This is a genomic window from Colwellia sp., from assembly GCF_013215345.1.
Classification (GTDB): Bacteria; Pseudomonadota; Gammaproteobacteria; order Enterobacterales; family Alteromonadaceae; genus Colwellia.
The window spans coordinates 1-45645 of sequence record NZ_JABSOV010000027.1 but is presented as its reverse complement, the minus strand read 5'-3'; the positions used below and the strand labels follow the sequence as shown (position 1 = coordinate 45645).

Here is a 45645-nt window from a genome sequence, read left to right as displayed (position 1 = left end):
TTGCGCTATTTCAGAAGAAGTTAGTCCTGAGCGCTTTGCTCTGAGTTGATCAATTTGCACGTCAATTTTAACAATCAGGTTTTCCCAGTCGGTTCTAATATCTAAGGTGTTTGGCGTGTCATGCAGTACATCCATGATCTGCTGTGCCTTCTTATAGATAATATTTTTGTCTGGGCCCTTTACTTGTATTTTAATAGTATTGGAATCTGATGGCCCTAAAAACATCTTACTTACCCGAGCTGATACATTAGGGAAGTCATGTTCTATATCACGGTCTAACATAAGTACCTTAGCGGAAATATCGGTTTCATCCTTTACATTAAGAACAATAAAACCTTTATTCTGCGCAGGATCTTCTGGCGCCAATGACATAACAAAACGTGGGCCACTAAAACCGACATAACCAGAGTAACTGTCGATAAAATCAAAACGTGTTTTGTTATCTAGCCATGAGAATATCTCTTTCATCTGGCGGTTAGTTTCTTTTGATGAGGTGCCATTAGGCAAGTCAATATTGATAATAATTTGTGTGCGATCAGAGTCCGGAAAAAACTGTTTAGCGACCGAACCCATTGCAACTATCGAGGCAACAAATAGCATCAGCATAGCGCCGATAAATAGCGCTTTATGTGTTAATAACCAATGCAAAAACACCTCGTAGTAGGCATAAAATCTACCGACACTAACATCTTCATTATTTGTCACTAAAGCTTTTGAACCTGCTTGCTTTGCGGGAGTAATGAAGAAGTAACACAATAATGGCGTGACACATAAGGCCAATATCCAACTAGTTAATAAGGTAATTAATATCACCAAAGAAATAGAGCGGGTATATTCACCAGCAACATGTTCAGCCAGCATCAGCGGTAAGAAAAATAAAATAGTGGTAATAGATGAGCTAAGTAGGGGAATGGCTAATTCTTGACTGCCTTGTAACATAGCATCATAGCGGGCAATGCCTTTTTCTATACGGCGCTTAAAATCTTCGGCGATAACAATGCCGTTATCTACTAACAAGCCTAATGAAATAATCAAGGTCGCTAAACTCATCCGCTCTAATTTCATATCGGCAAAATGCATTATGGTGAGTGTGGTAAGCATAACAAAAGGCACAATAGCGCCAACAATAAGACCAACTCGCAGACCTAAAAATAAAATCACCACCACCAGTACAATCGCCAGTGTTTGTAATACATTTACCGAGACACCTCTAATGGTTTTCTCTACTTGTGCCGCTTGGTAGGTGGCAACATTTATTGTATAACCAACCGGTAAAGTGCTGGCTACCTCATCTGATTTTTCCATCACCCGTGGGGCAAATTCCAATAAGTTATATTCGGGCAACATAGATATGGCAAAAAATATTGCCGGTTGGCCATTAAAGTAAGCAAGTTTGTCAGGCGGGTCAAGATAGTCTCTACGTAGGGTTACCACATCTTTTAAGGCGATAAAATTTTCGCTATTGGGGATGTTAATATAAGTATTGGCAATATCTAAGGTGCTATTAAAGTTACCTGAAGGCTCAACAATAAAACTGATGGCTCCGGTGTCTATTTGACCACCAGAGCTAATAATGTTTTGATTTTGCAGCTCCGATATTAACGCCTCTGGCGATATGCCCAGTTGTGCTAATTTGGCATTAGATACTTCGAGAAAAATTCGTTCTTCTTGACGGCCGAGTATTTCAATTTTTTTAGTGCCTTCCACACCATATAAACTGTCGCGTATATGTTGGGCAATATCATACATTTCACCCATACCAAAACCGTCGGCGGTTAAGGCTAGGGTGATCACTGAAACATCACCAAATTCGTCATTTACATGAGGAGTACGTGTACCCGATGGCATTTTTTGATGTGCTGCCGTGGTTTTATTACGTACGTTTTGCCATATATCGTCAAGGTTGAAATAACGATCATAAACTTTTACATGGACAATGGATAAACCGATAGTGGAGGTTGATTTAATTTCCTCCACTTCGGGAATTTTTCGTATTTCCTCTTCCAACTTTTTGGTGATAAGTTGCTCAACTCTGTCTGGCGACATACCAGGAAAAGATGTGCTGATAATAGCTTCACGTATGGTGATAGTTGGGTCTTCTTGCGCAGGCAAGGTGAAGTAGGCAAAAACACCATTGATCAACATGACACCCAGTAGTAAAAAAACACTTTTACGATACTTAAAGGCGATTTTAGTTAAATTCATTATTCTTCCTTAGGCTCGGCTTAGTTAAATCGCTTGATTTTAGTATCTAGCAAACTAACTTGTTGGCCATCTCTAAGGAAGGCAACCCCAGCTGTAGCGATTATTTCACCCGGCTGTAATCCAGAAGATATATATACTTGGTTGTTTAAGATGTTTTCTGTTTTTATTTCTCTGCGCTGAACTACTTTTTCATCGCTGTTATAGACAAATACATAAGCTTTCTGTTCTAGTCCTGCGCTAATCGCTGTAAGAGGTACCTTGATAGAAGGGCCTTTATGTCCTGTTCTACCTACGCCCTCAAACATAAATTCTACTTCCGCGGTCATGCCTGCGCGTAATAATGGGTTATCACCTTGCAAAACTACAGTTACCGGAAAGGCATTGGCAGACTCTGCTCTAGTACCTATTTCGGTGATACGACCATTCATTTTTATCTTAGGTAATACTGGGAACATTATCGGTAAAATAGCGTTTTGGGTTAATTCTTGAATTAAGGTTTCAGGCACCATAATCTGAATTTCTAAGCCATGTTTACCTTCGATTTCAAAGACAGACTGTCCGGAAGTAATCTGCTGAGACGGCTCAAATAATCGCCGAGTAATAATGCCATCATAGGGAGCACGTAAAATACTGTCCTGCAGGTTTTTATTGGCAATATCTAATTGCGCCTGTGCAACCGCAACAGCACTACTGTTAGAATCATAACTTGCTTTGGCATTGTCAAAACCTGATTGCGAAACAACACCTTGTTTTAGCAAGGCTTGATAACGAGCATAAGTGTTTTTAGCATCAGCTAAACTCGCCTTAGACTGTTGATACTTTGCCTTAGCGGATTGCAGTTCTAGATTAAAACTACGTTTATACAATAGGGCTAATGGTTGATCTTTGCGGACATGCGCACCCAAGTTAACATTAATCTGTTCAATTTTACCGCTGACTTCAAAGCTGAGTTTTGTCGCTTCAACGGGAGCTACAATACCCGATAATACCCGTATTTGTTCAAGTGATGAAAGACTAACTTGTGTCCACTTTATCGGACGAATTGGTTCGATTATGTCTTTTGCTGGTTTATTACAACCAACGAGTAATAGAGTCATTAGTATAAATGAGAGCGCGCGCATGCTTGTTCCTTTGGTTACTTTTGGCTTGACAAAAGTGCAGGGATGTCCCTATGAGTAAAGTTCATTTTTACTAAGCTGTACAATTGGTACTGCCTAGTACCGGATAGTTTGGTACTATACAGTACCAAAGTCAACAATATATACCCAAGCTACTTCAAGATGCTCGTTTCAGGACGGCTGAGCGATTCATACTCAAGGCGCGTATTTTATTAATGGTCATTCCCTTAATTACTTACGCAACAATGAATATGATTTGCTCATTCGTCCCCGTAGGGCTGGTTTAGAAACGTTTTATTCGTCGTTATTGATATTCGAAAAGGACGCTACATGGATGTTGCTTCTTAGAGAATGCAGGAGCTTATTACTCCTGAGTAACCATTCTCTTCAATCAATGCCTTGCCTAAATACGTTTCTAATTCCAGCTGAATCCCGCATCTTGAGGTTGTTTGGGTATAGTTACAATTACGGCACCCCAAGATGGTTAAAGACAGCACTATAGAAATTACCAAACTCAGCGCAAGAGGTCTGTTGATATTAGATGCAGCACAACATCTTTTTTATCATCAAGGCTTTGATGAAACGTCTTTAGCAATGATCATTAGCGAGGCAGGTGGTTCAAGACGCTCTATCTATAATGAGTTTGGTAATAAGCAGGGCTTGTTGATGGCCGTTATTCAAAGGCAAGTGAAAGAGCAATCGGAAATTCTAACTTCGATTAATCGTGATATTGAAGCCAAAGCAGCGCTTAACCAAGTATGTTTTAAGTTTGTTAAAGGCATGTTATCACCAGAGTTGATGTCACTGTTTCGTTTAGTGGTGCAGCAAGTCGTGAAATTTCCGGAACTGGGCGAAATGATTTATCAAAAAGGACCTATGACTGGCATCCTACCCTTAGCAGATTACTTAGAATGGCTGAAAGAGCAAAAAATCTTAAAAATTGATAATTGTCACTTTAGTGCACAAATGCTAATTGAAATGGCAAAAGGTCCATTACATACCAGAAGCTTATTGTTACCGAATAAAAAAGCCAGTGATGAAGAAATCAGCCATCAGGTGGCCAAGGCTGTTGATATTTTTTTAAATGCCCATCAAGTTTAAAGTGTGAATGTCAGTGATAGTATTTTGTAATTAATAACGCAACTTATAAAAATAAGTATTCTCTTCTTAGGGAAAACAAGGTAGTTATACCAGTTTCATTAAGTTTGTGATCTTGTTGTGGATAGGAAAAATATATCAGGGCAAGGCGCTCGATTGAGCAATAGCTGGCTATTGGGATTGAGAGCAACGCAGACATGGTGTATTTTAACCTGCACAAGTGAGCAATAATTTAATGAAATTGGTATTACATGTTAATGAAAGATGGATTAAATCTCGCCGCGGCAGAGCGAATTTCGACGGCGATTAGTCAGGTTTACCCTAACTTTGCAGTTGAACAATTTTTACAACAAATTGATATTGGTCTAGCATCACTTGAACTTAAGCAGAGAGTTAACCACTTTATTGAGGTCTTAGCTAAGTATTTACCGCAAGAATTTTCCGTTTGTCATGAAATTTTTATCCAGCTAAAACCTCATTGGGATTATGGTAACCCCGAAGATCCATTACGATCATTTGCTGCTTGGCCAGTCACTGATTTTGTTGCTAAATATGGCATAGATAATCCAGATTTAGCTTTTGATTGTCTACGGTATTTAACCAGTTTATTTTCAGCTGAGTTTGCCATTCGACCTTTTATTGAAAAATATCCTGAATTATCGGCTAAATATTTAAGCCAATGGGTAACGGATGAAGACTACCATGTAAGACGGCTAACTTCTGAAGGCACAAGGCCACGTTTGCCTTGGGGAATTAGGTTGCAGGCATTTTGCCAAGACCCAAAACCAAATTTAGCTTTATTAGAGCAACTTAAAGATGATGAAAGTGAATATGTACGCCGCTCAGTGGCAAATCACTTAAATGATATAGCGAAAGACAATCCCGACATTGTTATTGAAATATGTAAGCGCTGGCAAAAAGGCGCTTCAAGTAATACTCAATGGGTTATTAAACACGCTTGTCGTAGTTTAATTAAATCAGGGCATCCTCAGGTATTTCCACTGTTGGGCTTTACCAAAAGCCCAAAACTTTTGGCCGAAGATTTATCCTTAGTAAATAGTCAATTAACACTCGGTGATACGTTAACGTTTACTGTGCAGTTAACATCCACATCAATGAGTAATCAAAAGCTTGCTATCGATTTTGTCATTTATCATATGAAAGCGAATGGACAGTTATCAGCAAAAGTCTTTAAGTTGAAAGAGCTGACCTTAAAAAGCAAAGCAAGTATTGAGCTAACGAAGCAACATAAGATGAAAGCTATTACTACACGTAAGTATTATTCGGGCAAACACCAAGTAGCGATACAGATAAATGGTAAAGAAGTCCTAATAAAAGACTTTAATCTTAGAGTGCCCGATTAATTACTTTCTTAAATAACTATTGGCAGGGACCATAATGAGCTGAGAATGGTGTCTTGCTGCTGGAATAGCATAAATAAACACCAGTTAACATAACCGCGATGAAAAACTTGTTGCTTAGTTAATTTAGTTTCGTATAATGCCACCTCTTTAGCGCATAGCTAAAGTTCGTAAAAGCTTTATAGCCTTTACTGAATAAATTTCCAGGGAGTTGATTTATCAGCTAACTAAAAGTTTATGCCGCAGTGGTGGAATTGGTAGACACGTCGGATTCAAAATCCGATTTCGAAAGAAGTGACGGTTCAAGTCCGTCTTGCGGTACCATACATAGAAAGCCCTGATCAGAAATGGTCGGGGCTTTTTTGTGTTTAAATTACGATAATACATGATGTACACCACCATTGCTCAATTTAGGTGATAATGTATTTATTGAAGCTGTTTGGTAATGGATGCCCTGATTAATCTTATAATTTAGCTTTAGATAGTGTGATTCTAATACCCTTGTTTAACATCGACATAATTGGGGATGACGTTATTTTCACGATACATTAATATATTCTTAGCAATAACCTTTGCTGCCGAGAGCATATTGGTTGGTGCGGATATATGCGGTAACACTGTGATGTTAGGGTTAGTCCAAATGGCATCGGTCGGCGCTAAAGGTTCATGCTCAAAGACATCGAGTACGGCATGAGCTATGTGGCCATTTTCTAATAAGTTCAATAATGCTTTGGTATCGATAACAGCTCCTCGTGAGAAGTTTATTAGCTTGGCACCCTTAGGAAGATTACTTAACAATTCCTTGCCAAGCAGATGATAAGTCTCTGGAGTGAGTGGTAACAGGTTTATTAAAATATCTGTTTTGCTTAGCATTGTATGTAAACCAGCAGAGCCTAGGTAATTTTTAATACCATCAAACTGCTTTGCTGTTCTGCTCCAACAACTCACTTGGTAATCTAGTTTTTTTAGGGTATTTAAAGCCGTGATGCCGAGTGCACCAGCTCCTAATACACTTACCCTAAGTTCTGCGGAGGTTATACACGGCAACTGTCGCCACTGTTTGTTGACTTGCTGTTGCGCATATTCAGGCATGTTTCGTTGCAAATATAAGGTCCAGGCAAGTACAGATTCAGCCATAGTCTTTGCTAGTTGTGGATCGTTTAATTTAACTAGCTTTACCGGCTTATCAATAACGTCACCAACTAAGCGTTCGACACCAGCCCATAAGCTTTGTATCCAGACTAAATTAGGGAATCTGGCCAAGTCGCTTGGATCTGGATTGGCAACAATGGCAATATCTATATGCTTAGCTTGAGAGTCACTAATTTCTTCAGGTAAACGTATTGTTTCATTGATAAGTTGCTTTTGGATCTCTGCTAGCCATTGAGACTTAGTTGCTGATTCAGAGCCACTGATGAAAACTATATTATTCATTAATTAAAAAACCTGTTGGGAAGCTAGAGTGATTAAAATTTTGTATAAGTAAAACTACTGAGAAACATCATGATAAAGCTGCTCAGCAAGTTGCTCTAATACTTTTGCCTCGGGGTGAGTATGGGCAAAAGTTCTTAAGCCATATATACCCATTAAAAAGTACCGTGCTAGATGGTCGCAATCTTTGTCAGCGTTAATACTTTTTTCTGCTTTAGCTTGCTCAAATTTTTCTGCTAGAGCTTGCTGTAAAACAGATAGATTATCGCTAATCACTTGTTGAATTTCACTGTCTTGTTCAGCGATTTCATTCAATGCCTTGGTTAATAAACAAGCCTGAGCACTATCGCAACTAATACATTCAACGACCACATTAGTTAAATATGACTTTAAATTATCAAGGGTTAAATGCGAGTTAGCAAAGAACTGCTCAAATTCGGTAGCTCTGTCTAAACGATATTGCTCAAGGGCAGCAAGTAATAAACCTCGCTTGTTTTCAAAAGCACAGTAAATAGAGCCAGGGTGTAAACCCGTGGCTTTTTTAAGCTCTTGCATACTGGTATTAGCATAACCCTTATGCATAAAAGCTTTCATAGCAGCTCTTAATACTTCTTCTCTATCAAACTCAGCATTACGCATTAATTTATCGTCATCATTTTAGTAGATGCCATGATTATACCTAATTTTGAACAAGCATTCAAAATAGTAGTTGAATGTTCGTTCAAATAACGATATCTTGAATGTACATTCAAGATAGAGACACAATCATGACCGAAAATTTATTCAAACCTTACGTGTTAAATAACAGCATTAGTTTAAACAATAAAATATTAATGGCGCCATTAACACGGTGTATGGCTGATGATAATTTAGTACCCACTCAAGCAATGGCAGAGTATTACGCTCGCAGAGCTGAGTCAGGGTTAATCATTTCAGAAGCGGTAATTATCCGCCCTGACGGTCAAGGTTACCCAAATACACCGGGCTTATTTACCCAAGCTCAAATTGACGGCTGGCAAGCAGTTACTTCGGCAGTGCACAAAAATGGTGGGAAAATATTTGCCCAGCTTTGGCATACCGGTCGAGTTGCACATCCGTATTTTTACGGCAAGGGCAACGATGACGCGGCAGTATTAGCACCATCTGCCATTGGTGTTGAGGGCAGTGTACCTAGAATGCGCGAACTAACCTATAAAACCCCTAAAGCCGTAAGCATTGATGAAATAAACTCACTAGTGAGTGATTATGCTTTAGCTGCCGAAAATGCGATTAAAGCAGGTTTTGATGGTGTTGAGATTCATGGCGCTAATGGTTACCTTATTGACCAATTTTTACATCATGATAGTAATCAACGCAGTGATGAGTACGGCGGTAGCAGTGAAAATATGATCCGCTTTGCTTTAGAGGTGGTTGACGGCATTATCTCAAAAATAGGCAATGATAGAACTGCGTTAAGAGTATCACCAGGAGCCTACTTTAATATGGCTGGTGACAAACGAGATCGCCAAGTATTTGATCTACTATTACCAGAGTTAGAAAAGCGTGATTTAGCCTTTTTACATATTGGTATATTTGACGATAGTATGGAATTTGATTATTTAGGCGGTAAAGCCTCAAGTTATGTTCGAGCGAACTACAGTAAAACTTTAGTGGGTGTGGGTAGTTACACCGCAGAAACGGCAAGTGAGGCAATCGAAGATAATAAGTTTGACCTTATTGCTATTGGTCGACCTTTCATTGCTAACCCTGATTATGTCGCTAAAATCCGCAATAAGCAGCCATTAGTGAGTTATTCTGATGAGATGTTAACCAGCTTAGTTTAATTAAATCGGCCTAAATTGAGCCTATCTAAATTCAACTAAATTTAACTAACTCAATTTAGATAAATTAAAACCCGCCATTAAATCACTAATGGAGGGTTTAATTGTTTAAGCAACTAAAGTTATGTCAGTGCTTAGTCCCTATAAAAAGAAAAGTTACTTTTGGCTCAGTGCTAATGCCTGCTCAACGTCGGCAAGAATATCTTCAATATGTTCAATACCAATAGATAAACGCACCATTTCCTTACTCACGCCAGCCATAGGCAATTCTTCTGCGTTTAATTGCCTATGTGTTGTTGAAGCTGGATGACAAGCGAGTGACTTAGCATCACCAATATTAACAAGACGCACGATAAGCTGTAGTGCATCAATAAATTTAGCGCCTGCTTGTTCGCCACCTTTAATGCCAAAACTTAAAATACCGCTGCTGCCTTCTGGCATATACTTCTGCGCCTAGAACTTATTAGGCCACCCATGATAACTTGAGCAATTTTAATTGCCACTGCAGCCCAGCACATTGAATAGCAACTGAGATAAATATTAATCCACAGGTGTAACAGCGCAGTTATTACTGTAAATTAGTCTCCTGCTTCTTCATTATACCAATTATCATGACAAAAATTCGTTTGACCCAATACTCACACGGCGCAGGCTGTGGCTGTAAAATTTCGCCGTCGGTACTTGATGTGATGCTAAAGTCATCACTGGCTTTACCCGAGAATAACGCACTTTTAGTGGGTAATAGCACCAAAGATGACGCGGCTGTTTTTGATATTGGTAATGATCAAGCCGTGATCTCAACCACTGATTTTTTTATGCCCATTGTCGATGATCCTACTGACTTTGGTAAAATTGCCGCCTGTAATGCCATTAGCGATATTTATGCCATGGGCGGAAAGCCGCTAATGGCGATAGCTATTTTGGGCTGGCCAGTAAAACTTTTAGCGCCAGAAATAGCCCAACAAGTGCTTGATGGAGCAAGAATGATCTGTGCTGAGGCGGGGATCCCGTTAGCGGGCGGCCATTCCATTGATGCGCCTGAGCCAATTTTTGGCTTAGCCGTTACTGGTCTGATCAATAATGCGCAGATTAAGCGCAACAATACCGCAGGGGTTGGCGATCTTTTGTATTTAACTAAGCCGTTAGGTATTGGCATTATGACCACGGCTGAAAAACAAGGGAAACTGTTACCTGAACACACACAACTAGCACCACAAGTGATGAAAACCTTAAATACTATTGGACAGAAGTTTGCAGCACTGGATGTTGTTACGGCTATGACTGATGTGACTGGCTTTGCACTTTTAGGACATCTATTGGAAATGTGTCAAGGCAGTGATGTTGCTGCTGTTATCGATTTTGAGCAAGTACCCTTTATGGACTTCGTCAATGATTATATTGACCAAGGCTGTATACCTGGTGGCTGTGAGCGAAATTTTGACAGTTATGGTGAACACGTTGGGCCGTTAAGCGCTAAGCAAAGAATACTTTTGTGCGATCCTCAAACCAGTGGCGGTTTACTTGTGGCAGTTCAACCACAAGGCAAAGACGAATTTGAAGCGCTATGTCGAGATAATGGCCTTAACCTACAACCTATTGGTGAGCTAGTGGCGGCAACTTCACCAACCGTGAGCTTGTTGTAATGACCATCAATACTTCAACAATAGAGCGAGCCAACAGCGCAGATTTTAGCGCTATTATTCGTAATAAAATCCCTTTAATGGATGTACGGGCGCCAATTGAATTTGAAAAGGGCGCTTTTAATCAGTCGATAAGTTACCCTCTGATGAATAACGATGAACGAGCGGAAGTAGGCCTTTGTTATAAAAAAAATGGCCAAGCGGCTGCCATCACTCTAGGCAATAGCTTAGTTTCAGGGCAGACAAAATCGAGTCGGCTGGCACAATGGCAAGACTTTGCTCGGGAAAATCCACAAGGCTATTTATATTGTTTTCGCGGCGGTTTACGTTCGCAAACGGTACAGCGTTGGTTAAAGGAATCGGGTGTTAACTATCCACTGCTTACCGGTGGTTATAAAGCCCTTCGTCAGTTTTTACTGAACGAACTGGACAAATTAGCATTACAGCCATTGATGATTTTAGCCGGCAATACTGGCTGTGGCAAAACGCCTTTTCTAAGCCATTGTGTTAACAGTTTAGATTTAGAAGGGGCAGCGGGTCATCGAGGTTCGAGTTTTGGCGGCTTCGTTACCAGACAATCAAATCAAATAAATTTTGAAAATAAGCTAGTTGAACAATACATCACGGGTAACTATAACTCAGAGCAAACCTTGCTCTTAGAAGATGAAGGCAGGGCAATTGGCAGCATTCATTTACCGGATAGCTTAAGAAAATCTATGGCATTAGCGCCACTAGTGGTACTTGAAGAAAGCTTAGATTATCGACTTGAGCATATTTATCAAGAATACATCATAAAAATGACAGCCCAATACCAAGCTAAATATGGTGTTGAACAAGGCTTTGTCGCCTTTAGTCAGTATTTAGAGCAAGGCCTGTTCAAAGTACGAAAGCGCCTTGGCACCGAGCGTTACGGCCAATTAAAGGCAATACAGAGTACGGCCTTAATCCAACAGAAAAATGGTCAACTTCACTATCATTTTGATTGGTTAAAACCTTTGCTCAGCGAATACTATGATCCTATGTATCAATACCAATTAGGACTAAAGGCCGAAAGAATAATTTTTCGTGGCAATAATGCCCAATGTTTATCTTTTTTACAAAATGAGCTCGTTTTGGCTCATTAGTGTTATTTAACCTCAGCTCGGGATAAGCAAAGTTACTCAATAAGCTATTTTAGCGCCTACCTGCGTTGGCTCTGTTACCAATAACCAGTTATTGGTACACAAAACCGCCTTGTTAGACACTAAACTATCAAAATTGAGCGATACAAATAGGTAATATCTTCAGTGATTCTTGCAACCTATTGATATAAATGACTACTTGGTGAAATTGAAACATTCATTAACCCGAGTTGAGGTTATTTATTTTACTTCACTTACCTCACTGTAATTAGCGCACTGTAATCACCACGTTAGCTGGCTCGGCTTGATAACGTTCAAACATGCTGGCTAGCGTTTCATGATCAACAGTAATTTTCTTTTCTTTTAGGAATTCGGGATTATAAAGTTTGTCGTAAGAGCGCTCCGCTAAGTCACAGCAAAAGGTGACAATAGTTTTGCCTGGGCCCATTTTTGCTGCTGCATATAGCGCACCGGCAACGTTTAATGCAGAGCTACTGCCGAGTAAGATACCATCTAGTTGGCTGAGCTCTCGGGAAATAGTCACCAAGTCTTGATCCGGTAAGCTAATGGCTTTATTTATCTTGGCCTGACGGAAATTTTCGACACTACGCATAATGCCGATGCCTTCGGTAAACGAACTGCCGTTCGCTTGATACTGGCCGGTTTTTAAATAGTGATAAATACCAGAGCCGTGGGGATCAACCAACCAAGTTTGTAATTGCGGGTTCTGCTCTGATAAATACCTTGAGTTACCCGCTATAGTACCGCCAGTACCAACGACAGAAACCAGTGCGTCAATATGGCCTTGGGTTTGTTGCCAAATTTCGGGTCCGGTATTGAGGTAATGGGCTTTACAATTACTGGTATTTTCAAACTGATCAGCCCACCAATAATCGCCACGCTGTTCACCAAGTTGTTTGGCGGTATGATAAAAATGTTTAGGATCAGCAAAGGGGCAGGCATCAACTAAAAACAATTGCGCATCATACAGCGCTTGTCCTTTAGGCATTACTGCTAACATATTAAAACCTAGGGCTTTGGCAACAAGGGCTAAGCCAATACCGGTATTGCCAGCGGTTCCCTCGACTATGGTCATGCCGGGTTTTAGATAACCACTTTCTATGGCGTCTTTCACTAACTGTAATGCCGCTCGGTCTTTAATTGAGCCTCCCGGGTTTTGCTGCTCACATTTTAACAATATTTCACAGCCAGTTAGGTTGCTCAGGCTATTGATGCGTAATAAATCGGTATTGCCGATTAATTCAGTAATATTATTAGCAACTTTATTGGTAGTGTTAGGGGAAAGTATTGTCATGACGTCTCAAAATTACTAGGTGTATATAAAAGCGTAGACACGACTAAGGTTAAGTCAAGATTCTGTTATTTATCAATTTGTTCTTAACATAATTGCCGGGAATAACTGGGCATACCCAAGTTAACCTTGAGTGAACAGCAAAAATATGGTTGATAGCCGTAATGTTTACGCTTTATCTAGCGGGATGGTTAAACTAAAGTTTGCTCCGCCCATGTCGGACTTTTCAATAGTGCACTGGCCTTTATGCCAGTCCATAATTCTTTTAACTATGGCGAGACCTAGGCCAAAGCCACCTTGTTCTTTGTTCCTACTTTTATCTAAACGGGTAAAAGCTTGGAAGATACTTTCTCGATCCTTTTTATCAATACCTTTGCCATTATCGCTCACTGAAATAATGAGTTGATTATTTTGCATGCTCGCTCTAATTTCAACTAGGCTATCGGCATAACGAATCGCATTAGTAATTAAGTTTTGGCTGGCTCGCTCTATTAGATGTCCGTTACATAAACAATAAAGATCATCTTGCAGTGTAAGTGTTAACGTTTTATCTGTACTGCGTTTTTGCTTCTCTACTTGATTTACTAACAGCTCATTAATGTTAACCATGGTTTTACTATGCGCTTGTTCAAGGGTTTCGATACGAGAATAATTGAGCATTTCATCGACGAGAGTTTCCATTTCTTGTAAGTCGCTGGTAATCCCCGCGACTTGCTCTGGCTTAGCATTATCTAACATGGCCAAAGAAAACCTAAGCCTGGACATAGGTGTTCTTAATTCATGAGACACGGCATTTACCAATTGGGTTTGCTCTAGCAGTAATTTGGTAATACGTTTTGCCATATCTTGAAAAGTTTGCACCACTATTGCGGTTGGAGAACTTTTATTTATCTTACAGCTTATGGCGAGATTACCTGAAGAAATATCACTGGCCATTTGTTTTAACTTGACTAAATCTAGCCAAATAGGACGGATCCATAGTGCGATAAAAGCAGCTAGTAACAGATAGGAAATAGCTAAGATAATATATTTTAATTGAGTATTTTCATGGCTGTTGTCTGCGTGGTGATTGACCTCTAGGGGCCCAATTTGATATAGGCTGCTGTTATTATTTTCTTGCCTCTTATTTGCGTGCAGATAAATGAGCGGACGTTGCTGATGATCATAAATAACCACGGCTTCACCCTCTAGCAGGCGTGATTTTTGCTCACTTAACCAGGCAATGTCATCTAGTGAAATTATTGCCAGCGCAATGCTAGATTGTTGGGTAAAAAGCTGCACTTTTTCAGTATCGTTTCCGATCAGTGCAGGCAGTGCTTTGGCAATATTCACCGCTTGTTGAATTTCAGAAATATTTTCACTTTCGTCAGTTAGTGTTAAATGTTGCCATAACAATTCAGAGCCCCAGTTGATGCTGAGTAACCCTATGACTATTGCCAAATATAAACTGATAAATAACTTTATCATGGTGAGTTTTTATCCAAATATTATCGAGTTAGGCCGTGTGGTATTATTGCCATGCAGAGGAGCAAAATAAATACCCCTTGCCCCAAATGGTCATTATTTTATAAGGCTTTTGGGTATCATCAGCTAATTTTTTACGCAAACGCGAAACTCTTACATCAACACTGCGATCAAAACCATCGTAATCGCGGCCTATCATTTCTTGATGGATAAAATCACGACTTTGCGGCTCGTCGGGGTTATTGGCCAGTAGCCAAAGTAATTCAAACTCATGGCTAGTTAGCTCAATATGTTCTTTATTTAAATGCACTTGACGGGATTTTTTATCAATACTGAGTTGGCCAATTTTAAGGCTGTCTTGCTCTGTCGCCTTGGTGTTTTGTGTGCGCCTTAATACCATATTGATTCTAGCGAGCAGTACATGAGGCACTACAGGTTTGATGATATAGTCATCAGCGCCTATTTCTAAGCCGATGACATGGTCTAAATCACTGTCTTTGGCGGTAAGAAAGAGTATCGGTTTAGTAAATTTTTTCCTTACTCGTCGGCAAATACTAAAACCGTCGAGTTTGGGCAGCATAATATCAAGAATAACTACATCGGGTTGTTTGGCTAGAATAAACGCAGGTGCTTGTTCACCGCTATGTAATACAGTTACTCTAAAGTTGTTTGCTTGTAGAAATTGCTGGATAAGGCTGGCAAGACGCACATCATCCTCAACTAATAAAATATGCAACATTAAAATAGACTCCAGCCCGAGCGCAAACGGCGTCGATATTTTTTAGCAAGGCTGCTATTGATAGTGATCAATTGCTTGGCAATAATATGGTGATTATCATCTTTTAAGGTATATACCATGTTTTCCTCAATGTTGATTTCAATGACAGCTTTAATCGTTTTTTGCTTAAGCCAACAGGCCACTTTGGTTATGCCTTGATAAAGGCAACTGTTGATGGCTTTTGGTGCTTGCCAACTAACCGTTGCTGTCATGCTACAGGCATCTCCTGGTTTTTTAACAATACACACTAACGGTTTTATTGAAAATTCAACACCACCGGTATTTTCAGCATTTTCATCAGCAGCAAGAGCGGGCAATGTAGCAAAGCTCAAAATGAGTAAAATTGCCCAGCTATTACAGCGCATATTCTACCCCCATAAAAAAGGTATCAATAACATCATCATGTACCAGAGGACTATTGGTCAGAGAACTGTCTAACCACTCTCTTTGTAGCGTTAATTTCACCGACCAATTTTCGTTAATGGCATATTGGTTAATAAACTTAAAGTAAGGGCTTAAACTTGCTTTACCCTGATAATATAATTCATCGACAACATTATCTTTTTCATCAATGCCATAGTAATAATCAACTTGTTCTTTGCTTTGCCAATTAGCCCCTATGGTCAGGGTTAGCAGGTTGTTGGGTATCGTACTGAAAGTAAATGGCTGCTCTAATGCTAGCTGAGCATTTAAGCCATTATAAATATTATTGATATTATGCAATAACTTAACTTGAAAATGACTGTGCTGGAAGAAAAACCAATTCACTTGCAAACCTGCATCGAATGCCCACTTTCGTTCTTGTACTTGACCGAGTTCCACTTCAATAATATCAGTCTCAGTCTTACCTGTACCTTCTATGGCATCGATGGCTTCATCGAATTGAGCTTCGCTTACTATGCTGTTAGAGAGGGTATTAACGAAAATATTATTGGGGTGCCAACGCTCAAAAAATGAATTCTCTCGATTAATCTGACTAATCGCGCTAAATGACAAAGCATCGCTTTCGTAAAATGTAAAGCCTAAGGCATTGTTATCTATAAATACTTTCTCTCCATAATAACTAAAGTTGGGTACTATAACTAAGGGGATATTATCGCCATCATTTAGCGGGTTGGTGATAACACCAGCACCCAAAGCAATGGAGAATTGCCACTCACCCACGGGCACACAGTCGCTATCTGCAGGTGAACATTGTGCATATACTGACGGGCTAATGATAAATAGTAGGAAAATTAAATACTTCAATTTCATGACTTCTAGTGAATAGCAATGGTATTGCCTATAAGTTAACACTGAAGCAAGAGTGGGTCACTGCCGATTACACAAGGTTACATTTGGTAGCACCTGACAACGGAATTATTACTGACATTCGGTAAAGTAAATTTAAACATAACAAAGGAGAATGAAATAATGTTTAACAAAAAAATTGCGCTTTTCTCGATGTTTACTCGATCTGAATTAGCGTTGTGTTTACTGCTTAGTCTGGTTACGTTTACCTCAATGTTAACGGGCTGTGTTAGTGACAATGACAATATCAAGGAGGTTCCAGAACTCAATGGTTTACAGATGAGTTTAACGCCTTTGGCAAGAGGGGTAACCAAAACAGCTACTACTTTTGAGCAATATATTAAAAATGGCCTCTACTTACGTAGCGAACAAAATAACTATGCTGTTGATGGCGTATTGGAAAGTTCGGCTTTGGTTGATAAGGCAAGTGCCGGTGATACTGGGTTTTCTCAAACGAATGTTCAGCAACAGGGAGTTGCCGAAGGGGATAGAGTAAAATATGACGGCGAATATATGTATATTGCTAACAATCAATATGATTTTCATATGCTTGAAAGCTCAATACAGGAGCAGACTCAAAGCTCTGTTAGAGTGATGCTCCGAGATAATAATGGTGATGTCAGTGAGGCAGCAAGTATTCCCTTAAATTTACCGTCGTCTAATATTAACAGCTTATATCTAAACAATAATACCTTGGTAGCTGTTTCAGATCTTTATCAAGAGCAAGCCGATTATATGAATGCTACTTCTATTGCCGCGGACTCTATTATGCCAACTAAAGCTCAATTTAATGTTTCATTGATAAATGTTAACGAGCCAAAAAATAGTAGCACTATAGGTTCACTTACCTTTGATGGTTTTGTTGTTGATAGCCGCAGAGTAGGTGATACCTTATATGTGGTTAGTCGCTATTCGCCTGTAGTAGATGGTTTAGTTTATGCTGAAAGCAAAGCAGAAAAGTGGGCAAACTACCGCCGCATTATGGATACTAATATCAGTGACTTATTGCCTAAATATCGTGACCAAGATGGCATTGAGCGAGCGTTAGTAACAGCAGAAGACTGTTACCTTCCTGAGAATGCCACTGATAAAGATGGCTTTGATGACATGGTAACGTTAACGGCAATCAATATTAATAATCCGCAGCAGCTGACCTCTGCCTGTGTGAATAGTCAAGTACAAGGGATTTATGCTACATCTTCCTCTGTTTATTTGTATAGCACTAACTATGTAAACCAATTTTTCTTTGACAGCAAAGCTAGCGAACAAAGCTCTGTGATTCATAAGTTTACACTTGATGGCAGCGCAATTGATTATGTTGCATCAGGCACTATTTCGGGCCGTTTTGACTGGCATATGTCTAACTTAAGGTTTAGTGAGCATAATGGTGATTTACGGGTAATAACCACTGCAGGAGATCGCTTTTCTGGTTATCAACATAAGCTGAATATTCTTAGACAAAATAATAATAATCTTGCTCTTGTTGCTCAGTTACCGAATGCAAGTAACCCTAAACCCATAGGTAAGGTAAACAATGACGGCATAGTCCTAGAAGATATTAAATCGGTCCGGTTTTTTGGTGACCTAGCCTATGTGGTAACATTTTTAACAACGGATCCACTGTATGTAATTGATCTCTCTGACCCTATGAATCCTGTTATTCAGGGCCAACTAGAGGTTCCTGGTTATTCTTCTTATCTACATCCGGTATCACCCACTCTATTATTAGGCATAGGGCAAAACGTTGGTTTAGGCATATTCGAAGTTAATAACGGCCAAGCTCTGCCAGCAGAAGACTTTCCGCTCATTCAAGGCGCAAAAGTCAGTTTATTTGATGTCAGTGATTTATCAGCGCCAAAAGAAATACGCTCTTTAGTGTTTGAAGGTGCTTATACGCCAGTTGAATATAATTATCATGCTTTTACTTCTTTAGCGACTGAAGATGACTCATATCGTATCGCGCTTCCTTTTGAGCGTTGGTTAACGACCAGTTATGTGCAGGAAGGGGGGGGGATAGTGTACGAATGGAGTCAGGAAAATTTCCTTGGCCTATTTGATATCAGCAATATAACTCAAGGTAATAGTAGTGCTGAATTAAATTATATTGGCAATGTTAATGCCATTGATACCGAGGGGCCTTTTAATCATGCCTCTGCTTGGGATGACCGAGCGATATTACATTATGACGATGTTTATTATATTCATGGCATGCAAGTTTGGAAATCATTATGGCACAGCCCAGAACAAGTGATGGGGCCATTTTAGCTTAACATCCCAGGTTACTTACCAAGCTCTCATCATGAGAGCTTTTTTATGACTAAAATCACTATAGGAATTTATTGAGTTAAATAAAGTCCAGGTTTGTTGATTTGAATCATTGATTGCGGATTGTCGACAGCAGTAAAAGTAAACTTTTTATAAAGTTCGTGGGCATCAAGGGTACACAACATAAACCGTCTTAAGCCTTGCAAGTCACTATGCTGCATAATAAAGTCTATCAAGGCGGTGCCTAGGCCACGATTACCATATTCAGGCAATACAAAAACATCGGCTAAATATGCAAAAGCGGCTTTGTCAGTAATTACCCGTGCAAAACCTATTTGTCGATCATTAAGGTACAAGCCAAAACACATGGAGTTGCTAATCGCTGTTGCAACCAACTCCCTTGATATGCCTTTCGACCAATAACAACATGTTAAGTAGCCATGAATAACGTTAAGTTGCAGGCTGCCCTTATCATCACTCACTAAAAAGGTTTGCTCTTGGCTGGTTATTTTTTTTTGAGTATTTTTTTGCACCTTATCTTGAACTTCATCATGAAGCTGTATTTTCATATTATCTGACATATTAATTCCCAATTATCATCGCTATGCTGGCTAAGGTTGCTAATGCCAAGGTGATATTAAATACTTGCCAATGACGAGGTGTTTTTAACAGTCGCTGCATTGCTACCCCGCAACAAATCCAAAATAAACTACCGATAAAGCCGGTTATGCTCCAAGCAAAAATCACCATAAATACCGAATAGAAATATGCTTCGCCTACTAGAGTAAAAGCAGAAAGACAAGTGAGGCTTGTCATCCAGGCTTTAGGGTTAATAAATTGAAATACTACGCCATGCCAGAAACTCAAGGGTTGTGCGCCTTTATCTTGTTTAGTAACGGGCGAGGCAAAAGCTATTTTCATTGCCAAGTACAGCATATAAGCAATACAAATTACCTTAAGTACTTGTTGTGCTGCCGGGTAGTTAACAAATATGGCACCCAGACCAAGGCTTAACAGCAGCACCAGCAATACAATACCTAAGCGAATGCCAAAGACAAAGGGCATACTGGCGCGAAAACCAAAGTGTGCACCGTTGGCTGAAAGCAACATATTATTTGGACCGGGGGTTGATGCCGCAGTAAGGGTGAAGATTAGTAGGGGTAACATCAGGGCAAAAAGTTGTTCGTACATAAAAGTCCTTGCATTCATTAAATTGTATGCATACAATTGTTGTTTGTTAGGGTGTCATTATTCAGGTGTCATCATATTGATTTATTTTTATTACTCAAGGACTTTATTGACACCATGACAATTTGGACACCAATACTCGATAGTGCATTGCCAAAGTATTTGGCCTTAGCCCAGGCTATAGAAGAAGCCATTAATCAAGGTGAATTAAAACCTGAAGATAAGCTGCCACCACAGCGACGTTTAGCCGATGCAATAAAGGTTACCATAGGTACAATTTCTCGAGCCTACAGTGAGGCTGAACGGCGTGGTTTGGTGACGGCCAAAACGGGCAGTGGCACTTACGTTCGAACAAAGAATAATATCAATGAAATCGTTGATGAAATGGCGCAGGACATTGCTGGTAAAATTGATATGCAGATGGCCTTTGCACCAGAAGGTCCACAGATAAAAATGTTAAATCGTGCAATGACATCAATGGCTCAAAGTGAGCAATTACTCAGTAATTTACTGCATTATGCCCCTGAACTTGGTTACCCTAATCATCGCAAGAGTTTTCAGCGGTGGCTTACCGATGAGCCGGTAGCATTAAAAGACTGTGATTTCTTGTTCACTCATGGTGGCCAACATGCCATTAGTGTCGCAATTAATGCTTTATGTCGAGAGGGGGATATCATTCTCATAGAAGATTTAGTCTTCCCTGGTATCTTGGCAGCTGCGCAAAATAAAGGTGTTAAACTTGTCTCTATTGCCATGGACGAGCAGGGAATCATACCAGACAAAGTTTTACAGGCTTGCCAGCGGCATAAACCGCGAATGATATACTTAACACCCAATAGCCAAAACCCCTGTGGAACACAGCTATCAATTGAGCGGCGTCAAACACTAGTCGATATTTGCTGTGAGCATAACGTTTTTATTCTAGAGGATGATGTGCAGTTTATTGCCACTAAAGATAAACCAAAAAGCATGCAAGAATTGGCACCTGAGCAATGTATTTATCTAAGTAGCTTTTCCAAACGCTTTAGTGGTGCTATGCGCATTGGTTTTTTGGTAGCACCTAATAGCATTTATAATAAAATTCGACTATCACTGCGGGCTTCTTCTTGGACTAATTCGCCAATATTAATCCATTGGTTGTGCCAGTGGATGGATAATGGTGAATTGGCCGAGTTAGAGCAGTGGTTAGTAACAGAAATGACAGCACGACAAGCACTAGCTCAGCAATATCTTGCTGCTTGGAAGCCGAATAGCCAACAAACCAGCTTTAATTTATGGCTAGAGTTACCGCTAGGGTGGTTGAGCCATGAATTTGTAGCTCAAGCAAAAGAACATGGTGTGTTAGTACGTAGTGCTGATGACTACCGAGTGGGTCAACAAATACCATCGCCAGCTATTCGTTTGTGTTTAAGTAGGCCAAAAACTCATGTGCAACTAACGGATGCATTAGTAATAATTAAAACCCTTTTGCAGCAAGGACCCTCTATAAAAGAAGCGGTTATGTAAAGCTATTCCTTTAGGTGATTTTTGATCGTTTTAAAATATATGGTAGGTTTTTAATATTAATTCATACAATGACCTTAGCGATCAATACCAATATGCATATGTATCATCATTGCTAATATACTCATTAAGGTTAACCGTTCTAGTTGAGTCACTAAGCTTACAGGTGACCCACCTTAACCAAGATAATTGTTTCCTGCTCTACATAAGGAAAATGTTCACTCAAATGCGGACTACGAAGCCAAGATCCTTCGGGGTAGCGACCATGCTCATCAATAAACTCGCCACTAATAACAAAAATTTCTTCGCCGCCGAAGTGTCGGTGCGGTTGAAATCGTTCACCTTTTGGCCACTTAACTAGCGCCGTAGATTGACCTTGGTAGTTGTGCAATGGCATAACCATTAAGTTGCCCATGCCCGGTGACCAGCTTGTTTTTGTGGTATCAATGACAACATGTTCATTATCACCTGATTGAAATTGGTGCAGTTTTACTAATAAAATACAGCCGTCTTTACTAAAAGGTGCATGACGAAATCCCTCAGGATTTCTAAAATAGCTGCCAGCATGATAGTCACCGGTATGATCAGAAAAGCTGCCGGATAAAACAAGGATCTCTTCACCTAGCGGATGATCGTGTTCATTAAAGTTAGCGCCGGGCTCAAACTTAACTAAGCTGGTGGCATGGCCTCTTTCGGCATCTTCTCTGGCTAAGGGTTTACGCCAAACACGCGCATGTGGACTAGCTAGCCAAGTTTGTTCGTGAGTATTAATGAATACCTTTTCAGTAAAGTTCATATTGAGCATTTTTTTCCTCTAATACCAATTAATTAAATAATCTACTTGGTATAATATCCTCTACTCAATTCTATACCAAGTACGCACAATAGGGTTTGGTAAGCACTTTTAGGTACATCTTTATGAATAATAAGACAATTAAATTTTCAATAAAATCAGCACCTGAAAAAACTGCTCGTATGGTTGAAACCATTGTCGGCTGTAAATGGTCACTCACTGTTTATAATTTACTGAAGCATGATATTCGTCGGCCGGGAGAAATGGTGAAAAGTGTGGAGGGTTTAACCACTAAGGTGCTAAATGCTTGTTTAAAGCGCAATATAGAGTTTGGTATTGTTGAACGGGAAAGCTTTAATGAAATTCCACCTAGAGTTGAATATAGAGTAACGGAGTTAGGGGATAAATTTATCCACATATTGACTGAATTAGAAAAGCTGCAAGCAGAAATAGATGACAGTAGCTTATAAGCTTATTTATGATATCTTTGCGCTACGAAAAAGACGTAGCGCGAAAAGTTCGTCACTTTAGAAAGTATTAAAAGCCTTTAATAATTACCACTAATCTATAACTAAGCTGTAAAGAACCCTATGAACGCCAATTCGCTAATAATTCTCGATTTTGAAACTACCGGCCTGTCCCCTGATAATGGTGATAGAGCCATTGAAATAGGTGCCGTTAAACTTGAAAATGGAGTGGTCACTGATCGCTTTCAAGAGCTGATGTATCCTGGGCGACCGGTGAGTCATTTTATTGCCGATTACACCGGCATTACTAATAAAATGTTAAATGAAGCGGCGCCATGTGATGAAGTTATGGCACGCTTTGCTGACTTTATTCAAGGGTATAATCTGGTTGCCCATAATGCCTCGTTTGATAAACGTTTTTTAGACAGTGAACTAAAACGGATATCAAGAGACTATGATGGTCAATTTGTTTGTTCGTTATTACTGTCTCGCCGTCTAAACCAAAGTGCGCCTAATCATAAGTTAGGAACACTCATTAACTACAAAGGTATTGCCTCAAATGGTAGTTTCCATAGGGCGTTATACGATTCTGAAATGACAGCCAAACTTTGGTTAGCAATGTTAGAAGATATTCAAGAAAAAGCGGCTATCGATGATGTACCGTTTTCATTAGTACAAAAGCTGACTAAAATCACTAAAGCCAATGTCGGTAATTTTTTAGCTAACTATAGTGTTAGCTAAAACTGTTTTACTAGCTACTTAAGGTGTTTTTACCACTATTTTTAGCTTTATATAGTAAGGCATCTGTTTTTTTGTAAAGCTCGTCGATGTTTACTGCTTTGCTGTATTCTGTGCATAACAGTCCCATAGATACCGTAATATAATCACTCACCGTACTATGTTTATGAGGTATTTGTAATTGGGCAATATTGTGCATAATTTTTTTTGATAAAATATTGGCTGACTCTTTACGATCTACTTTAAAGACAAGGCCAAACTCTTCACCACCTAATCTGAAACAATAATCATCATCTCTAAATAACGACTTTTGTAATACGTTGCTAATCTTCTTTAAAACATCATCTCCTGCTAAATGGCCATAGGTGTCGTTGTATGCTTTGAAAAAGTCGATATCCAACATTAAAAAACAAATTAATTTATTATCCCTTCCTGATTCCTTGATAGTATTATTAAACAAAGATTCAAACTTCCTTCTGTTCAATAAGCCAGTTAAAGAGTCAGTTTCAGATATTCGCTTAATTTTTAACTCAAGGTTTTTAGACTCAGTTATATCAATATGAACACCTTTCATTCGTATAGCATTGCCGTTTTCATCTCGTTGACAAACTTTACCTATATCATGGATCCACCGCCATTGACCATGGCCATCCTTCATGCGAAATTTTGCATTATAAACTTCACTTTCACCATTTAAATGTTTTGCAATAAGCTTAATTGTTGGCTCAAGATCATCGGGGTGAACAATTGAAGCCCACTTATCAAGGCCATCTATTATCTCTGAAAATAATTCATTACTGGCTCTAAATTTATTATCTAAATATTTTTTTTGAGTTACCCAGGTCTTATTAGCAATAATACGTCCTTCTTGAGGATAAAAATCCCAGCATCCAATGTTCGCCGCTTTTACCGCATTTGTTAGGCGTTTTATATTTTCTTTATCAACTTTTCTTTCTGCTTTAAACTGTACAGATTTAGTAATTTCAGTTAAAAAAGTTATAATATTACCTTTCTCATTTTTAACTAATTTCATTTTAAAGTGCTTGTCAGCTTGTTTGTATTTAAAAAACAACGCATTTTTTGAACCTGTGAGACACTTATTGAACAATGCTTTTAACTCTAAGCTTTCTTTATCCGTAAATAAGTCAAACAAGCTAATTTTCCACATTGTTTCGTAGGTCAAATTCCTTAACTCGCACTCTCTTTCATTAAAATAAATATACTTTCCTTGAACCACAGAAAGTTCAGCAATCCCCAAAGGCTGATGATCTAAGATGTCTTTTAATTGCATTTCATTCATGATTCACCTAATTATTAGCCTTGTATGTTGTTATATGTTCGGCTTACAAGTGGCTATTGAAATAAATTAAAGTAAATGATTGATCTCTGAGCTATTTCCATATGGCTTTAGTAGTATCGACCAAGCCTTTTAATGTCTTTACAAAAAGCAACTGATACCTCTTAGCCTCTACAAATAACATGGCTATTGTTGCGTTTGTATTACTAATTGTTAACGGAGTGTTTCTTTTTGGTTGAAATGTGATCTATATCAAGTGAAGTGACATTAGCTAGATTTTTATTTAGATTTTATTACTTATTTGGCTGTTAAAATACTCTTTCAAAAAATTAAGCAATAATCTCATTTTTTTAGAGTTGGCCGTGCCTGGCGGGAAAACACCATATACATTGATATCACTCAGGCTGTAATCATCGAGTACTGTTGCTAAGGTGCCGGCCTTTATTTTGGGTAAGGCATCATAAACAGGAATACGGCCTAAGCCATGCCCAGCTTCAACAAATGCAGTACGTGCTGCGGCATTATTGGTACTAATGCTGCCTTTGGTGGTAACGCTGAACGAACGACTGCCTTTAGTTAAAGTTACTACCCCTGAGGTTAATTTATAAATCACCCACTGATGATTACTTAAATCCGCTGGATTTTTTGGTAGTCCATATTGGCGCAGGTACTCAGGTGCAGCGCAAAGACACGTTTTTAGAGTGGCGAGTTTACTTGCTTGTAAACCTGAGTTAGGCAATGGTGCACCACGAATGGCCAAATCGATACCTTCTTTCATGATATTAACCACTTCATCAGTCAACATGACATCAAGCTCAATTTTTGGATAAATCTTCTTAAATTCGTTAAGTGCTGGTACCACGGTTTGCAAACCAACATTTACCGGGCAAGTTATCTTAAGTAATCCGATAGGTTCATTTTTGAAATTTTCAATTTGCTGGTTGGCAGCACTGGCTTGCTCAGCAATAACCCGGCAGCGTTCATAATAGGCTTGGCCAGCTTCAGTAAGATTGATCGAACGGGTTGAACGGTTAAGTAGTTTTACCTCGAGCTGTGTTTCAAGCTTTTTCAAATGATAACTAACTACCGCTCGAGAGAGCCCCAAATGTTTCGCCGCCGCGCTTAAGCTGCCTTGTTCAATGACTTGAGCAAAAACAACCATACTTTTGAGTTGTTCAAATGAAACATTCATAGACTATCCTAACTGACTAAAAGCGTATTACTACTGACAAAGTAACTACTCGTGAATAGCATTGTATCAATTATTAAGACAATGTTGTCAGTTTTATCTGCATTGTTCATATGGGGTGTTGGGCATATACTAGCTTTATTGAAAATGAAAGCACAGCCAAACGCGCTTAAACTTACTTCAACATACTTACTTCAAAATAGTAATACAGATAACGGGATGAATGAACATGACTAAAAAAATATTGATGGTACTTACTTCACACGATGAACTTGGTAACACCGGCAAAAAAACTGGTTTTTGGGTGGAAGAATTTGCCGCCCCTTATTATGCATTTATCGATGCTGGCGTTGAAGTGACCTTAGCGACACCAAAAGGCGGACAAGCACCTATTGACCCTACAAGTACATTAGAAGATTTCCAAACATCAGCCACGGAACGTTATGATGGCGATGATGTAGCACAAGCTAAAATTGCTAACACAGTACAGTTATCTTCGCTTCTTGAAAGTAAAAGTGAAGGTGATTTTGATGGCGTATTTTATCCTGGTGGTCACGGTCCATTATGGGACCTTACCGATAACACTGATTCAATCACCTTGATTGAAAGCTTCCTAAAAGCAGGTAAAGCCGTTGCGACTGTTTGTCACGCTAGTGCCGCTTTATTAAATGTGAAACAAGCCTCAGGTGACTTTGCCATTAAAGGCAAAGCAGTAACAGGTTTTACTAACAGTGAAGAAGAAGCAGTGCAATTAACAGCAGTGGTACCTTTTTTACTTGAAGACGAGCTAATTAAACGTGGCGGCGAATATCAAAAAGCACAAGATTGGCATGCTTTTGTTGTACAAGATGGCCTTATTATTACCGGTCAAAACCCAGCCAGTTCTGCATTAGCGGCTGAAAAATTACTAGCTCAGCTTTCTGCTTAAGTTACCTTTTAAGTCATCAGTTCAGTTAATTAGCTTAGTTCATTCGTTTGTTTAAGCTGTTAGAGAATAATATAGGAATATAGATGTTAAATTTTACTTTTCAAAACCCTACGCATATACATTTTGGTGAAGGACAAATTTCCGTACTTGCCAAAGAAGTGCCACTAAAGGCAAGAGTATTATTAGTTTATGGCGGCGGCTCAATTAAAGCTAATGGTGTTTATCAACAGGTGATTGATGCTCTTAGTGAACATACTTACTTTGAGTTTTCGGGTATAGAGCCAAACCCAACTTATGATACCTTGATGAAAGCGCAAGACATCATTAAACGCGAGAATATTGATTACATACTTGCCGTTGGTGGTGGCTCTGTAGTTGATGGCGCCAAATTTATTGCTGCTGCGGCGTTATATGAAGGTAGTAGTGAAGGGAATGATCCTTGGGATATTTTAGCTAAACAGCAAGCAGTAACCAAAGCATTACCAATTGGCGCGGTATTAACTTTACCGGCGACCGGCTCTGAAAGTAACGGCAACTCGGTAGTAACAAGAGATGGTAACAAGCTACCTTTCTCTAGCCCTTTAGTTCGTCCACTCTTTGCCGTGTTAGACCCAAATGTGACCTTGTCATTATCTGATCGTCAAATCAGTAATGGTGTGGTTGATGCCTTTATTCATACTATTGAGCAGTACCTAACTTACAGTGTAAATGGCAAAGTGCAAGACCGCTTCAGTGAAGGATTATTGCAAACTTTAATTGAAGAAGGGCCGAAAGCTTTAGATCCAGCGACTAAAGAAAATTTAGAGGTTAGAGCCAATATCATGTGGTCGGCAACCATGGCATTAAACGGCCTTATTGGCGCAGGTGTACCACAAGATTGGTCAACACATATGATAGGCCATGAACTAACCGGTGCGTTTGGTATTGATCACGCCCGCACCTTATCTATTGTTTTACCTGCGGTAATGAAAGTACGTAAAGAGCAAAAGCGTGAAAAATTACTACAATATGCATCACGTGTATGGCAGATAACCGAGGGTGATGAAGATACACGTATCGACCAAGCTATTCGTTTAACCGAAGAGTTTTTCCAGCAGATGCAGGTACCAACTCGTTTATCTGATGTGAATCTTGGCAGTAAGGATATTGATCTACTTATTGAGCGATTAGAGCAACATGGTATGACGGCATTAGGCGAAAAAAGTGATATCACTTTAGCGATAAGCCGTGAAATATTAACAAAAGCATTGTAAGTATTAGACAAACATAAAGTTAAAAGTGACGTGTGGAATTATTTCACACGTCACCAGATCACCTTCTATATTAGGAAATAACATGACTCAAACAACTGACATAAATCGCCAAATGGTTTTGGCATCGCGTCCTTTTGGCGCGCCAACCGCTGAGAACTTTAATCTTGTAAACAGTGAAAAACCAACGCCTAAAGCAGGTGAAGTGTTATTACGTACGGTATTTCTTTCACTCGACCCTTATATGCGTGGACGAATGAATGATGCCAAGTCATATGCGGACCCTGTTGCCTTGAATGAAGTAATGGTCGGTGGTAGCGTTTGTAGAGTAGAAGAATCAAACCATGAAAATTATAAAATAGGTGATTGGGTAGTTGCCTTTGGTGGCTGGCAAGATTATAGCGTTATCAATGGTAGTGAGTTACTTAAATTGGATGACAAAATGGCTAATCCATCACATGCCTTAGGTGTATTAGGCATGCCAGGGTTAACGGCTTACATGGGATTGCTTGATATAGGACAGCCAAAAGCGGGTGACACGGTAGTTGTTGCTGCAGCAACCGGTGCTGTTGGTAGCTTAGTGGGTCAAATAGCTAAATTAAAAGGCTGTAAAGTGATTGGTATTGCTGGCGGCGATACTAAATGTAAATATGCAGTTGAAACTTTAGGGTTTGATCATTGTTTAGATCATAAAAGTGAAAATTTAGCCGAGCAATTAGCGGAAGTTTGTTCATCAGGCATTGATGTTTATTTTGAAAATGTTGGCGGTAAAGTTTTTGACGCCGTTATGCCATTACTTAATAGCTGTGCCCGTATTCCTTTATGCGGCCTGATTTCTCAGTACAACGCTACTGAATTACCAAGTGGTCCCGACAGATTATCTTTATTAATGGGCACATTATTAGTTAAGCGCATTAAAATGCAGGGCTTTATTGTCTTTGATGATTATGGACATCGTTATAACGAATTTAGTGAGCAAATGGTTAAGTGGTTAATGGCTGGCGAGATCAAGTACAAAGAGCACATGATTGATGGGCTTGAGAACTCGGTAGGTGCTTTTATTGGTTTATTAAAAGGCGAAAACTTCGGTAAGTTAGTGGTACGTGTTGGGCCGGATGATCTAGCTTAATTACATTATCAGGACTTAATTAATAATTATCTTCGATAAACCTTGCCGCATTGCTAAATATAGTGATAATCGGGCAAGGTTTTTTGTTGAGTTAGGTAAGTTAATTAAGTGCATTTATTAGAAATAGAGTGTTTAGGCAAAACACTACGATTAGAAGGTTCTATGGCAGGTTGGCAACAACTATTTTGGGATGGTCAATGTGTCTCACAAATCAATGCCAATGCCGACAGCGAGTCATTTAACCATCAATTCTCGTTAAAAACCGATGGTGGTGAAGAAAGTGAGCAGGGCGAGTTACACGTTGAACTTAATGGTTCACTCCAGTGGCAGCCTTTCGATTTACAATTTCAGTTGTTAATAAATGGTGAACTGCTTGACGAAAACACCCTCAATGAAAAAGATATCGAGCAACGTCAGATAGGTGAACATAAAAAGCAGCCGATGAAATTTAGCTTCATTGGCATGGCGGGTCTGGGCTTAAAGTTATTAAAAAGTGCCAAGGTCATTAAAGTGTTATTTGCTGCCGGTAGTTTGGCGGCTTATAGCTGGTTATTTTCTATTGAATTTGCCATCGCCCTTATTCTTTGTTTAGTTTTCCATGAGTATGGTCATATTAAGGCGATGAAGTATTTTGGTTTGAAAACCAAAGGTATTTATCTTATTCCCTTTGTTGGCGGCTTAGCCCTTAGCGACGATAAAATTAATACCCGCTGGCAAGATATTGTTATCTCCATCATGGGCCCTTTCTTTGGTTTGATATTATCCATAGTCTGTTTAATTGGCTATTGGCTAACCGATATAGAAATATTGGCCGGACTTGCGGTATTTAATGCGCTGCTCAATTTATTTAACTTGTTACCAGTATTACCGTTAGATGGCGGCCACATTATTAAAAGTATCGCTTTCTCAATCAATTCTAAAATTGGTTTAGTGGCTTGTGTATTAGGGGCCGTGTTAGGTGTTTATATCAGTTATCATTTTGGTTTAGCGCTGTTAGGATTTTTACTGGCTATTGGCAGTATTGAAATAGTCTTTGAATATAAACGTCGCCACCTAAGTGAATTACTACCACTTAATCGGTATGCACAAATCGTTTCAGCCCTGTGGTATATCCTTACCCTTGGCGGCTTAAGTGCCATTATTTGGTTTGTAGGGCAAACGGGCAATGGTGCCTTGTCACTGCCACTTAAAATATTGGCTAGTTAGCTAAAACTTGTGGTAATAATCGTTTTAAAATAAAAAACCAGCGTTAAATTTAACGCTGGTTTTTTGTTTTAAGTAGTAAGTAGCGAGAAAACTGACTATGTTAAATGATTTTCATCAATGCTTGTTGCGAAGCAATGGTCACAGCTCTTTGTAAGCGATGTAAAATACTGCGAATAAAGTTTTGTGTTAATTGAATTTTATCAGCAACATATTTCATTCCTAAGACCTGCATTATTTTTTTGATAAACAATATCACCCACCTTGAGATGTTTTTTGCTAGGTTGATACCCTTTGCTAGTACATAAGCCAGTTTATCTATCAGTGTTATGCCACCACCTACAATACCAGCAAGGGCAGTATGCGCAGCACCTAAACATTTTTTTAATACATACACTAATGCTTGCTCTAACCAACCGACCACAGTAACGGTAAGTGAATAGCTGCCTTTACTCTCTAACCAACGAGCAATACCAAAGTCAGTTTTAGTCTCTTCAGTTTCTCCTTTAATTACGTCCCAGTTTCTAGCACCAATAGAGGCACAATAGGTTGGCATCAAATGATAAGCAGCAGAGAAGTGACTACCCGGTGAATACATATAATAATCAATACCCGATGCAGGTACATGAGCATAAGGCCAAGGTAATAACTTAGGAACGGGATCCGTTTTATGATAAACACGAAAGACTTTATCACTGCCTAATTTATCGGTCGTGTTTTTAGCAAAAGCTTCTAAACCGACGCGAGGGCTGCCAAAAGTATATAAATAGGTGCTCTTTTGAGTACCTATCCATCTAGCACATAAGGTGGCTAAGGCGCCGCCTAAACTATGACCAATGCAATGTATGGTATGAATACCATTCTTGGGTTGTTGGATAACTTTCATAAAGTCTTTAATACGTGGCTTCATGGTATTAAAAGCACTATGAAAACCATCGTGAACTAAAAAGCCTGATTCACTTCTTGAGGTGGTTAAGTTTCCGTTAGTTAACCAATCAGCAAGGTACTGAGTGCCTCTAAAAATGATAAAAGCATGGCCTTTTAAAGCTTTACTTTTTCCTAATAAAACAAAACCAAAGCCGGTAGATACTTTAAAACCAGGCGGGCCACCCGTTGTTGCGGTTAATAAATTATCATCAGCAAAGGCTAAATTACTTTTATAAAGGTTGTTTAAAGCACTCAACGCGAGTTTTTGTGTTTTGTACTTCGTTAAAGCATAAACATCTCTTGCAAGGGCGGCAGCAACTTTTGCAGGTTGTTCATTTGACATATTTTCATCCTTAAAAATTTCTAGTTATCATTCACCAAATAAAAAAGTAGCTTGATCAGGATCTGGCTCTACGTCCCAAGTACATAAACTATGTATTAGATTGTTATTAACTGAGATAAAGGTAAATTCAGGTTGGCTTAGGTCACAATCCACGACTAATGGTTTACCTCTTGATTCAGTATTTTCTTCAGGTGTTCTCTTGATGTTATTCCACATTTCAATTTCTTTACCATTAAAGTGTGCAGTAATACTTTGTGCGACGACAAACTCCATTGGTAAAATCTTGCTTAATATACTTGTACGATAAATAGCTGGAAAATGAAAGTTGCCAGCATCATCGGTAATCGTTTCATCATATATTTCTTTATTTAGATCAACCATACGAACAAGTTTTACCCCAGCAGCAGGTTTCCCTTCAAAATTAACCACACCTGTCATTTCTGAAAACAGACACTGTTTGATACCCATTGCATACACTCCAGATGAAAAAATTAATAACACTAGGGATACAATAATTTTTTTTGTCATATCGTCCTACTTCCCTTCTTTTAGATTCCTTTGACACCCTCGAAAACCTGTTTTTATATGGCTATATAATAAACAGTACTATTTTTAGGCCTTAAAGAGGGAGGCAAGACCATAAAATATTAAGCTATCATAAGGATCAAAAAATTAACATTAAAATTACGATTGAATATTATTTAGAGTTATCCCCCAAATAAAAGTTACTTGAACAGGCTCTACATCCTAGTACATCGGCTAAATATTGCAGTTTACCCAAACCACCTCAAAATTCAGGGTTCAGCTGGAATTAGAAAGATATTTAGGCAAGGCATGGATGCTACTTATTAGAGAGTGCAGGACGCATATCCTCCTGAAAAACATTAATTAAAAACACGTCTTGATCATGAGCCGTTCAGGTGTTATGAAACGATCATATTGAATTAGCTTGGGTATATACCGACCATTCCCCAAAAAAATTTCAAGAACACTTAGCGTGAATTGATCTCCTTTAGGTTGCCAATTAACTTGTTATTTTTACAGGTTTGATAGGGGGGGATTATTATGTCTCTATAGGTTTAGGCCTAGTAGACAGGGGGAAATAGTAAATAACTAGGGTATCACTCATCACGAGCAACTGAACTAAACGGGAAAAGATATATAGTTTGATTACATGTTAATAAGATGCGAACACTAATGAGATCGATTATCATTTACAATTGTAACACTTTGTTTTACAATCTTCGAAAAATTACTGTTGATTATTAAAAACATAGACATTTACAAGGGAAATATCTGATGAAAAAAAATAAAAATTCATTATCAATCTTTAAAAAGAAGTCACTGTCGTTGAGCATTGCCGTTATTCTTGCCAGTAGTTTAAGTGCTTGTGGCAGTAGTGATAGTGAACCAGAAGTTATTGATGAGCCAGTAATTATTCAGCCTGAACTTGCCAGTGGTTTATTGTGTATAGACAGCAATAATAACGGTAAATGTGATGAGGGTGAAGTTAGTCAAGTGGGCTTTTCAGCTACTGCAATCCCAGAAAATATGAAGTCTAGTGACTATGCAAGATTATTAGAAATAACCGATGGTAGCTTATATGTAGCTAGTCCAGGTGCAGATGAAATAAATGTTTACAGTACAATTATTGCTAACGAGATGCTCTTCAATCCAACGATTTCAGCAAATAAAACGCAAGCCGCAACTTATTTAAATGAACAGTTGTCATTGGCTACTGACGGTTCGGTAACGACTGAACAAGCAGAGCAAATTAAAGGCTCAATAACAACAGCCTTAACGACACACTCTAATGCCCATCCGTTAAAAGTAATTGCTGCTGTGGTTAGTAAATTTATTGAAACAAAAGAATTTACTATTACTGTCGACGTTGATGAAGTTAATGCTCAGCATGTTGCCAAGCGCGATATCAGCCTAAAAGGTGAAAAATTAACGTGGGAGCAAAGTGACCATGATGAAACACCTGATTTTATTATGCCACTAGCTGGTCGTAATATGACGGCGATGACCATGCATTACCATAACGGCCTGATGGTGATTGATACCAGCGGTGAGACACCGGTTATTAAATCAAATGGTTTATTTGCTAATGTTGAAGGTGAGCGTTACGCCATTGATGGAACAACAGGCGCAAGTGAACACCGTTTACGAGGTGCTACTTCATCACTTGATGGACAATATGTTTACATTAACATCCGTCCTAGCAATGGTGAAGACTCTGTTGGTACGAGTGATAACTATGGTTTGTTTAGAGTAGCAATAAAGGATGATGGTACCTTTGCGGCACATGATGATGCCAGTACAAAACGCTTTGTAAATGCTTACATTGGTAATTTTGAAATTGTTGGTGATAAAGTTCATGTTGAAGATTTAGATGAAGAAGTCACTTATATTCTTAACTTAGATTTAACCGATACTGGTGAGTTTGTTACTGCCAAAGATCTTGTCACTACTTCACTTGCCACGTTAATTAATGTTAAAGAGCAATTCACCTCACCCGATGGTATGTATTTATATGTCGCGACAGAAGGTGAAAGTGGCTCGACAGATCAATTACATAAAATCAATACTACAACGGGTGTTATTGATGGCGTTGCTAGCCTAGATGAAATTTTTGGTACGCTAAAATTCTTTGATAATGGTCGACAAGCATTAGCTTACGATGGTGACTATGCTGCAATTATCGATCTCGACAAAATGGCGTTAAGTACAACTTTACCTCTAACAAGTAGTGTTCGCTCAGGTGAAATCTCTCCTGATAATAATTACGCAATATTTTCCTCAGCAAGTGACGCTGTTTGGGTCTTTGACTTGAATGCAATTGATGTAAATATTATCGCAAGTTTTAATGTTGGTGAACGTATACGCGCCATAGCTGCCGACGAAAAAGGTAATGTCTTTATTGCTGGTCGTGGCTTTAACCATGTTAATAAACTTAATAAAGGTAATGTACTTACCCCAGCACAAATTTTAGCGGCTGATAAAGCAGCGGTTGTAGAAAGTGACATTAATAATGGTTCATCATTGTCCGTTGTTGTTTCGGACCTTTCATTAGCGACAACTATCCCCGCAGGCTCTGGCTCTACTATTACTTGGTCGTCGAATGTAAGTAATGTTAATACATCGAAACCTACCAATGATGAGGAACCTACTCTAGGCGCTTTGACTCGTCCAACAAATGGACAAGGAGATCAGTCAGGTGTTTTAACGGCTAATTTGAACTTCAGCTTTCGTGATATTAGTATTGATGATTTAAAAAACTTTGATTTCAGTGTCCGTCAAATGCCTGAAGTTTTACCTACGGCAACTTCAGTGCAAACCGCTGATAATTCATCACAATACCCAGCAGCCAATGTTGATGGCAGCATTATGCTAGCACCAGTAAGGTTTGAAAATGCTAATAAAGAAGATGTTTATGGTTTTATTGGCATAAATTTGGTGGACGGCTCACCTGTTATTGTTTCAGGTACAGCTGATACACCAAAAACTTACCTTGATACTGAGTCTCTTGTGGGTGTTGGTATACATGGTAGTTATGGTATTGGTGTGAGTTCGGCTGTTGAGGTTGGTAATGATGCCGGGCAAGCGAGAATATTTACCGTGGCAATGGATGATACGGGTGTATTAAGCAACGCCGTGACTACATCAATTGACATCACTACTGGGGTTCCACAAAAAGTAGGCTTTAACGCTGAGCAATCAATAGCATCAGTAATGATTAAAAAAGATGATGAATCTTACATCACTGAATTTTACGAAATTGGTGATGCGGGAGAAATATCGTTAACTCACACCATTAACTTGGAGCCAGCCGAATATGCAACTTACGGACCGCCAGCAATGAATAATGATGGTAGTCGTGTTTATCAAAGAGACGGAGATAACGTAATTATGACAGCCGCGGATGGTGCAACTACCTCAGCTGCTGTAGATGAAATAGCGCGTGTTTGGTCACATGATAACCGTGTATTTGTACTAACGTATGAAGGCAATATTGTTAGCTTTAATGAAACATTAGATGAATCATCAAGAAAAATGTTCTACACCGGAACAGGCGGTCGTATGTACAGCGCAGCAGGTAGAGCTTTTAACGGTAAAGATTATCTTTATATTGCAGTACAAAGAGCTGATTCAGCTTTAAATGGTATTTATCAACTAGAAATTATGGATGATGGCAGCTTAAAAGAAATCGCTTTCTCGAATACCCCTGAAAGTGATGGTGCTGACCGAATGACAGTATCTGGTGATGGCGGCACTGTGTACTTCAGTTACCGTGTCAGGAGTGGGGATAATAAAGGTAGGCATTTTGGTGTCATAGAAATACCAAATCAATAACTATTATTCAAATAAGGACTTAAGCCCATTTTTGCGGGCTTATTAAATTACTTTTATACCTTTACCAATCAAAATGCACTCTGAAATCTGCATCTTGAATGGTAACGGGTATGCCACAGGAATACTGACATGAAACCTTCAATATTTAACGTAATACCATCCGCAATACTTTTAGTCTTACTCTTTTTACTAACACCGAGTACAGCGTTTGCTGTTGAAGTTGGTGATACCCTTAGTGAAGACCTACAAAAGCAACTTAACATTCCTAAAGGGCAGGTTGGTGTTGTTGATTTTTTTGCCTCTTGGTGCCTCTCTTGTGCAAAAGAGATTCCAGATATAAAAAAAATGATCAAGCAAGACAGCCAACAAAAAATGTATGTCATTGGCATTGATGTTGATGAAGAGTTAGATGAAGGCATAGCCTTTCAGAAAGAGTTGGCTATAGATTTCCCTGTTATTAATGATGTTGAGCAAACAATCATTAGTGAATTCTCTCCTATAGCCATGCCCGCTTTGTATTACATCATTGATAACAAAATAGTCGGTAAACATATTGGTGCTGTACCCAATATCGATGAAAAAATTATAAATGATTTACAAAAGTTAGGGGTGGAAATTTGATGAAGCAATCGATGAAAATAAAACTACTGCTAATTGTCTGCTGCTTTACCTGCAGTGCCTGCAGCATCGTCCCGGTTAAATCATGGCAAAAAGCCACTCTTGCCAGTGAAGCCATGCGTTTTGGTGGACCTAACCCGATGATCAAAAAATTTGATGAACATATTTATACCTCCAAAGAAGGCACTAAAGGTGGTGGCGGTGTCTCAGGTGGCGGCTGTGGTTGTAACTAAAAACAGAGTTATTTATCAATAGGAAAATTAAATCGCTCAACATAATTAATCAGACTTCACTCATAAAAATAATCCATAGAATTAACCCATAGAATTAAACCAAATGAATCAATGTCATATTACACCTGCTCAAATAAACCCAGTCCAATATCAGGAGAATGTTTATGAAAGCTAGCCGTAAACATTTGAAACTATTAGTCATCACCTCTGTCGCTACCGCCATTATACCTTTAACAAGCTTGGCTGAAGATAAAGTGGCCATTCAAATACAGCAATATAAAGAAAATGATGATCGCATTAAAGTTCTTGATGGAAAACTGAGTATTGAGCATGACTTTGGGCCCAATCATACCTTAAGTGGAGAGTATGATTGGGATAGCATTTCAGGGGCATCACCTACATGGGATTCAATAACCGGAGCTTCTTCTGAAACGGGCTCTGATGCCTTTACTGGAGCTTCTGCTTGTGTGCCAGAAGAAGGTGAGAATTACTATGATTATTGTCGTAATACCCGATTAATTAATGGTGTTGTTGGTGATGGCGATACTAACCTTGATAATTTTGTCTATAAAAATGTACCCTTAAAAGATCATCGAGATTCACTAGCATTTTTATATACTTATCGTACTCCTACCATGCGTAATGAGTTGAGTATTGGTGCCAGTTATTCAAAAGAGAATGACTTTAAAAATACCGGCCTATCAGTAGAATATTTAATGTATACCGATCGCAGTAAAAATAGATCGATTACTGCCGGTGTCTCCTACATGAAAAATGAGGTTTATGATTATTTAGGTGAAAAAGATGAACACGGCGAATATAGCTTAGGTAGCCAATGGAACGACTTTGATTTAATCAATGGCCAAGTCGGCATTACTCAAGTATTTGATGCAAACACTATCGCAAAATTTAGTGCCTATTACATGTATGAAGATGGTCATTTATCCAATCCATATTTCAATGTAGTAAGGCGTATCAATGTTATTGACTCTAGTAGTGATGAATATACTACAGCAGATATTTACCCTAAATATTATTTAGCAAGAGACTCTCGCCCTGAACAACGAAAAGCCGGCGGTATTTCTATTCAAACGGCAAAATCTTTGAATGAAAATACCACGTGGCATACCTCTTATCGCTTCTACCAAGACAGTTGGGGAGTGCAATCTCATACTTTAGAGTCAAAAAGTTATCACAACATTACTGATAACGTTCGCTTCTCGCCAGTATTGCGTTTGTATACTCAAAACGAAGCCAACTTTTTTAAAGCTCATGATGCCGTTGATAACATATTCTCTGAAACCGGCTATGCAACAGCGGATGATCGCTTAGGTAACTTTACTGCATGGACAGGGCAACTTGGCTTGGAATATCTAGAAAGTAAGAAGCTTACCTGGAATATAGTGTTGGGCTATCAAGAGCAATCTACTGGTTTAGCCTTTGCTTGGGTCAATTTTGGCGCACAATACAGATATTAATTGTTGATAGCTAATTGTTGAATATTAGTTATTGCTCATTAGCGGCAAATAATTAGCTGTAAATAGTTAACTGTAAAAATTAGTTGTAAAATATTAGAGATAAACACATGAAAATAAATAATAAAGCCAATTTAGTTCTGCTCATGATGATGGCGAGTTTATTGCCCGCCTGTGAAGAGAGTGATTATAAGGCTGGCGATTGTAGTGCTGGGTCTATTTGTGCATCGACAAGTACATTTATAGAGCCTGAGCCATTACCCGAGCCTGAACCAGAACCTGTTCCAGACCAAACGGAATATATAGAAAAAGATGGTGTCACAGGAAAGGTACTCGGCTCTGATTATTGGCTGAATGCCGTGGTATGTTTTGATAATAATAGAAATGCGTCATGTGATGCCTCAGAGCCTAGTACCGTAACTTTTGAAGACGGTAAATACAGCTTTAAAGCCAGTGATATTATTGCCAGTATCAGTAGCAAAGCACCTTTATTGGCTAGAAAAGCTATTGAGCAAAACGCCGAAGGTATTGCCTTATATGCACCAACACCGGTAAATAGCACGGATAAAAATATAAACATAACAGTGTTTACTACGCTAGTTCACAGTGAAACCCAATTTAATCCCTATACGTTAGCCAATACAACAACCGCGCAAGCATCATTGAAAATGACTGTTGATGGGTTTGGTTTTGCTAATGAAGTTTTATTATCAGGACAAGATTATCTTGAGAGTGATGTTGAAGTAGGTGTTGATGATGTTATGTTTGCACAAATTGATGCTATTGCGACAAGTTTAAATCAAGCTCAATCAATAGCAGCCACTGATATCTACAAAGCCGTAGCGGCTATGTTAGACAGTATGTATCAGCTAAATACTTACACTACGTCAATTAGTCTAGAGAGTATCAATGTCCAGGATATCCAAGAAACTGAAGTGGAGATAAGCCTTTCGACACCACATGTTGAATGGGAAATTGGCTATATAGAAGAGGAAAGTGCTGACCTTCATGTACAAGGTGATTATGCCGTTATCGGTTCAAAATGGCATAATCGTTTGATTGTGCTTAATTTAGCACAAGAAATACCTACCACATTATCATTCAATGATTTTGCCGCATCACCTGATGTTGAACGTGATGATATTGATGGATTTACTGGCGCCTCAGAGCAAAGCTTAGCGAACATTCGCATAACTCCCCCTTCATCGATGCAAAGTGTCTTAGTTGGCGTAGAGAAAAAAAATAAAAGTGGTAGTGAAGAGGGGGCGGATAGTGGCGTTGGTCTATATCGCGCTAATTTCTCGAACCCAAGTGATATCCCCTTTCAACGCTTTGCCGGGGTAAGTGAGGGGCAAGACTTTTATTCATTTCCTGATTTAAATGCTATGTCGTTATCGAGTGACGGCAGCAGGGTTGCTCTCTCGGGAGGCAATAAAAAAATGGTGGTATTGCAAGTAGATGACTTTAGCCTAGTGAACGAGTTTTCTTCTGATTCTAAATATCGCGCTGTTATGCTAAATGAAGGTGGGTCTTTGGCTTATGTTAGTTTATCAGCACCTGATCGTATGGAAATTATCGATGTAATAACCGGCAGTAAGCTAACCTCTCTTTCAACGGGCACTGAATACCCAAAAGAATTCAAACTTTTTCAAGGAAGTGACCTTACCAAATTAGCTTGGTATCTAGGACAAAGTAATATTCTTTCAATATATAACGTCACTGAGCCGAGTGTAGAGCCCATTTTATTACATACACTAGCTGCGCAAAGTAATATTACCAGTTTTGATGTTTCACCTGATGGGACATTGGTGATTATTGGCAGTAGTGGTTCATTAGTTGTTTATTCGATAGAAAATAACACCAGCAAAGTACTGAAAACATTGTTAATTGAAAAAGAGATTGAGCTAGTCAGTACGCCACTCAAGGTAGGGACTGTCGCTTTTACTACCAATAACAGGGCCTTGATTGCGACAAAAAATGCGCTACAAACGTTAGATATTAGTTTTGGTGAGCCAGCTAATGCATGGAACGATGACAAAAAGCAAGCGTGGTTTGATGTCCATCGTGCGAATCAATAATTAAGCTTTTCACCTTTAGTCATAACTTCTACACGGTAAGAACACTATAAATTATTATTAACGTTTTAGAGCGAAATATAGAATATGAGTCATTCCCGAGGTGTCTGATCGGGAATCCATGGTACTTAAGCCAATAGTATTTAAGCCCATGGTTCTTCGATAAAAATATTTCGAAGATGACAAATTCTCTATTATTACTCTCAATTTCCTCTGATATTTATAACGCTCTTGCCATGATTACTTCCAATTTACGGGTTACTTTCATGAAGAAATTTTTAGTTCATTTAATACTTTCTGGCTATTTTCTATTTTTTAGTTCATGTGCCAATGCGGTTGATGAGTCAACACTGTTGACCAGCGAACTTGCTTTTCCATTTTCAGTGACATTAGACAGTCCTAAAATTCTTTCTCTGCAATGGCATATTGCTGACGGGTATTATCTTTATAAAAAACGCATTAAATTGTTGGCAACCATCGTTCATGACGATAGCTCAAGCAGCGACAATGCCACTACAGAGCGAGCAATTCAATTAGGTGCAGCACAATTCCCAGCAAGTTTATTCATTGATGATCCTGCGTATAAAGGATTGGAAGTCTTTAGAAATACATTAATAGTGAAATATGCGCTTAGTGGCTCTGAAACATCATTTGCCAATACCAGCATAAAAATTAAATATCAGGGCTGTGCTGATGTTGGCGTTTGTTATCCACCAGTTAAAAAAGTCATCAAAGTAGCAGATTTAAAACCTAGCGTTAATGTATCTAATTTAACTAACTTAGCTAATGCAACTAATGGCTCTGAGGCTGATAATCCTAGTACCTTTGATATCGATACTAAGGTGGAACAAGGCACTAAATCAGAGCAAGACACGATAGCGAATAGCTTAGCATCAGATAACTTTATCTTAACTTTGTTTAGTTTCTTTGGTTTTGGTTTGCTTTTAGCCTTTACACCGTGTGTTTTTCCTATGATCCCTATTTTATCAGGCATTATTATTGGCCAAGGAAAACAGCTCTCTACTCGTAAAGCCTTCTCTTTATCACTTGCCTATGTGCTGGCAATGGCATTAGCTTATACCGTGGTAGGAGTGCTAGCCGCTTTATTTGGTACCAACTTGCAAATTTGGTTTCAAAACCCTTGGGTATTAAGCAGTTTTGCCGGTATTTTTGTGGTGTTATCACTGTCAATGTTCGGTTTTTATGATGTGCAAATGCCAGCATTTATTCAAGTTAAGTTGAATAACCTCAGCAATAAGCAGGAAAGTGGTACATTAATCAGTGCTGCCATTATGGGCGTGTTATCAGCGCTAATTGTCGGACCATGTGTTACCGCGCCATTAGTAGGCGCACTTATATATATTGGTCAAACAGGAGATACTATTTTAGGTGGTGCGGCACTGTTTTGTTTAGGTTTGGGTATGGGCGCGCCATTACTCGTTATAGGTACATCCGCAGGTAAAATATTACCTCGTGCCGGTATGTGGATGGTGGCAGTGAAAGGTGTTTTTGGTGTGCTTATGTTGGCCGTTGCTATTTGGTTATTAGCACGCATATTACCACCATTAATTACGCAACTATTGTGGGCACTGTTATTGATTGTTTCTGCTGTGTATATGGGCGCTTTACGTCAACATAATAAAGACACAACACAATGGCAGTTGTTATGGAAAGGGCTGGGTTTATCACTATTGCTGGTTGGATTTATTTTGATTGTTGGTGCCTCTACCGGGAAAAGTAATCTGTTGTCGCCATTAGCAAACTTAGGCAGCGGCGTTAATGCTACTTTATCTAGTGAACACAAGGGCATTACCTTTAAACCAGTAAAAAGTATTGATGATTTAAAGGCAACTCTTAAGCAAGCCAGTAAAAACAAACAAGTCACCATGTTTGATTTTTATGCTGATTGGTGTGTCTCTTGTAAAGAAATGGAAGAGGTCACTTTTAAAAATTCAGCAGTGAAATTGAAACTAGCCAAGGTACATAAGATTCAAGCTGATGTTACCGCTAATGATAATATTGACACTGAATTATTGAAACATTTTGGCATTATTGGCCCGCCCGCTATCTTGTTTTTTAATGACCAAGGTGAAGAGTTAAGAAATCATCGAATAGTAGGATATATGGATGCAGGTAAATTCTTAAAACATATTGCTAAAGTGGTTGAATAGTGAATAATCACAGGCCTTACTAATACCTTAGTAAGGCCTTGCCAATACATTACTATTAAATGATGAGTTAAATTATTTCGCATTCAAATAACAAGCTAAAAAAATATAGTCATCAATTTAATTGCATGACCACACCCTGTGAAGTGCAACTTTATGCTGCGGATGCCAAAGCGGCGGACAAGGTTGCGCGCTTGATTGAAAGCAACACTCGCAGACTAGAAAAAAAGTATAATTTTTTTAGTGATGATTCATTAATTGCCAAGATTAATAATCGAGAACAAGCGATTGTTAACATTGATAAAGAAACTCATCATGTATTATCACTAGTACGAACGTTATCAGCTACAACCCAAGGAAGTTTTGATATTACTGTTGGCACATTAAAACAATGTGCCAAGCTGACTACTGTAGCGAAAATAGAAGCTTGTAGAGCTAGGTTAAAGCCTTTTATTGGTGCTGATAAATGGAGGTTAACAGAAAATAGCATTAACTTTTCAAATGCTTATGTGAAGCTTGATTTGGGGGGCGTGATTAAAGAGTTTGCAGTTGATCAAGCCGGCGAAATAGCTAAAAATGAAAATATGGCTGCTTTAATTAATTTTGGTGGAGATATTTATGTTAATGGTAATAAACCAGATGGCTCACCATTTAATGTAGCCATTAAAAACCCAAAGAACCCGCAAGAAAATATTGCTATTTTACAGCTGAGTAATCAGGGGCTGACCACATCAGCACACTATGAACGTAGCACACTGGTTGAAGGGAAGAGCTATTCACACATAATTAATTCAAATAGCAGCAATTCAAATAGCACTAATGCAAACAGCAGCAATACTAATGACAAAAAGAAGCATGATGATAAAGCCAGCAACACTTCAGCAATATTATCAGCAACCGTTATTTCTCATTCAGTATTAACGAGTGGTATTTATTCAACATCTTTGATGGTCAATTCTAATTTAGTTATTGAGGGCGATATCAACGTAGTAATGATTGATGAGGAATTACGTTTGCATCAAAATATTTTCTAATTGCTAATATCTGCTTTCGAGGCTTTAACAGTATAAATAGTATTTTAAAGCACTAGCAGTGTGATTTATTCGTAGCACCTAATCCAAAAAATAGTGTTAACTTTCTTTTGTTCAGTATTGACTATCCTCTCATCAAAGTCTCTAATATGTCGCAGTGAAATAACAAGAGAAAGGTGTCGTATGGCTATTCACAATATCACTGATAGCGCATTACTAGTAAAGAAGTCACGAAGAACAATTCAGCGATACATAGCTAGCGGTAAGTTAACTATGGTAAGTAATTCGTTAGGTAAACCACAAATTGATACTTCTGAGTTAATACGTGTTTTCGGTGTGCTGTCTAAGGTGTCGCAGAAAAGAATAGCTAAAAAGTCACAGAGTGTCGCAGCGAAATTATTAAGAAAAAATAACAGCATTAATTTAACACCTAATGAACTTGAAGATATCATCTCTCGTGCTGTAGAAAAAGCGCTGAGTAAAGCGATACCGCTATTGATTGAAGATAAGAAAACAGCGCCGATAGCTGAAGAAAACCCCGAACCAATACCTGAACTAATGCCCGAATCAATTACACCAACGGTTCCTGTAGCTCATAAAAAAAGAAAACTAATACCAGTAATAAATAGGCCTTTCATTGCTAAAAAGAAAGAGCGTAAAAATGGTTATGCTGCTGCTTTTGGCCTGCCTAATGTTATTACCGAAGTCATTCATTTACAGATAATGAAGTTACATAGTGAGGGCTTAACATCTCGAGAGATTGAAAAAAAGGTCAGTGTTAGTCAGGCATCAATACAACGGACGATTACCGTTAGTACCTAACTCATTAGTGAATCCGATAGCATAAATTACTTGGCTCATGTTATAGAATAAATGGTCGTCATTGAGAAGGTCGAATTACATCATTTAACGCTTACTTTGAAATAAATAAAGACAAAATTAGCGTCAAGTTCGATGATAACAGAATCTTAAAACCTCATAGGCTGCTCGTGTTTCGATAAAGTCATCTGCACAGCCGCCTTTATCAGGGTGGCTAATGACTATTTTCTTTTGGTAAGCCTGACGTATCTCAAACCAACCGACATTTTTATCGATCCCTAGGGTAGTCAGAGCAGCATCAATCTTATCTCTAGCACTATATCTTTGCCAAAAACTAGAAAAGAGTGTTTCAATCTCTTCAACTGTGATGTTATTCAAATTAGACCAATCCAAATAGTAGCGGGCCAGGTCAGAGTCGCGCGTGGTCAGTGTACCTTTCGTTCCTGCGCGATTCGGAATCATACAGATTTCTAATGGAAAAATGGTAAGTGAAAATTCTTCTGTTTGAATATCACGTTGAATTTGATAAAGCGCATTCATAACAAAAAAATTCTTTTGGAAAATGACTACTTGAGGGTCGATATTTTTTAGAATAAGCGAAATAAAATCCTGCTCACACAGAGCCACCAAGTCAACCAGCGAGCAGGAACTGCTCTGCTCTCTTAAATACCCTAGTATCAAAATAATCAAAGGGTTGGTCATGGATTTCGGCTTCCTTTCAATTTACAGCTAACACAAATCAGTCAGCCTGCTCAGTATAAACTACCGTTAAAATAGTACCAGGTATTACCTTTTCATCTCAGACAAAAGGTCAGCTAATAGCGAACAACGGAAGGATTATTAGCATCTCTGTTAGCTTCCTATTAGCCCACCAAGAAGCCATTAGCTATGACCTGATTTTCACTGTTAATTGATTCAAATCTAAGGCGCACTGTTACCACAAAGCGGTCTAAATTTGTTGTTCAAAATCACCCTATCTAACGACTACTTTGATACGATAGCGGACGTTAAC

38 protein-coding genes, 1 tRNA gene and 1 pseudogene are annotated in these 45645 nt (G+C 38.8%); 22 read left to right on the top strand and 18 right to left on the bottom strand.

Annotation, left to right across the window (positions count from 1 at the left end; genetic code table 11):
• Positions 1–2205 (bottom strand): efflux RND transporter permease subunit (locus HRT50_RS06055; protein ID WP_291612362.1); only part of this gene is annotated, 2205 nt, incomplete at its 3' end.
• A 20-nt stretch (positions 2206–2225) separates the two neighbouring features.
• The gene (locus tag HRT50_RS06050; protein ID WP_291612360.1) at positions 2226–3326 is read right to left on the bottom strand and encodes an efflux RND transporter periplasmic adaptor subunit; all 1101 of its coding nucleotides are present in this window, start codon (positions 3324–3326) and stop codon (positions 2226–2228) included.
• Positions 3327–3803: 477 nt separating this feature from the next.
• On the opposite strand from HRT50_RS06050, the gene HRT50_RS06045 reads away from it, so the two are divergent.
• From HRT50_RS06045 to HRT50_RS06035, 3 genes are all read left to right on the top strand, one after another.
• A complete protein-coding gene (locus tag HRT50_RS06045; RefSeq protein WP_291612358.1) occupies positions 3804–4424 on the top strand; it encodes a TetR/AcrR family transcriptional regulator in 621 nt (206 codons plus the stop codon).
• Between the two features lie 254 nt (positions 4425–4678).
• A complete protein-coding gene (locus HRT50_RS06040) occupies positions 4679–5785 on the top strand; it encodes a DNA alkylation repair protein (RefSeq protein WP_291612356.1) in 1107 nt (368 codons plus the stop codon).
• A 236-nt stretch (positions 5786–6021) separates the two neighbouring features.
• Positions 6022–6106, top strand: a tRNA-Leu gene (locus HRT50_RS06035).
• Positions 6107–6274: 168 nt separating this feature from the next.
• On the opposite strand, the gene HRT50_RS06030 is transcribed toward HRT50_RS06035, so the two are convergent.
• Positions 6275–7216 carry a glyoxylate/hydroxypyruvate reductase A gene (locus HRT50_RS06030; protein WP_291612354.1) on the bottom strand — a complete coding sequence of 314 codons (942 nt, stop codon included), beginning with the start codon at positions 7214–7216 and terminating at the stop codon, positions 6275–6277.
• 54 nt (positions 7217–7270) lie between these two features.
• Positions 7271–7852, bottom strand: coding sequence for a TetR/AcrR family transcriptional regulator (locus HRT50_RS06025; protein ID WP_291612352.1), 582 nt, complete (start codon positions 7850–7852; stop codon positions 7271–7273).
• A gap of 128 nt (positions 7853–7980) precedes the next feature.
• Between HRT50_RS06025 and HRT50_RS06020 the strand changes: the two genes are divergently transcribed.
• Positions 7981–9036 carry an alkene reductase gene (locus HRT50_RS06020; protein WP_291612350.1) on the top strand — a complete coding sequence of 352 codons (1056 nt, stop codon included), beginning with the start codon at positions 7981–7983 and terminating at the stop codon, positions 9034–9036.
• A gap of 153 nt (positions 9037–9189) precedes the next feature.
• On the opposite strand, the pseudogene HRT50_RS06015 reads toward HRT50_RS06020, so the two are convergent.
• Positions 9190–9462: pseudogene (locus tag HRT50_RS06015) on the bottom strand (PLP-dependent transferase); the annotation flags it as partial.
• 179 nt (positions 9463–9641) lie between these two features.
• Here HRT50_RS06015 and selD point away from each other — a divergent pair.
• Positions 9642–10676 (top strand): selenide, water dikinase SelD, encoded by a 1035-nt coding sequence (gene selD, locus HRT50_RS06010; protein WP_291612364.1) that lies wholly within the window; start codon positions 9642–9644, stop codon positions 10674–10676.
• On the top strand, positions 10676–11797 hold the full coding sequence (mnmH, locus tag HRT50_RS06005; RefSeq protein ID WP_291612348.1) for a tRNA 2-selenouridine(34) synthase MnmH: 1122 nt from the start codon (positions 10676–10678) through the stop codon (positions 11795–11797). The genes selD and mnmH overlap by 1 nt, the downstream gene beginning before the upstream one ends.
• Before the next feature lie 265 nt (positions 11798–12062).
• Here the strand turns inward: mnmH and HRT50_RS06000 are convergent, their stop codons facing one another.
• The 5 genes from HRT50_RS06000 to HRT50_RS05980 all read right to left on the bottom strand — a co-directional run bounded on the left by HRT50_RS06000 (position 12063) and on the right by HRT50_RS05980 (position 16596).
• Entirely contained in the window at positions 12063–13109 is a 1047-nt protein-coding gene (locus tag HRT50_RS06000) for a cysteine synthase A (RefSeq protein ID WP_291612346.1), read from the bottom strand.
• A gap of 165 nt (positions 13110–13274) precedes the next feature.
• Complete coding sequence (locus HRT50_RS05995) at positions 13275–14573, bottom strand: ATP-binding protein (protein WP_291612344.1); 1299 nt, start codon at positions 14571–14573, stop codon at positions 13275–13277.
• 43 nt (positions 14574–14616) lie between these two features.
• Positions 14617–15309: a response regulator transcription factor gene (locus HRT50_RS05990; RefSeq protein WP_291612342.1), complete on the bottom strand. Its 693-nt coding sequence runs from the start codon at positions 15307–15309 to the stop codon at positions 14617–14619.
• Positions 15309–15713 carry a DUF3019 domain-containing protein gene (locus tag HRT50_RS05985; protein WP_291612340.1) on the bottom strand — a complete coding sequence of 135 codons (405 nt, stop codon included), beginning with the start codon at positions 15711–15713 and terminating at the stop codon, positions 15309–15311. The genes HRT50_RS05990 and HRT50_RS05985 overlap by 1 nt, the downstream gene beginning before the upstream one ends.
• Positions 15703–16596, bottom strand: a complete 894-nt coding sequence (locus tag HRT50_RS05980; protein WP_291612338.1) for a MipA/OmpV family protein — start codon at positions 16594–16596, stop codon at positions 15703–15705. The genes HRT50_RS05985 and HRT50_RS05980 overlap by 11 nt, the downstream gene beginning before the upstream one ends.
• A 165-nt stretch (positions 16597–16761) precedes the next feature.
• Between HRT50_RS05980 and HRT50_RS05975 the strand changes: the two genes are divergently transcribed.
• Positions 16762–18903 (top strand): beta-propeller domain-containing protein, encoded by a 2142-nt coding sequence (locus HRT50_RS05975; RefSeq protein ID WP_291612335.1) that lies wholly within the window; start codon positions 16762–16764, stop codon positions 18901–18903.
• Positions 18904–18974: 71 nt separating this feature from the next.
• Here HRT50_RS05975 and HRT50_RS05970 read toward each other — a convergent pair whose 3' ends face one another.
• Entirely contained in the window at positions 18975–19484 is a 510-nt protein-coding gene (locus tag HRT50_RS05970; protein WP_291612333.1) for a GNAT family N-acetyltransferase, read from the bottom strand.
• 1 nt (position 19485) lies between these two features.
• Positions 19486–20094 carry a LysE family translocator gene (locus HRT50_RS05965; RefSeq protein ID WP_291612331.1) on the bottom strand — a complete coding sequence of 203 codons (609 nt, stop codon included), beginning with the start codon at positions 20092–20094 and terminating at the stop codon, positions 19486–19488.
• Positions 20095–20208: 114 nt separating this feature from the next.
• Between HRT50_RS05965 and HRT50_RS05960 the strand changes: the two genes are divergently transcribed.
• A complete protein-coding gene (locus tag HRT50_RS05960; RefSeq protein ID WP_291612329.1) occupies positions 20209–21597 on the top strand; it encodes a PLP-dependent aminotransferase family protein in 1389 nt (462 codons plus the stop codon).
• Between the two features lie 157 nt (positions 21598–21754).
• Here HRT50_RS05960 and HRT50_RS05955 read toward each other — a convergent pair whose 3' ends face one another.
• A complete protein-coding gene (locus HRT50_RS05955) occupies positions 21755–22399 on the bottom strand; it encodes a cupin domain-containing protein (protein ID WP_291612327.1) in 645 nt (214 codons plus the stop codon).
• Positions 22400–22512: 113 nt separating this feature from the next.
• Between HRT50_RS05955 and HRT50_RS05950 the strand changes: the two genes are divergently transcribed.
• Positions 22513–22857: a helix-turn-helix domain-containing protein gene (locus HRT50_RS05950; RefSeq protein WP_291612324.1), complete on the top strand. Its 345-nt coding sequence runs from the start codon at positions 22513–22515 to the stop codon at positions 22855–22857.
• Positions 22858–22977: 120 nt separating this feature from the next.
• Positions 22978–23595 carry a PolC-type DNA polymerase III gene (locus tag HRT50_RS05945; protein ID WP_291612322.1) on the top strand — a complete coding sequence of 206 codons (618 nt, stop codon included), beginning with the start codon at positions 22978–22980 and terminating at the stop codon, positions 23593–23595.
• Between the two features lie 10 nt (positions 23596–23605).
• Here the strand turns inward: HRT50_RS05945 and HRT50_RS05940 are convergent, their stop codons facing one another.
• Together HRT50_RS05940 and HRT50_RS05935 are read right to left on the bottom strand one after the other, a co-directional pair.
• Positions 23606–24892 carry a sensor domain-containing diguanylate cyclase gene (locus HRT50_RS05940; protein WP_291612321.1) on the bottom strand — a complete coding sequence of 429 codons (1287 nt, stop codon included), beginning with the start codon at positions 24890–24892 and terminating at the stop codon, positions 23606–23608.
• 280 nt (positions 24893–25172) lie between these two features.
• Positions 25173–26081 (bottom strand): LysR family transcriptional regulator, encoded by a 909-nt coding sequence (locus HRT50_RS05935; protein WP_291612318.1) that lies wholly within the window; start codon positions 26079–26081, stop codon positions 25173–25175.
• Positions 26082–26307: 226 nt separating this feature from the next.
• On the opposite strand from HRT50_RS05935, the gene HRT50_RS05930 reads away from it, so the two are divergent.
• From HRT50_RS05930 to HRT50_RS05915, 4 genes are all read left to right on the top strand, one after another.
• Entirely contained in the window at positions 26308–27006 is a 699-nt protein-coding gene (locus HRT50_RS05930; protein ID WP_291612316.1) for a type 1 glutamine amidotransferase domain-containing protein, read from the top strand.
• An 83-nt stretch (positions 27007–27089) separates the two neighbouring features.
• Positions 27090–28259: an iron-containing alcohol dehydrogenase gene (locus HRT50_RS05925; protein ID WP_291612314.1), complete on the top strand. Its 1170-nt coding sequence runs from the start codon at positions 27090–27092 to the stop codon at positions 28257–28259.
• A gap of 82 nt (positions 28260–28341) precedes the next feature.
• Positions 28342–29385: an NADP-dependent oxidoreductase gene (locus HRT50_RS05920; protein ID WP_291612311.1), complete on the top strand. Its 1044-nt coding sequence runs from the start codon at positions 28342–28344 to the stop codon at positions 29383–29385.
• 108 nt (positions 29386–29493) lie between these two features.
• Complete coding sequence (locus HRT50_RS05915) at positions 29494–30591, top strand: site-2 protease family protein (protein WP_291612309.1); 1098 nt, start codon at positions 29494–29496, stop codon at positions 30589–30591.
• Between the two features lie 100 nt (positions 30592–30691).
• On the opposite strand, the gene HRT50_RS05910 is transcribed toward HRT50_RS05915, so the two are convergent.
• Positions 30692–31858, bottom strand: coding sequence for a lipase family protein (locus tag HRT50_RS05910; RefSeq protein ID WP_291612307.1), 1167 nt, complete (start codon positions 31856–31858; stop codon positions 30692–30694).
• A gap of 27 nt (positions 31859–31885) precedes the next feature.
• Positions 31886–32326 (bottom strand): DUF6795 domain-containing protein, encoded by a 441-nt coding sequence (locus HRT50_RS05905; RefSeq protein WP_291612305.1) that lies wholly within the window; start codon positions 32324–32326, stop codon positions 31886–31888.
• A gap of 831 nt (positions 32327–33157) precedes the next feature.
• Between HRT50_RS05905 and HRT50_RS05900 the strand changes: the two genes are divergently transcribed.
• From HRT50_RS05900 to HRT50_RS05865, 8 genes are all read left to right on the top strand, one after another.
• Positions 33158–36214, top strand: coding sequence for an immunoglobulin-like domain-containing protein (locus tag HRT50_RS05900; protein ID WP_291612303.1), 3057 nt, complete (start codon positions 33158–33160; stop codon positions 36212–36214).
• A 129-nt stretch (positions 36215–36343) separates the two neighbouring features.
• On the top strand, positions 36344–36835 hold the full coding sequence (locus tag HRT50_RS05895; RefSeq protein WP_291612301.1) for a TlpA disulfide reductase family protein: 492 nt from the start codon (positions 36344–36346) through the stop codon (positions 36833–36835).
• Positions 36835–37065 carry a DUF4266 domain-containing protein gene (locus HRT50_RS05890; RefSeq protein WP_291612299.1) on the top strand — a complete coding sequence of 77 codons (231 nt, stop codon included), beginning with the start codon at positions 36835–36837 and terminating at the stop codon, positions 37063–37065. Before HRT50_RS05895 ends, HRT50_RS05890 begins: the two co-directional genes overlap by 1 nt.
• Positions 37066–37229: 164 nt before the next feature.
• Positions 37230–38543, top strand: a complete 1314-nt coding sequence (locus tag HRT50_RS05885) for a DUF3570 domain-containing protein (RefSeq protein WP_291612297.1) — start codon at positions 37230–37232, stop codon at positions 38541–38543.
• A 107-nt stretch (positions 38544–38650) separates the two neighbouring features.
• Positions 38651–40618 (top strand): hypothetical protein, encoded by a 1968-nt coding sequence (locus HRT50_RS05880; protein ID WP_291612295.1) that lies wholly within the window; start codon positions 38651–38653, stop codon positions 40616–40618.
• A 263-nt stretch (positions 40619–40881) separates the two neighbouring features.
• Positions 40882–42786 carry a protein-disulfide reductase DsbD gene (gene dsbD, locus HRT50_RS05875; protein WP_291612293.1) on the top strand — a complete coding sequence of 635 codons (1905 nt, stop codon included), beginning with the start codon at positions 40882–40884 and terminating at the stop codon, positions 42784–42786.
• Positions 42787–42911: 125 nt separating this feature from the next.
• The gene (locus HRT50_RS05870) at positions 42912–43817 is read left to right on the top strand and encodes an FAD:protein FMN transferase (RefSeq protein ID WP_291612291.1); all 906 of its coding nucleotides are present in this window, start codon (positions 42912–42914) and stop codon (positions 43815–43817) included.
• A gap of 180 nt (positions 43818–43997) precedes the next feature.
• Positions 43998–44636 (top strand): hypothetical protein, encoded by a 639-nt coding sequence (locus tag HRT50_RS05865; RefSeq protein ID WP_291612289.1) that lies wholly within the window; start codon positions 43998–44000, stop codon positions 44634–44636.
• Between the two features lie 123 nt (positions 44637–44759).
• Here the strand turns inward: HRT50_RS05865 and HRT50_RS05860 are convergent, their stop codons facing one another.
• Positions 44760–45335 carry a DNA-J related domain-containing protein gene (locus HRT50_RS05860; protein ID WP_291612287.1) on the bottom strand — a complete coding sequence of 192 codons (576 nt, stop codon included), beginning with the start codon at positions 45333–45335 and terminating at the stop codon, positions 44760–44762.
• Between the last annotated feature and the right edge of the window lie 310 nt (positions 45336–45645).

Excerpts from the sequence above, each read along its gene's own strand:
- HRT50_RS06050 (WP_291612360.1), bottom strand. The coding sequence starts at position 3,326 with ATGCGCGCGCTCTCATTTATACTAATGACTCTATTACTCGTTGGTTGT.
- HRT50_RS06045 (WP_291612358.1), top strand. The coding sequence starts at position 3,804 with ATGGTTAAAGACAGCACTATAGAAATTACCAAACTCAGCGCAAGAGGT.
- HRT50_RS06040 (WP_291612356.1), top strand. The coding sequence starts at position 4,679 with ATGAAAGATGGATTAAATCTCGCCGCGGCAGAGCGAATTTCGACGGCG.
- HRT50_RS06030 (WP_291612354.1), bottom strand. The coding sequence starts at position 7,216 with ATGAATAATATAGTTTTCATCAGTGGCTCTGAATCAGCAACTAAGTCT.
- HRT50_RS06025 (WP_291612352.1), bottom strand. The coding sequence starts at position 7,852 with ATGCGTAATGCTGAGTTTGATAGAGAAGAAGTATTAAGAGCTGCTATG.
- HRT50_RS06020 (WP_291612350.1), top strand. The coding sequence starts at position 7,981 with ATGACCGAAAATTTATTCAAACCTTACGTGTTAAATAACAGCATTAGT.
- mnmH (WP_291612348.1), top strand. The coding sequence starts at position 10,676 with ATGACCATCAATACTTCAACAATAGAGCGAGCCAACAGCGCAGATTTT.
- HRT50_RS06000 (WP_291612346.1), bottom strand. The coding sequence starts at position 13,109 with ATGACAATACTTTCCCCTAACACTACCAATAAAGTTGCTAATAATATT.
- HRT50_RS05995 (WP_291612344.1), bottom strand. The coding sequence starts at position 14,573 with ATGATAAAGTTATTTATCAGTTTATATTTGGCAATAGTCATAGGGTTA.
- HRT50_RS05990 (WP_291612342.1), bottom strand. The coding sequence starts at position 15,309 with ATGTTGCATATTTTATTAGTTGAGGATGATGTGCGTCTTGCCAGCCTT.
- HRT50_RS05985 (WP_291612340.1), bottom strand. The coding sequence starts at position 15,713 with ATGCGCTGTAATAGCTGGGCAATTTTACTCATTTTGAGCTTTGCTACA.
- HRT50_RS05975 (WP_291612335.1), top strand. The coding sequence starts at position 16,762 with ATGTTTAACAAAAAAATTGCGCTTTTCTCGATGTTTACTCGATCTGAA.
- HRT50_RS05970 (WP_291612333.1), bottom strand. The coding sequence starts at position 19,484 with ATGTCAGATAATATGAAAATACAGCTTCATGATGAAGTTCAAGATAAG.
- HRT50_RS05965 (WP_291612331.1), bottom strand. The coding sequence starts at position 20,094 with ATGTACGAACAACTTTTTGCCCTGATGTTACCCCTACTAATCTTCACC.
- HRT50_RS05960 (WP_291612329.1), top strand. The coding sequence starts at position 20,209 with ATGACAATTTGGACACCAATACTCGATAGTGCATTGCCAAAGTATTTG.
- HRT50_RS05955 (WP_291612327.1), bottom strand. The coding sequence starts at position 22,399 with ATGCTCAATATGAACTTTACTGAAAAGGTATTCATTAATACTCACGAA.
- HRT50_RS05950 (WP_291612324.1), top strand. The coding sequence starts at position 22,513 with ATGAATAATAAGACAATTAAATTTTCAATAAAATCAGCACCTGAAAAA.
- HRT50_RS05945 (WP_291612322.1), top strand. The coding sequence starts at position 22,978 with ATGAACGCCAATTCGCTAATAATTCTCGATTTTGAAACTACCGGCCTG.
- HRT50_RS05940 (WP_291612321.1), bottom strand. The coding sequence starts at position 24,892 with ATGAATGAAATGCAATTAAAAGACATCTTAGATCATCAGCCTTTGGGG.
- HRT50_RS05935 (WP_291612318.1), bottom strand. The coding sequence starts at position 26,081 with ATGAATGTTTCATTTGAACAACTCAAAAGTATGGTTGTTTTTGCTCAA.
- HRT50_RS05930 (WP_291612316.1), top strand. The coding sequence starts at position 26,308 with ATGACTAAAAAAATATTGATGGTACTTACTTCACACGATGAACTTGGT.
- HRT50_RS05925 (WP_291612314.1), top strand. The coding sequence starts at position 27,090 with ATGTTAAATTTTACTTTTCAAAACCCTACGCATATACATTTTGGTGAA.
- HRT50_RS05920 (WP_291612311.1), top strand. The coding sequence starts at position 28,342 with ATGACTCAAACAACTGACATAAATCGCCAAATGGTTTTGGCATCGCGT.
- HRT50_RS05910 (WP_291612307.1), bottom strand. The coding sequence starts at position 31,858 with ATGTCAAATGAACAACCTGCAAAAGTTGCTGCCGCCCTTGCAAGAGAT.
- HRT50_RS05905 (WP_291612305.1), bottom strand. The coding sequence starts at position 32,326 with ATGGGTATCAAACAGTGTCTGTTTTCAGAAATGACAGGTGTGGTTAAT.
- HRT50_RS05900 (WP_291612303.1), top strand. The coding sequence starts at position 33,158 with ATGAAAAAAAATAAAAATTCATTATCAATCTTTAAAAAGAAGTCACTG.
- HRT50_RS05895 (WP_291612301.1), top strand. The coding sequence starts at position 36,344 with ATGAAACCTTCAATATTTAACGTAATACCATCCGCAATACTTTTAGTC.
- HRT50_RS05890 (WP_291612299.1), top strand. The coding sequence starts at position 36,835 with ATGAAGCAATCGATGAAAATAAAACTACTGCTAATTGTCTGCTGCTTT.
- HRT50_RS05885 (WP_291612297.1), top strand. The coding sequence starts at position 37,230 with ATGAAAGCTAGCCGTAAACATTTGAAACTATTAGTCATCACCTCTGTC.
- HRT50_RS05880 (WP_291612295.1), top strand. The coding sequence starts at position 38,651 with ATGAAAATAAATAATAAAGCCAATTTAGTTCTGCTCATGATGATGGCG.
- dsbD (WP_291612293.1), top strand. The coding sequence starts at position 40,882 with ATGAAGAAATTTTTAGTTCATTTAATACTTTCTGGCTATTTTCTATTT.
- HRT50_RS05870 (WP_291612291.1), top strand. The coding sequence starts at position 42,912 with ATGACCACACCCTGTGAAGTGCAACTTTATGCTGCGGATGCCAAAGCG.
- HRT50_RS05865 (WP_291612289.1), top strand. The coding sequence starts at position 43,998 with ATGGCTATTCACAATATCACTGATAGCGCATTACTAGTAAAGAAGTCA.
- HRT50_RS05860 (WP_291612287.1), bottom strand. The coding sequence starts at position 45,335 with ATGACCAACCCTTTGATTATTTTGATACTAGGGTATTTAAGAGAGCAG.